This is a genomic window from Agromyces marinus (assembly GCF_021442325.1).
In the GTDB taxonomy this organism is placed as follows: Bacteria; Actinomycetota; Actinomycetes; order Actinomycetales; family Microbacteriaceae; genus Agromyces; species Agromyces marinus.
Window position 1 is genome coordinate 1019715 of sequence record NZ_CP087879.1, and the last position, 55961, is coordinate 1075675.

The 55961-nt window shown below is 72.9% G+C and carries 53 protein-coding genes and 1 tRNA gene (1 of these 54 only partly in view); 33 read left to right on the plus strand and 21 right to left on the minus strand.

The features are described 5' to 3' along the window. On the minus strand, window positions 1-420 hold the 5' portion of the coding sequence (locus DSM26151_RS04790; protein ID WP_234661282.1) for an Rv3235 family protein. It extends 27 nt beyond the left edge of the window; only the first 420 of its 447 coding nucleotides appear in the window; it begins with the start codon at window positions 418-420; the stop codon falls past the left edge of the window. 172 nt (window positions 421-592) lie between these two features. Here DSM26151_RS04790 and DSM26151_RS04795 point away from each other — a divergent pair, with 172 nt between their 5' ends. Then, window positions 593-1183, plus strand: coding sequence for a type 2 periplasmic-binding domain-containing protein (locus tag DSM26151_RS04795; RefSeq protein ID WP_234661283.1), 591 nt, complete (start codon window positions 593-595; stop codon window positions 1181-1183). 15 nt (window positions 1184-1198) lie between these two features. Here DSM26151_RS04795 and DSM26151_RS04800 read toward each other — a convergent pair whose 3' ends face one another. After that, entirely contained in the window at window positions 1199-1492 is a 294-nt protein-coding gene (locus DSM26151_RS04800; RefSeq protein ID WP_234661284.1) for a helix-turn-helix domain-containing protein, read from the minus strand. A gap of 125 nt (window positions 1493-1617) precedes the next feature. On the opposite strand from DSM26151_RS04800, the gene DSM26151_RS04805 reads away from it, so the two are divergent. The 3 genes from DSM26151_RS04805 to DSM26151_RS04815 are packed head-to-tail and all read left to right on the plus strand — an operon-like array spanning window position 1618 to window position 5027. Then, window positions 1618-2250, plus strand: coding sequence for a CpaB family protein (locus tag DSM26151_RS04805; RefSeq protein ID WP_234661285.1), 633 nt, complete (start codon window positions 1618-1620; stop codon window positions 2248-2250). Next, entirely contained in the window at window positions 2250-3503 is a 1254-nt protein-coding gene (locus tag DSM26151_RS04810) for an AAA family ATPase (RefSeq protein ID WP_234661286.1), read from the plus strand. The genes DSM26151_RS04805 and DSM26151_RS04810 overlap by 1 nt, the downstream gene beginning before the upstream one ends. 30 nt (window positions 3504-3533) lie before the next feature. Beyond that, window positions 3534-5027, plus strand: a complete 1494-nt coding sequence (locus DSM26151_RS04815; RefSeq protein WP_234661287.1) for a sensor histidine kinase — start codon at window positions 3534-3536, stop codon at window positions 5025-5027. 101 nt (window positions 5028-5128) lie between these two features. On the opposite strand, the gene DSM26151_RS04820 is transcribed toward DSM26151_RS04815, so the two are convergent. Next, window positions 5129-5377 (minus strand): WhiB family transcriptional regulator, encoded by a 249-nt coding sequence (locus tag DSM26151_RS04820; protein WP_022888365.1) that lies wholly within the window; start codon window positions 5375-5377, stop codon window positions 5129-5131. Window positions 5378-5574: 197 nt separating this feature from the next. Between DSM26151_RS04820 and DSM26151_RS04825 the strand changes: the two genes are divergently transcribed. Continuing rightward, on the plus strand, window positions 5575-5988 hold the full coding sequence (locus tag DSM26151_RS04825; protein WP_234661288.1) for a hypothetical protein: 414 nt from the start codon (window positions 5575-5577) through the stop codon (window positions 5986-5988). A gap of 75 nt (window positions 5989-6063) precedes the next feature. Here DSM26151_RS04825 and bcp read toward each other — a convergent pair whose 3' ends face one another. From bcp to aroA, 3 genes are all read right to left on the minus strand, one after another. Next, window positions 6064-6546 carry a thioredoxin-dependent thiol peroxidase gene (gene bcp / locus DSM26151_RS04830; RefSeq protein ID WP_234661289.1) on the minus strand — a complete coding sequence of 161 codons (483 nt, stop codon included), beginning with the start codon at window positions 6544-6546 and terminating at the stop codon, window positions 6064-6066. A 67-nt stretch (window positions 6547-6613) separates the two neighbouring features. Beyond that, window positions 6614-7651 carry a ribosome small subunit-dependent GTPase A gene (rsgA, locus tag DSM26151_RS04835; protein ID WP_234661290.1) on the minus strand — a complete coding sequence of 346 codons (1038 nt, stop codon included), beginning with the start codon at window positions 7649-7651 and terminating at the stop codon, window positions 6614-6616. Next, window positions 7648-9018 carry a 3-phosphoshikimate 1-carboxyvinyltransferase gene (gene aroA / locus DSM26151_RS04840; RefSeq protein WP_234661291.1) on the minus strand — a complete coding sequence of 457 codons (1371 nt, stop codon included), beginning with the start codon at window positions 9016-9018 and terminating at the stop codon, window positions 7648-7650. Before aroA ends, rsgA begins: the two co-directional genes overlap by 4 nt. 105 nt (window positions 9019-9123) lie before the next feature. Between aroA and DSM26151_RS04845 the strand changes: the two genes are divergently transcribed. The 3 genes from DSM26151_RS04845 (at window position 9124) to DSM26151_RS04855 (ending at window position 12432) form a co-directional block, all read left to right on the plus strand. Next, window positions 9124-9771, plus strand: coding sequence for a sigma-70 family RNA polymerase sigma factor (locus tag DSM26151_RS04845; RefSeq protein WP_234661292.1), 648 nt, complete (start codon window positions 9124-9126; stop codon window positions 9769-9771). After that, complete coding sequence (locus DSM26151_RS04850) at window positions 9768-10025, plus strand: zf-HC2 domain-containing protein (RefSeq protein ID WP_234661293.1); 258 nt, start codon at window positions 9768-9770, stop codon at window positions 10023-10025. The genes DSM26151_RS04845 and DSM26151_RS04850 overlap by 4 nt, the downstream gene beginning before the upstream one ends. A gap of 70 nt (window positions 10026-10095) precedes the next feature. Then, window positions 10096-12432, plus strand: coding sequence for an MMPL family transporter (locus DSM26151_RS04855; protein ID WP_234661294.1), 2337 nt, complete (start codon window positions 10096-10098; stop codon window positions 12430-12432). A gap of 110 nt (window positions 12433-12542) precedes the next feature. On the opposite strand, the gene DSM26151_RS04860 is transcribed toward DSM26151_RS04855, so the two are convergent. Next, window positions 12543-16364, minus strand: a complete 3822-nt coding sequence (locus DSM26151_RS04860) for a multifunctional oxoglutarate decarboxylase/oxoglutarate dehydrogenase thiamine pyrophosphate-binding subunit/dihydrolipoyllysine-residue succinyltransferase subunit (protein WP_407651012.1) — start codon at window positions 16362-16364, stop codon at window positions 12543-12545. A 169-nt stretch (window positions 16365-16533) separates the two neighbouring features. Here DSM26151_RS04860 and guaB1 point away from each other — a divergent pair, with 169 nt between their 5' ends. The 4 genes from guaB1 (at window position 16534) to DSM26151_RS04880 (ending at window position 20942) form a co-directional block, all read left to right on the plus strand. After that, a complete protein-coding gene (gene guaB1 / locus DSM26151_RS04865; RefSeq protein WP_234661296.1) occupies window positions 16534-17973 on the plus strand; it encodes a GMP reductase in 1440 nt (479 codons plus the stop codon). Between the two features lie 116 nt (window positions 17974-18089). Continuing rightward, window positions 18090-19424, plus strand: a complete 1335-nt coding sequence (locus DSM26151_RS04870; protein WP_234661297.1) for a hemolysin family protein — start codon at window positions 18090-18092, stop codon at window positions 19422-19424. After that, a complete protein-coding gene (locus DSM26151_RS04875) occupies window positions 19421-20458 on the plus strand; it encodes a hemolysin family protein (protein ID WP_234661298.1) in 1038 nt (345 codons plus the stop codon). The genes DSM26151_RS04870 and DSM26151_RS04875 overlap by 4 nt, the downstream gene beginning before the upstream one ends. Before the next feature lie 58 nt (window positions 20459-20516). Beyond that, window positions 20517-20942: a VOC family protein gene (locus tag DSM26151_RS04880; protein ID WP_234661299.1), complete on the plus strand. Its 426-nt coding sequence runs from the start codon at window positions 20517-20519 to the stop codon at window positions 20940-20942. Between the two features lie 6 nt (window positions 20943-20948). Here the strand turns inward: DSM26151_RS04880 and DSM26151_RS04885 are convergent, their stop codons facing one another. Further along, a complete protein-coding gene (locus DSM26151_RS04885; RefSeq protein WP_407651030.1) occupies window positions 20949-22034 on the minus strand; it encodes an NADH:flavin oxidoreductase/NADH oxidase in 1086 nt (361 codons plus the stop codon). Between the two features lie 93 nt (window positions 22035-22127). Between DSM26151_RS04885 and DSM26151_RS04890 the strand changes: the two genes are divergently transcribed. The 3 genes from DSM26151_RS04890 to DSM26151_RS04900 are packed head-to-tail and all read left to right on the plus strand — an operon-like array spanning window position 22128 to window position 24549. Beyond that, complete coding sequence (locus tag DSM26151_RS04890) at window positions 22128-22979, plus strand: ADP-dependent NAD(P)H-hydrate dehydratase (RefSeq protein ID WP_234661300.1); 852 nt, start codon at window positions 22128-22130, stop codon at window positions 22977-22979. 2 nt (window positions 22980-22981) lie between these two features. Beyond that, a complete protein-coding gene (locus DSM26151_RS04895; RefSeq protein WP_234661301.1) occupies window positions 22982-24196 on the plus strand; it encodes a glycosyltransferase 87 family protein in 1215 nt (404 codons plus the stop codon). 44 nt (window positions 24197-24240) lie between these two features. Further along, window positions 24241-24549, plus strand: coding sequence for a thiamine-binding protein (locus tag DSM26151_RS04900; RefSeq protein ID WP_234661302.1), 309 nt, complete (start codon window positions 24241-24243; stop codon window positions 24547-24549). Window positions 24550-24561: 12 nt separating this feature from the next. Here the strand turns inward: DSM26151_RS04900 and DSM26151_RS04905 are convergent, their stop codons facing one another. From DSM26151_RS04905 to DSM26151_RS04930, 6 genes are all read right to left on the minus strand, one after another. Further along, window positions 24562-25161, minus strand: a complete 600-nt coding sequence (locus tag DSM26151_RS04905; protein ID WP_234661798.1) for a response regulator transcription factor — start codon at window positions 25159-25161, stop codon at window positions 24562-24564. Between the two features lie 55 nt (window positions 25162-25216). Continuing rightward, a complete protein-coding gene (locus DSM26151_RS04910; RefSeq protein WP_234661303.1) occupies window positions 25217-26563 on the minus strand; it encodes a hypothetical protein in 1347 nt (448 codons plus the stop codon). Beyond that, a complete protein-coding gene (locus tag DSM26151_RS04915; RefSeq protein WP_234661304.1) occupies window positions 26560-27717 on the minus strand; it encodes a sensor histidine kinase in 1158 nt (385 codons plus the stop codon). The genes DSM26151_RS04910 and DSM26151_RS04915 overlap by 4 nt, the downstream gene beginning before the upstream one ends. Window positions 27718-27835: 118 nt before the next feature. Continuing rightward, complete coding sequence (gene metX, locus DSM26151_RS04920) at window positions 27836-29044, minus strand: homoserine O-acetyltransferase MetX (RefSeq protein WP_234661305.1); 1209 nt, start codon at window positions 29042-29044, stop codon at window positions 27836-27838. Between the two features lie 119 nt (window positions 29045-29163). Further along, window positions 29164-30489, minus strand: a complete 1326-nt coding sequence (locus tag DSM26151_RS04925) for a bifunctional o-acetylhomoserine/o-acetylserine sulfhydrylase (protein ID WP_234661306.1) — start codon at window positions 30487-30489, stop codon at window positions 29164-29166. 109 nt (window positions 30490-30598) lie between these two features. Continuing rightward, window positions 30599-31747: an acyltransferase family protein gene (locus DSM26151_RS04930; RefSeq protein WP_234661307.1), complete on the minus strand. Its 1149-nt coding sequence runs from the start codon at window positions 31745-31747 to the stop codon at window positions 30599-30601. A 70-nt stretch (window positions 31748-31817) separates the two neighbouring features. Here DSM26151_RS04930 and DSM26151_RS04935 point away from each other — a divergent pair, with 70 nt between their 5' ends. The 12 genes from DSM26151_RS04935 to DSM26151_RS04990 all read left to right on the plus strand — a co-directional run bounded on the left by DSM26151_RS04935 (window position 31818) and on the right by DSM26151_RS04990 (window position 42622). Next, window positions 31818-32606 (plus strand): SDR family NAD(P)-dependent oxidoreductase, encoded by a 789-nt coding sequence (locus DSM26151_RS04935; protein WP_234661308.1) that lies wholly within the window; start codon window positions 31818-31820, stop codon window positions 32604-32606. Beyond that, window positions 32603-33373: a potassium channel family protein gene (locus tag DSM26151_RS04940; protein ID WP_234661309.1), complete on the plus strand. Its 771-nt coding sequence runs from the start codon at window positions 32603-32605 to the stop codon at window positions 33371-33373. Before DSM26151_RS04935 ends, DSM26151_RS04940 begins: the two co-directional genes overlap by 4 nt. Before the next feature lie 47 nt (window positions 33374-33420). Continuing rightward, complete coding sequence (locus DSM26151_RS04945) at window positions 33421-34143, plus strand: type 1 glutamine amidotransferase family protein (RefSeq protein WP_234661310.1); 723 nt, start codon at window positions 33421-33423, stop codon at window positions 34141-34143. Continuing rightward, on the plus strand, window positions 34143-34835 hold the full coding sequence (locus DSM26151_RS04950; protein ID WP_234661311.1) for a uracil-DNA glycosylase: 693 nt from the start codon (window positions 34143-34145) through the stop codon (window positions 34833-34835). The genes DSM26151_RS04945 and DSM26151_RS04950 overlap by 1 nt, the downstream gene beginning before the upstream one ends. Window positions 34836-34838: 3 nt before the next feature. Further along, window positions 34839-35363, plus strand: coding sequence for a gluconokinase (locus DSM26151_RS04955; RefSeq protein ID WP_234661312.1), 525 nt, complete (start codon window positions 34839-34841; stop codon window positions 35361-35363). Between the two features lie 28 nt (window positions 35364-35391). Beyond that, window positions 35392-35970 carry a GNAT family N-acetyltransferase gene (locus DSM26151_RS04960; RefSeq protein ID WP_234661313.1) on the plus strand — a complete coding sequence of 193 codons (579 nt, stop codon included), beginning with the start codon at window positions 35392-35394 and terminating at the stop codon, window positions 35968-35970. 38 nt (window positions 35971-36008) lie between these two features. Continuing rightward, window positions 36009-37445 (plus strand): amidase, encoded by a 1437-nt coding sequence (locus tag DSM26151_RS04965; RefSeq protein WP_234661314.1) that lies wholly within the window; start codon window positions 36009-36011, stop codon window positions 37443-37445. A 48-nt stretch (window positions 37446-37493) separates the two neighbouring features. Next, window positions 37494-38465 (plus strand): siderophore-interacting protein, encoded by a 972-nt coding sequence (locus tag DSM26151_RS04970; protein WP_234661315.1) that lies wholly within the window; start codon window positions 37494-37496, stop codon window positions 38463-38465. Next, on the plus strand, window positions 38462-39640 hold the full coding sequence (locus tag DSM26151_RS04975; protein ID WP_234661316.1) for a FecCD family ABC transporter permease: 1179 nt from the start codon (window positions 38462-38464) through the stop codon (window positions 39638-39640). Before DSM26151_RS04970 ends, DSM26151_RS04975 begins: the two co-directional genes overlap by 4 nt. Continuing rightward, a complete protein-coding gene (locus DSM26151_RS04980; protein WP_234661317.1) occupies window positions 39637-40689 on the plus strand; it encodes a FecCD family ABC transporter permease in 1053 nt (350 codons plus the stop codon). The genes DSM26151_RS04975 and DSM26151_RS04980 overlap by 4 nt, the downstream gene beginning before the upstream one ends. Next, the gene (locus DSM26151_RS04985) at window positions 40686-41510 is read left to right on the plus strand and encodes an ABC transporter ATP-binding protein (RefSeq protein ID WP_234661318.1); all 825 of its coding nucleotides are present in this window, start codon (window positions 40686-40688) and stop codon (window positions 41508-41510) included. Before DSM26151_RS04980 ends, DSM26151_RS04985 begins: the two co-directional genes overlap by 4 nt. 80 nt (window positions 41511-41590) lie before the next feature. Then, window positions 41591-42622: an iron-siderophore ABC transporter substrate-binding protein gene (locus tag DSM26151_RS04990; protein WP_234661319.1), complete on the plus strand. Its 1032-nt coding sequence runs from the start codon at window positions 41591-41593 to the stop codon at window positions 42620-42622. A gap of 26 nt (window positions 42623-42648) precedes the next feature. On the opposite strand, the gene DSM26151_RS04995 is transcribed toward DSM26151_RS04990, so the two are convergent. The 7 genes from DSM26151_RS04995 to DSM26151_RS05025 all read right to left on the minus strand — a co-directional run bounded on the left by DSM26151_RS04995 (window position 42649) and on the right by DSM26151_RS05025 (window position 48486). Further along, window positions 42649-43032: a Fe-S oxidoreductase gene (locus DSM26151_RS04995; protein ID WP_234661320.1), complete on the minus strand. Its 384-nt coding sequence runs from the start codon at window positions 43030-43032 to the stop codon at window positions 42649-42651. A gap of 81 nt (window positions 43033-43113) precedes the next feature. Then, window positions 43114-43956: an arginase family protein gene (locus tag DSM26151_RS05000; protein WP_234661321.1), complete on the minus strand. Its 843-nt coding sequence runs from the start codon at window positions 43954-43956 to the stop codon at window positions 43114-43116. Window positions 43957-44020: 64 nt separating this feature from the next. Then, complete coding sequence (locus DSM26151_RS05005) at window positions 44021-44650, minus strand: J domain-containing protein (RefSeq protein WP_234661322.1); 630 nt, start codon at window positions 44648-44650, stop codon at window positions 44021-44023. A gap of 58 nt (window positions 44651-44708) precedes the next feature. Then, the gene (locus DSM26151_RS05010; protein ID WP_234661323.1) at window positions 44709-45446 is read right to left on the minus strand and encodes a PspA/IM30 family protein; all 738 of its coding nucleotides are present in this window, start codon (window positions 45444-45446) and stop codon (window positions 44709-44711) included. Between the two features lie 58 nt (window positions 45447-45504). Next, on the minus strand, window positions 45505-47514 hold the full coding sequence (locus DSM26151_RS05015) for a TPM domain-containing protein (protein WP_234661324.1): 2010 nt from the start codon (window positions 47512-47514) through the stop codon (window positions 45505-45507). Between the two features lie 198 nt (window positions 47515-47712). Next, window positions 47713-47785, minus strand: a tRNA-Arg gene (locus tag DSM26151_RS05020). Between the two features lie 68 nt (window positions 47786-47853). Continuing rightward, on the minus strand, window positions 47854-48486 hold the full coding sequence (locus DSM26151_RS05025) for an iron ABC transporter ATP-binding protein (protein ID WP_234661325.1): 633 nt from the start codon (window positions 48484-48486) through the stop codon (window positions 47854-47856). A gap of 38 nt (window positions 48487-48524) precedes the next feature. On the opposite strand from DSM26151_RS05025, the gene DSM26151_RS05030 reads away from it, so the two are divergent. The 6 genes from DSM26151_RS05030 to thrB all read left to right on the plus strand — a co-directional run bounded on the left by DSM26151_RS05030 (window position 48525) and on the right by thrB (window position 55952). Next, window positions 48525-50198, plus strand: coding sequence for an arginine--tRNA ligase (locus tag DSM26151_RS05030; protein ID WP_234661326.1), 1674 nt, complete (start codon window positions 48525-48527; stop codon window positions 50196-50198). Between the two features lie 5 nt (window positions 50199-50203). Further along, the gene (locus tag DSM26151_RS05035; protein ID WP_234661327.1) at window positions 50204-50995 is read left to right on the plus strand and encodes an LmeA family phospholipid-binding protein; all 792 of its coding nucleotides are present in this window, start codon (window positions 50204-50206) and stop codon (window positions 50993-50995) included. Between the two features lie 184 nt (window positions 50996-51179). After that, window positions 51180-52592, plus strand: coding sequence for a diaminopimelate decarboxylase (gene lysA, locus DSM26151_RS05040; protein WP_234661328.1), 1413 nt, complete (start codon window positions 51180-51182; stop codon window positions 52590-52592). After that, a complete protein-coding gene (locus DSM26151_RS05045; protein WP_234661329.1) occupies window positions 52589-53899 on the plus strand; it encodes a homoserine dehydrogenase in 1311 nt (436 codons plus the stop codon). The genes lysA and DSM26151_RS05045 overlap by 4 nt, the downstream gene beginning before the upstream one ends. After that, entirely contained in the window at window positions 53896-54993 is a 1098-nt protein-coding gene (thrC, locus tag DSM26151_RS05050) for a threonine synthase (RefSeq protein ID WP_234661330.1), read from the plus strand. The genes DSM26151_RS05045 and thrC overlap by 4 nt, the downstream gene beginning before the upstream one ends. Before the next feature lie 26 nt (window positions 54994-55019). Next, the gene (gene thrB / locus DSM26151_RS05055) at window positions 55020-55952 is read left to right on the plus strand and encodes a homoserine kinase (RefSeq protein ID WP_234661799.1); all 933 of its coding nucleotides are present in this window, start codon (window positions 55020-55022) and stop codon (window positions 55950-55952) included. The last annotated feature ends 9 nt before the right edge of the window (window positions 55953-55961 follow it).

Consider the following 55961-nt stretch of genomic DNA (forward strand, 5'->3'; position numbering starts at 1 on the left):
CCAGCGCTGGTCGAGCCCCTCCAGGCGGATGGCGACCGCGCGCGAGCGGGCGCGCTGGTGCACCAGCACCACCGCTTCGACGATGCCGTCGGCAGGCTCGCACGTGTGCACGCGCCCGACCGTGAACGCGGGGCGCTGCGGCGCCTGCCCCTTGACGCGTCGAGCCCTGGCGGCGAGCACCACGCGCTTGGAGAGGTTGCGGTAGACGTCGTCGGTCACCCACCGCGCGAGCTGCTCGAGGTCGCGGGCACCGGCGAGGACCTCGATGACGCAGTGGGTGAGGTTGCGGAGCACGGGTTCCGGATCGGGCAGGTCTGCGCGACCGGCGCGTTGCCGGGAGAAGTAGTCCTCGACGTCGAGGCGGCGGGCGCTGGTGCCCTGGATCGCGGCGCTGGACACGTCGTTCGGGCGTGCGGTCATGGCGGCTCCTGTAGGGAGGGGCGGGTGGCGGGTGCCGACACGTCGTGCCCCCTGTTCGGGGGGATCCGGGTCTACCATCGAACGGTAGAGCCGCCTCGATCCGGGTGTCAAGGGAATTCCGGGCCTGTGGAGAACTGTGACGCCGATCCGTGCTGGCGGTAGCGTCGGCGACATGCGCTGGGACCGCCTCTTCGACGACCTCGAGTCCCAGCTGGACCGCGACCGGGGCGAGGAGGAGCGCGCGCTCGCGCTCGAGTCCGAACGCCTTCGGGTCGGGCGCCTGGCGCTGCGCGACCGGATCGCAGCGATGGGAGGACCCGAGGACGGGCCCGTGCAGCTCGAGCTCGTCGACGGGACGTCGCTTCGGATGCGTCCGACCGCCTACGGGAGGGATTGGATCGGGGGAGTCGCGACGGCCGGCGCGGGCGACGCGCACTGCGTCGTGCCGGTCGCGGGAGTCGCCGCCGTGTCGGCGAGCCGGCGGCAGGTGGTCGAGAGCCTGACCCCGCGGCAGGGGCCCGGCGGGCTCGTGGAGCGGATCGGGATCGCGTTCGCCCTGCGCGACCTCGGCCGGAGGCGTATCGGGGTGGAACTGCGGAGCATGGAGGGGCGCTGGCACGGCACGATCGATCGGGTCGCGGGCGATCACCTCGACCTGGCCCTGCACGATGCGGGCTCGCCCCGGCGCGAGCGCGACGTGCGGGGCTATCGCCTGGTCCCGCTGGAACGCATCGTCGCCGTCGTCGCGGCTCCGACGGGGTGACCCGCCCGGCCGCGATCAGTCGACGGCACGCGGCCCCTGTTGGCGGATGCCGGAGAACTCGATCACGTTCGCGAACTCGCCCTCGTTCCAGACGACCTCGCGACGGGCGGCCTCGTACTGCATCTCGATGAAGAGCTCGAGCTGCGTGCGTTCGATCCGCCACGGGCCACGGTCGCCCACGCGCATCGCCGGGAGCTCGCCCGACATGATCAGCGCGTGCACGGCCTCGACGTCGACGGCGAGCACCTCGGCCGCATCGGCGACCGTGAGGAATCGACCGAGCGGCTGCTCCGCGACGTGATGGGCCATGCCCTCAAGTATCTGCCTGCGCCCGGACGATCGCAGGCGATGTGGATAACTTCTCGGCGTCCTCTCGGAGTTCGGTGACGATGGATCGCGGCGGCGCGACCGGCGCGCGGTCGAGAGGAGCGATCATGGCGGAACGGACGGCACGCGTGCCGGGCGGGCGGCGCCGGCTCGACCCCCGGCTGGTGCTGGGCCTCGTGCTGATCGCCGGGTCGACGATCGGGGTGTGGGCGCTCGTCGCAGCCGCCGACGACACGACCCGGGTCCTCGTAGCCCCGAGCACGATCAGCGCGGGCACCCGGATCGAACCGGGCGCCCTGCGCACGGAGCCGGTTCGCCTCGGCGCGCTCGCCGACGGGTACCTCGTTCCGGGGGACGTGCCCGAGGGTGGGCTCGTCGTCATCCGCACGGTGCGCGCGGGCGAGCTGGTTCCGGCTGCTTCGGTGGCCGAGGCCGACACCGCCCGCCGGGCCACCGTGGTGATCCCGACCAGGGGTGCGCTCGCGCGCGAGATCCGGCCCGGGGCGATCGTCGACGTCTGGACGGCGTCCGAGCTTGAGCGCGGCGTGTACGAGCCTCCGGTCGTCCTGATCTCCGGGGCGGAGGTCGCCGCCGTGCTCGAGGACGACGCGATGGTCGCGACGGGCGGTCCGAGCGTCGAGGTGCTGATCCCGCGCGACAAGACCGCGGCGATGCTCGAGGCGCTCGCGGCGGGCGACGTGGTCGACCTCGTCCCCGCCGATGCGGCCGGGGCGGACTGATGGCGCGCCTCGCCGTCGCCCTGCCGCCCGTGGTGGAGGACCGCATCCTCGCGGGGCTCGTCGAAGCGGGGCACTCGATCGTCGCGCGCGTCGTCGGTTGGCGCGACGTGCTCGACGGGCTCGACGTCATCGCGCCCGAGGTCGTCATCGTCGGCGCGGAGTCGTCGACGCTGCATTCCGAGCTGCTCTCGGCGTGCGACGAGCGCGGGATCCGGCTGATCGCGCTCGCGTCGTCGGATCGGGATCGTGGCCACGCGCGCGGACTCGGGTTGCACGAGGTCCTCGGCAGCGACGTCGACCCGGAGGAACTCGAGTCGATGATCGCGGGCGGGCCGGCGCTCCCCTCCCGACTCGCCGAGACCGGGGCGGGCACGGGCGGCGTCCCCGGCGCTCCGGAGCTGGTCGCGATCTGGGGTCCGGCCGGGGCGCCCGGCAGGACCACGACGGCGATCTCGATCGCCGCCGAACTCGCCGGTGCCGGGCACCTGGTCGCACTCGTCGACGCCGACCCGTACGGCGGCGCGATCGCGCCGACCCTCGGCCTGCTCGACGAGGCGCCGGGCTTCGCGTCGGCGTGCCGGCTCGCGGGTTCGGGCGCGCTCGACCGGGTCGAGCTCGAGCGCATCGCCCAGCGCTACTCGTCGCCGCGCGCCTCCTTCGACGTGTTCACGGGCCTGATCGGGCCGAGTCGCTGGCCCGAGCTGTCGGGTGAACGGGTGGTCGAGGCGCTGCGCGTCATCCGCTCCAGATTCGAGTTCGTCGTGGTCGACACCGGATTCAGCCTCGAACGCGACGAGGAGCTCACGAGCGACCCCCTGGCGCCGCGCCGCAACGCAGCCACCTTCGCCGCCCTCGGCGCAGCCGATCGCATCGTCGCGGTCGGCCTCGCCGATCCCGTCGGCCTCTCACGGCTGCTCCGCGGTCACGCGGAGCTGGTCGGCATCGTCGACCCCGAGCGCATCGACGTGGTCGTCAACCGCGTCCGGACGAGCGCCCTCGGCATGGATGCGCACGCCCAGGTCAGGCAGACGCTGCGCCGGTTCGCCGGGCTCGCCGACGCGACGCTGCTCCCGCACGACGGCAGGGCTGCCGACGCGGCGACCCTCACCGCCAGGACCCTGCGGGACGCGGCGCCGCGCTCGCCGCTCCGCGCCGCCGTCCGCGCCTACGTGGACGACCGGCTCCTGCCCGCGCCCGCACGGTCCCATCGGGTCGCGATGGGCCGGTTCCGGCGCCGCGTCGCCGCGGCGTGAGCGCGGCCGTCGGGTCGGTACGCTTGATCCGTGTCGACCCTCAGTGACCTCGTCCTCGCCCAGGGGCGCAGCAGCCAGGCCGACGTCGATTGGCTGCACATGCTCGTCGGCGACCTCCAGTTGCTCGCCGACCTCGCCCTCGCCGACATCGTGCTGTGGGTTCCCTCCGGCGAAGACGGATTCGTCGCCGTCGCGCACTCGCGACCCTCGAGCGCCGCGACGCTGTTCTACCGCGACTTCGTCGGCCAGGGCATCCGGGAGGAATGGAGGGGACTCGTCTCCGAGGCGTTCCGCACCAGGAAGATCCAGGACTCCTCAGCGCCGGACTGGTACGAGGAGATGCCGACCCGCGTGCGCGCCGTCCCGGTCATGCGCCGGCTCACGGTCACGGGCACCGAGCTGTCGCCGCAGCCGGTCGCGGTCATCACCCGGCACACCAACCTCGGCTCGACGCGTACGCCCAGCCGACAGGAGCTGACGTTCAACGACTGCGCCGGCGAGCTGTTCCAGATGATCGCCTCGGGCGACTTCCCCGACCTCGGAGCACCGACCGGTCCGCGACGCGGTGCGCCGCGGGCCTCCGACGGCCTGATCCGCCTCGACGTCGACGGGGTTACGACGTTCGCGAGCCCGAACGCCCTGTCCGCGTTCAACCGGATGGGCTTCGACGACGAACTCGAGGGCGAGTCGCTCGCCGAGGTCGCGACGCGCCTGCTCAGCGGCAAGCTCGACGTCGACGAGTCGCTTCCGCTCGTGGTCACGGGCCGTGCGCCGTGGCGCACCGACGTCGAGTCGCGCGGCGTGACGGTCTCACTGCGCGCCATCCCGATCCGCCGGCGCGGTGAACGGACCGGCGCGATCGTCCTCACGCGCGACGTCACCGAGCTGCGCCACCAGGAGCAGGAGCTCATCACCAAGGACGCGACGATCCGCGAGATCCACCACCGCGTGAAGAACAACCTGCAGACCGTGGCATCCCTGCTGCGCATCCAGGCGCGGCGCACGCACTCGGACGAGGCGCGCGACGCCCTCACGCAGGCCATGCGCCGGGTCGGTGCGATCGCCGTCGTGCACGACACCCTTTCGGAGGGGCTCACGCAGAACGTCGACTTCGACGAGGTGTTCGACCGCGCGCTGCTGCTGGTCGCCGAGGTCGCGGCAGCGCACAACACGACCGCGCATCCGCGGAAGTCGGGCACGTTCGGCGTGCTGCCGAGCGAGTACGCGACGCCGCTCGCGCTCGCCCTGACCGAGCTCGTGACCAATGCGGTCGAGCACGGCCTGGCCGGCCGGGAGGGCGAGGTCCAGGTGACTGCGGACCGGTCGGAGACCCACCTCACCGTGCAGGTGCGCGACAGCGGCACTGGGCTGCCCGAGGGCCGGGTCGGCGAGGGCCTAGGAACGCAGATCGTGCGCACCCTCATCCAGGGCGAGCTCGGCGGGACGATCGACTGGCACACCGTGATGGGCGCCGGCACCGAGGTGACCATCGAGATCCCGCTGCGCTGGCTCACCAAGCACTGACGTCGCGGCGCCGGACCGATCGGGCAAGCGAAACGGCGCCCGCCGATCGACGGACGCCGCCTCGCCCTCGGGTACTGCGGGGAGGGCTCGGGGGCCGGCGGTCAGCCGGCGCGGCGGGCGCGAGCGGCGCGGCGCTTCAGGGCGCGGCGCTCATCTTCGCTCAGGCCGCCCCAGACGCCCGAGTCCTGACCGGTCTCGAGGGCGTACTGGAGGCAGATCTCGGTCACGGTGCATCGGGCGCAGACGGTCTTCGCCTTCTCGATCTGGTCGACGGCCGGACCGGTGTTGCCGACCGGGAAGAAGAGTTCCGGGTCTGCGGTGAGGCAGGCGGCCTTGTCGCGCCAATCCATGGAGATGCTCCTTGTGTTTCTCGGTTCGCAGCGCGCGCACGGATGCGCCACCGGGAACCGGCGGTGCTGCAGGGGGAAAGCCGAATCTCGGGAAGTAGGATCGGGGAAACGATCGGCTCACGTCCCTGTGAGCATCAACTCGGCCTCATAAATGGTCGCATAGCGTAGGAAGCGAAATCAAGAGTGCTCTTCGGGAGATGCCTGTGAATCGGGGCGGCGTTCGGACCGCGTACGCGACCGTCGTGGGACTGCTGTTCGCCGAGGCCGCGGCGGTCGCCGCCATGCTGGTCTGGTTGGTGATCGACCTGCTCGTGCTGCGACCGTCGTCGTTCGCGACGGCGGTGGCGCTCATCGTGGTCGTCGCGATCGCGGCGGTGTGGGTCGGGGCGATCGCCGTCGGCGCGCTGCGGCGCGCCCCATGGTCGCGCGCCGCAGCGATCGTCTGGCAGGTCCTGCAGTTCTCGGTCGCGGTCGGCGCCTTCCAGGGCCTGTTCGCGAGGCCCGATCTCGGGTGGCTGCTGCTGATCCCGGCGGTCACCGTCGTGGGCCTGCTGCTGTGGCCGCCGGTGCGCGACCTGTACGCCAGGCCCGAGGACCGCGCACCGGCCTGATCGGGGCGTGCCGCCCGCGACCGCCACGGGCGGCTCCGCGAGTGCGGAGGCCGCCCCGGGCCCGCGGGCCGCGGATCACTTCTCGCCGTCGAGCCCCAGCTCGCGGCGGATCCGTGCCACGTGCCCGGTCGCCTTGACGTTGTACATGGGCTTGGCGATCCGGCCGTCCGCGTCGATCAGGAACGTCGAGCGGATGGAGCCGGTGACGGTCTTGCCGTAGAGCTGCTTCTCGCCCCAGGCCCCGTACGCCTGCTGGACCGCGAGGTCGGTGTCCGAGAGGAGCGGGAAGTTCAGTCCGTCGCGCTCGGCGAACTGCCTGAGCTTGGACACCTCGTCCTTCGAGACGCCCACGACGCGCACGCCCGCGCTCGCGAACGAGTTCAGGCTGTCGCGGAAGTCGCACGCCTCGGTCGTGCAGCCCGGGGTCATCGCGGCCGGGTAGAAGTACAGCACGACCCGTTGGCCGCGCAGCGACGAGAGCGTGACGGGCGCGCCGTCCTGGTCGGGGAGGGTGAAGTCGGGTGCGAGGTCGCCGGCGGCGAGTCGAGCGTCGGTCATGCCTCCATGGTAGGCAGCCGCGGATGCCGCGTGGTGCGCGCGGACACGGCATCCGCTCGCGGCCCGGTCACGCGAACGTGGCGAGCAACCGCTGCAGGGAATCCAGTCGGACGCGACCCGACTCGCCCAACTCGCCCGCGACGACCGCCTCGACGATCGCGCAGTCGGGCGAGTCCGGCAGGTGCGTGCACCCGCGCGGGCACTCCTCGGCGATGCGCGCCAGGTCGGCGAACGCGCCGAGGATGTTCGACCGGTCGACGTGCCCGAGCCCGAACGAGCGCACGCCCGGCGTGTCGATCGCCCAACCCGTGCGGCCGGCGTGGCGCACCCGCAGCGACACCGTCGAGGACGACGTGTGCCGACCCCGACCCGTCACGACGTTCACGTGCCCCGTCGCCCGGTGGGCGTCGGGCACGAGCGCATTGACCAGGGTCGACTTGCCGACTCCGGAGTGGCCGACGAACACCGTGCGGTGCCCGACGAGGTGCTCCGCGATCGCGTCGAGCGGCATGTCGCCCGTGCGGCTGCGGAAGACGACCAGCTCGAGCCCGTCGAAGTTCGCCAGGAACGGTGCCGGGTCGGCGAGGTCGGTCTTCGTGACGCACACGAGCGGCGTGATGCCCGCGTCGTACGCGGCGACGAGGTACCGGTCGACGAGCCGCACGCGCGGCTCGGGGTTCGCGGCCGAGATGACGATGAGCATCTGGTCGGCGTTCGCGACGATGATGCGCTCGACGTCGTCGGTGTCGTCGGCGCTCCGGCGCAGCAGGGTCGACCGTTCGCCGATGCGCACGATCCGGGCGAGCGTGCCCTCGTCGCCCGTGGTGTCGCCGACCAGGTCGACCCGGTCGCCCGTCACGACCGACTTGCGGCGCAGCTCGCTCGCCCTGGCGGCGGTGATCTCGCGCTCGTCGGCTCCGTCCTCGTCGACGAGGACGCTGTATCGGCCGCGGTCGACGCCGAGCACGATGCCCGCCACGGCGTCCGCGTGGTCGGGGCGCATCTTCGTGCGCGGGCGGCTGCCGCGGCGACTGGGGCGGACACGGACGTCGGTCTCGTCGAACTCCGGTTCGTCCTCGTCGTCGTCCGTCTCCCACCAGCTCATCCGAGCATCCGCTCCCAGAGTTCGGTGAACTGGGGGAGGGTCTTCGAGGTGCAGGCGATGTCGTCGACGACGACGCCCGCGACCGCGAGGCCGACGATCGCGCCCGTCGTGGCCATGCGGTGATCGGCGTACGCCCGCCAGTCGCCGCCGTGCAGCGGTGCGGGCTCGATGCGCAGGCCGTCGTCGAGTTCGCTCACCCGCCCGCCCAGGCCGTTCAGCTCGGACGCGAGCGCGGCCAGCCGGTCGGTCTCGTGGTGTCGGATGTGCCCGATCCCCGTGAACGTGCTCGGTCCGTCGGCGAACGCGGCGAGCGCGACGAGGTTGGGCACGAGCTCGCCGGCCTCCGAGAGGTCGAGGTCGGCGCCCCGGATGCCGCGCCCGCCGTCGGGGGAGGCCGCGGGCGCGTGGACCGTGAGCCGATCGTCGCCGTGCTCGACGATCGCCCCGAACCGGGGGAGGATCGTCGCCAGCTGCGCGCCGACCTGCGTCGTCGACCGCGGCCAGCCGGTGATCGTGACCGACCCGCCCGTCACGAGCGCCGCCACGAGGAACGGTGCGGCGTTCGAGAGATCGGGCTCGATGTCGACGTCGATCGCCGCGATCGGGCCCGGCGCGACCGTCCACCGGCCGAGCTCGGGGGCACCGACCTCGACCCCGCGCGCCGCGAGGGCGGCGACCGTCATCTCGATGTGGGGCAGGCTCGGCAGCCGCTCGCCCGTGTGGCGCAGGTCGACGCCCTGCTCGAACCGCGCGGCCGACAGCAGGAGGGCGGACACGAACTGGCTCGACGCCGACGCGTCGATCTCGAGCGCACCGCCCGCGACCCGCCCGGTGCCGTGCACGGTGAACGGCAACGCCCCGCGGCCGTCGTCGTCGAGGTCGACGCCCAGCCCGTGCAGGCCGTCGATGACGCCCGACATCGGGCGCTTGCGCGCGTACTCGTCGCCGTCGAAGGTCGTCGGCCCGAGCGCGAGCGCCGCGACCGGCGGCAGGAAGCGCATGACCGTTCCCGCCAGCCCGCAGTCGATCGTCGTCGAGCCGAGCAGTTCGTCGGCCGGGGTGACCCGGAGGTCGTCGCCGAACCCGCCGGCGCCCGGCATCCGCTCGAACCGGACACCCAGCGCACGCAGGCCCTCGACCATGAGTTCGCTGTCGCGCGACCAGAGCGGCGCGCGAAGCGTCGACGGGCCGTCGGCGAGCGCGGCGAGCACGAGCTCGCGGTTCGTCAGCGACTTCGAGCCGGGGATCGAGAGCGTCGTCGCGATCGGCTGCGACGCGGTCGGCGCGCGCCACCCCTCGTCGGTCTCGACGGGCCGGTCGTCGCCGTACGGATCGAACTCGGGAGCGGAATACCTCGATAGCTGCATCGGTTACCAAGAGTAGTGCCCACAGGCGGAAGGGAGTCGTGCGTGTCGGTGGAGGTACTCGATCGCCCGGTCGGCTCGCAGGCCGACCACCTAGGATGGCCCGTGATGAGCGCCGACGACCCACGCAACCCGGTCGATCCCGACCGGACGGACCCCGAGCCGCGCGACCTCGGCGCGCTGTTCGAGGAGCAGGCGCTGCCGTTCCTCGACCAGCTCTACGGCGCTGCGCTGCGCATGACGAAGAACCCCGCGGATGCCCAGGACCTCGTCCAGGAGACGTTCGTCAAGGCGTTCGCCGCGTTCGAGTCGTTCACGCAGGGCACGAACCTCAAGGCGTGGCTGTACCGCATCCTCACGAACACGTTCATCAACAGCTACCGCAAGAAGCAGCGCGAGCCCTACCAGGGCACGATCGACGAGCTCGAGGACTGGCAGCTCGGCGGCGCCGAGTCCACGACCGCGACCTCGAGCCGGTCCGCCGAGGCCGAGGCCATCGACCACCTGCCCGACTCGGCCGTCAAGGACGCGCTTCAGTCGCTTCCCGAGGACTTCCGCATCGCGGTGTACCTCGCCGACGTCGAGGGGTTCTCCTACCAGGAGATCGCCGACATGATGAAGACCCCCATCGGGACCGTCATGAGTCGCCTGCACCGCGGCCGGCGACTGCTGCGCGAGGCCCTCGCCGAGTACGCCCGCGACCGCGGATTCGCCGCCGCGCAGCCGGCACCCCGATCCACCAGGAGCACGACATGACCGATTGCGGTTGCGAGAAGGCAAGGGCCGAACTCGAGGAGTACCTGCACAACGAGCTGTGCAGCGAGGATGCCGCCGACATCCGCGAGCACATGGAGCACTGCGACGACTGCCGCACCGAGCTGCGCGTCGGCGTCGCGATAACCGATGTCGTCCAGCGGGCGTGCCGCGAGACGGCGCCCGAGGAGCTTCGGGCCGTGGTCCTCACGCGCATCCGCGCCATCCAGTCCGCCCACGGGGTCCTCGCCGACTGAGCCGCGCCGGCGGGGTTCCCGAACTTTCGATGGACGCGCGTCGCCCCGCCGACCCGTAGCGTCGATCACGATGAACGAGCATGCCGTCGCGAAACGCCCCGGGAGTCGCGTCCCCACCTGGCTTCGAGTCCTGATCCCCAGCGTCCTGATCCTCGTCTGGTTCGCCCTGTTCGGAGCCGGGGGCGCCGCGTTCGGCGGGCTCTCCGACGTCCAGCAGAACGACCAGGCGTCGTTCCTGCCCGCCTCCGCCGAGGCGACCGAGGCCAGCGAGCTGCAGGACGGGTTCCGCGACTCCGAGAACGTGCCCGCGATCGTGATCGTGGCCTCGGAGGACGGATCCGACCTCTCCGATGCCCAGCTCGCCGACGTCGAGGCGCTGCGGGAGGACGTCCTCGCCATCGACGGCGTCGTCGCCGACGAGAGCTCGCCGGTGATCCCGTCGGAGGACGGCGAGGCCGCCCAGTTCGTCGTCTCGATCGCGCCCGGAGAGGGCGAGGAGGGCGCCGGCGCCACCGTCGAGTCGATGCGCGAACTGCTCGACGGGCAGCCCGTCGAGGGCACGACCGCTGCCGTGACCGGCCCCGCGGGATTCACCGCGGACCTCGTCGAGGCGTTCTCGGGGATCGACGGACTGCTCCTGGCCGTCGCGCTCCTGGCGGTCCTCGTGATCCTCGTGATCGTCTACCGATCGCCGCTGCTGCCGGTCATCGTCCTGTTCACGAGCGTGACCGCGCTGACGGCATCCGTGTTCACGGTCGTCCAGCTCGCGAAGGCCGACCTGCTGCTGTTGTCCGGCCAGACCCAGGGGATCCTCTTCATCCTCGTGATCGGCGCCGCGACCGACTACGCACTGCTGTACATCGCGCGCTACCGCGAGGCCCTCGGCCAGTACGAGACGAAATGGGATGCCACGTGGGCGGCGCTCAAGGGCGCATGGGAACCGATCGCGGCCTCGGCGGGAACCGTCATTGTGGGCCTGCTCATCCTGCTCGCCTCGGAGCTGAACTCGAACAAGATCCTCGGGCCCGTCGCGGCCATCGGCATCGTGTTCGCGCTGCTCGCCGCGCTCACGCTCCTGCCGGCGCTGCTGCTCTGGGCCGGGCGGGCCGCGTTCTGGCCCCGGCGCATCGCACGCGTGGAGGCCGTCGCGGCCGACGGCGAGCACGGCCGGCACGCCGGCCCCGTCGACTCCGAGGAGTCCGCGGAGCGCGGCATCTGGGGCGCCGTCGGGCGACTCGTCTCCAAGCGTCCGCGCGCCGTGTGGGTCCTCTCGACGCTGCTGCTCGGCGTGATGGCGCTCGGCCTGGTCCGGCTCGACGCCGACGGCGTTCCGGCGAGCGAGTTCGTCCTCGGGCAGTCGCAGGCCCGCGACGGGCAGGAACTGGTCAGTGAGCACTTCCCCGGAGGCTCGGGCACCCCGGCGGTCATCATCGGACCCGAGGAGGACCTGCAGGACATGGCCGACATCGCGCTCGGCACGCCGGGCGTGGCATCCGTCGCCGTGCTCTCGGCCGACTCGCCGGCCGGCAGCGCGCCGGTGACGGCCGACGGCGTCCAGGCGTTCGGACCGCCCGGAACCCCGGCACCCGACCCGACGGTGGTCGACGGCGCCGTGCTGCTGCAGGCCACGCTCGACGACCCCTCCGACTCCGCCGAGGCGGAGGCGACGGTGCTCGCGATGAGGGAGAGCCTCGACGAGGTCGGCGAGGACGTGCTCGTCGGCGGGCCGACCGCCGTGGCGCTCGACACCAACGCGGCCGCGATCGCCGACCAGCGGCTCATCATCCCGCTGGTGCTGATCGCGATCCTCGCGATCCTCATGCTCCTGCTGCGCGCGGTCGTCGCCCCGCTCATCCTCATCGCGAGCGTCGTGGTCTCGTTCGCGGCCGCGCTCGGAGTCTCGGCGCTCGTGTTCGAGTTCGTGTTCGGGTTCCCCGGCGCGGACCCGTCGGTGCCGCTCTTCGGCTTCGTGTTCCTGGTCGCGCTCGGCGTGGACTACAACATCTTCCTCATGACGAGGGTGCGGGAGGAGGCGGCGCGGCACGGGACGCGCGAGGGCATCCTCCGCGGGCTCCGGCTCACCGGGGGAGTGATCACCTCGGCCGGGCTCGTGCTCGCCGCGACGTTCGCCGCGCTCGGCGTGCTGCCGATCCTCTTCCTCGCGCAGATCTCGTTCATCGTCGCGTTCGGCGTGCTGCTCGACACCTTCCTCGTGCGGACGCTCCTCGTTCCTGCGGCCTCGTACGACATCGGCCGTGCGATCTGGTGGCCGAGCCGCCTGTCCCGTCGGGAACGACGTCACGGGCTCCACGCGGCGCCGGCCGCGGATGCCGCAGCAGCGCCTCGCGAGGTCGTGGCGGCGGGCGAGGAGGACCGCGCCGACCGGGCGCCGGCCGGCGCCGGCTGACCCTCGGGGCCGGACCGGTCGACGCGGCCGGTCCGGCCGACGCGAGACGGAAGAGCGGATGCCTCCACGGGGAGGCATCCGCTCATCTCGTCGTCAGCGGGGGTCGCTCCTCAGTAGAGCGCCCGCCTGATCAGGTCGGCCTGCTCGGTCGCGTGGCGCTTCGCGGACCCGGTCGCGGGCGACGCCGCCGCCGTGCGCGCCACGAGCCGGACCTCCCGCGGTCCGAGCTTGTTCGTCTCGATGATGAAGAACGGCCATGCGCCCTGGTTCTCGGGCTCGTCCTGCGCCCACACGAACTCCGCGTTCGGGTACTCGTCGGCGATGGCCTTGAGCTCGGCGCCGGGGAGCGGGTAGTACTGCTCGAGCCGGACCAGCGCGATCTCGGGGTTCGGGTTCTTCTCGAGTTCGGCGAGCAGGTCGTAGTAGAGCTTGCCTGCCATGAACACGACGCGCGTGACCGCGGACTTGTCGGTGATGCGCGCGTCGTCGATCACGGGCTCGAACCGGCCGCTCGCGAAGTCGGCGACCTCGCTCGTCGCCCCCCGCAGGCGCAGCATCGCCTTGGGGGTGAAGACCACGAGCGGACGGCGCGGACGCTGGTACGCCTGCCGGCGGAGCAGGTGGAAGTACGACGCCGGGGTCGAGGGGCGTGCCACGGTCATGTTGTTCTCGGCGCACAGCTGCAGGTAGCGCTCGATGCGCGCGCTCGAGTGGTCGGGCCCCTGGCCCTCGTAGCCGTGGGGCAGCAGCAGGACGACGCTGGAGCGCTGACCCCACTTCTGCTCGGCCGACGAGATGAACTCGTCGATGACCGTCTGGGCGCCGTTCGCGAAGTCGCCGAATTGCGCCTCCCACATGACGAGCGCGTCGGCGCGCTCGACCGAGTAGCCGTACTCGAAGCCCATGGCCGCGTACTCGCTGAGCAGCGAGTCGTAGATCCAGAACCGGGCCTGCTGGTCGCCGAGGTACTGCAGCGGCAGCCACTCCTGGCCGTTCACGCGGTCGTGGAGCACCGCGTGCCGCTGCACGAACGTGCCGCGTCGGGCGTCCTGGCCGACCAGGCGCACCGGGGTGCCCTCGAGCAGGAGCGATCCGAGTGCGAGCAGTTCGCCGAAGCCCCAGTCGATCTTGCCGTTGCGGCTCATGTCGTGGCGCTTGGCGAGCAGCTGCTGGATCTTCGGGTGGACCGTGAAGCCCTCGGGCTTGTTGTTGAATGCGTCGCCGATGGCGTGCACGACCTCGGTCGACACGCCCGTCGTCTCGAGCTCGCCCGACGGCGGCTCGGCGTCCTGCGGCTGGGTCGCGCCGACGACGGGGATCGAGCCGGTCTGCGCGGCGTGCGTCTCGGCGAAGGCCCGCTCGAGGCGGTCCTGGAAGTCGCGGTGCGCTTCCTCGTACTCCTCGTGCGTGATGTCGCCGCGACCGACGAGTGCCTCGGTGTAGAGCTTTCGGACCGAGCGCTTGGCCTCGATGAGGTTGTACATCAGCGGCTGCGTCATCGACGGGTCGTCGCCCTCGTTGTGACCGCGGCGGCGGTAGCAGACCAGGTCGATGACGACGTCGCGCTTGAACTCCTGGCGGTAGCGGAAGGCGAGCTCGGCGACCCGCACGACGGCTTCGGGGTCGTCGCCGTTGACGTGGAAGATGGGCGCCTGGATGGCCTTGGCGACATCCGTCGAGTAGATCGACGACCGGGCGTCGCCCGGGACGGTCGTGAAGCCGACCTGGTTGTTGACGACGAGGTGGATGGTGCCGCCCGTGCGGTACGCGCGCAGCTGCGACATCTGCATGGTCTCGAGCACGACGCCCTGGCCCGCCATGGCCGCGTCGCCGTGGACGAGGATCGGCAGGACGGAGAACGTGCCGACCGGCTTGCGGTCCTGCTTGGCCCGCACGATGCCCTCGAGCACGCCGTCGACCGCCTCGAGGTGCGAGGGGTTCGCCGCGAGCGAGACCGGCACCTGCTGGCCGTCGTCGGCGGTGAACACGCCCTCGGTGCCGAGGTGGTACTTCACGTCGCCGGAGCCCGAGAACGTCTTGACCTCCTGGGTGCCCTCGAACTCGCGGAACACCTGGCCGTAGGTCTTGCCGGCGATGTTGGTGAGCACGTTGAGGCGGCCGCGGTGGGCCATGCCGATGGCGACCTCGTCGAGGCCCTCCTTCGCGGCACCCTGGAGCACCTCGTCGAGCAGCGCGATCATCGACTCGCCGCCCTCGAGGCTGAAGCGCTTCTGGCCGACGTACTTGGTCTGCAGGAAGGTCTCGAACGCCTCGGCCTCGTTGAGCTTGCCGAGGATGCGCATCTGCTCGTCGTGCGTGGGCTTCTCGTAGGTGCGCTCGACCTGCTGCTGGATCCACCTGCGCTGGATCGGGTCCTGGATGTGCATGTACTCGATGCCGATCGTGCGGCAGTACGAGTCGCGCAGGACGCCGAGGATGTCGCGCAGCAGCGCCGTGCGCGTGTCGCCGAACCCGCCGGTGACGAACTCGCGGTCGAGGTCCCAGAACGTCAGGCCGTGCGTCTCGATGTCGAGGTCGGGGTGCGAGCGCTGGACGTACTCGAGCGGGTCGGTGTCGGCCATCATGTGACCGCGGACGCGGAAGGAGTTGATCAGCTCCTGCACGCGCGCGGTCTTGTCGATCGCGCTCGCGATGTCGACCGAGATGTCCTCGTTCCACCGGATCGGCTCGTACGGCAGGCGCAGCGCCGCGAAGATGTCCTGGTAGAACCCGCGCTCGCCGATGAGCAGTTCGTGGACCTTCTTCAGGAACTCGCCCGACCCGGCGCCCTGGATGACGCGGTGGTCGTAGGTCGAGGTGAGCGTGATGGTCTTGCCGATGGCGAGGTTCGCGAGGGTCTTCTCGCTCGAGCCCTGGAACTCGGCCGGGTACTCCAGCGCGCCGGCGCCGATGATGCAGCCCTGGCCCTTCATCAGGCGCGGGACCGAGTGGACCGTGCCGATGCCGCCGGGGTTGGTCAGCGAGATCGTGGCGCCGGCGAAGTCGTCGGCGGTCAGCTTGTTCTTGCGCGCCCTCGAGACGAGGTCTTCGTACGCGGCCAGGTACTCGTTGAAGGACATCGTCTCGGCGCGCTTGATCGCCGGCACGAGCAGGGCACGCGAACCGTCGGGCTTGGGGATGTCGATCGCGATGCCGAGCCCGATGTGGGCGGGCTTGACGAGCGCCGGCTTGCCGTCGGCCTCGGTGTAGTAGACGTTCTGGCTCGGGAAGTCCTTGAGGGCCTGGATGAGCGCCCAGCCGATGAGGTGCGTGAACGACACCTTGCCGCCGCGCGTGCGGCGGAGGTGGTTGTTGATCACGATCCGGTTGTCGATCATGAGCTTCGCGGGGACCGTGCGCACGCTCGTCGCGGTGGGCACCGCGAGCGAGGCGTCCATGTTCGCCGCGAGGGTCTTCGGCAGGCCCTTGAGGGGGAGCACCTCGTCGTGGCGCTCGCCGTCGTCGACCTGCTGGTGGGGGCTCGTGACGGGCACGTCGGCGGGCACGGGCGCGGTGCGCGGTGCGACGGAGGTGGTCCGGGCGGCGGGAGCCTGCCCGATGACCGCGTTGGGCGCGGTCGCGGGGCCGGATGCCGGGGCGGCACCGGTCGGCGCCGCGTCGGTCGGCGCTGCCGCCTCGGAGCGGGGCTCGGCCGGGGCATCCGCTCCGGCGGCGGTCGCGGGTGCGGCGGGTTCCTCGGATGCGGCGCGGTGCACGGCCGCATCGTCCGGCATGGACGCTGGCGTGGTCGGTGCGACGGTCTCGCCCGTGCGGACCCGACGGTACTGCTCGAGCACCTCACGCCAGGTCTCGTCCACCGAAGCGGGGTCGGCGAGGAATCGCTCGTACATCTCGTCGACGAGCCATTCGTTGGCTCCGAACATCGCCGACGTGCTCTCGTCGGATCCCGACCCGGTCAATTGGCTCGACACAGCCTTTCGCCCACTCTCTCCATTGATTTGGAATCTCACCTGGCGGCGTGGCGCGCTAGCACGGCGCGGAACACCCCCACAAGCCTAATCCCCTTCCAGGGCTCCGAAGGCACGCGGGTGCGGTCCGCGATCCGGTTCGCGTCGAGCCGGACCCGCCTACGCTGAGGTCATGGAGTTCTATCGCACGACGCCGCGGCACGATCTCACGTACTCCGACGTCTTCCTCGTGCCGAGCCGGTCGGGTGTGGGCAGCCGGCTCGACGTCTCCCTCGCGCCCGACGACGGTTCGGGCGCGAGCATCCCGATCGTGTCGGCGAACATGAACTCGGTGACCGGTCCGCGGCTCGCCGCGACCCTCGCGCGGCGCGGCGGGATCGGCGTCCTCCCGCAGGACGTGCCGCTGCAGGAGCTCGACGAGTCGATCCGGTGGGTGAAGTCCAGGCCCGCGCGCTTCGACGTCCCGTACGCCTTCTCGGCCGAGCAGACCGCGGCGGACGCGCTGGAGGTGCTGCCGCCGGTCGCCGGCCACGGCATCGTGCTGCACGACGCCGACGGCGGGTTCGCCGGCGCCATCCCCGCCGCCCGGCTCGCGACGGCGCTGCCGGACGCCCGGCTCGGCGACCTCGTGCACGGCGCCATCGCCTCGCTCGACGCCGACGACGTCGACTCCGCCCGGCGGGCGTTCGACCTCATGGTCGACGCCGACCTCGAGTTCGCCCCCGTGCTCGAGCACGGCCGCGTGGTCGGGACCCTCAGCCGCCGCAGCGCGCTGCGCGGCACGGTGTCCGAGCCGAACACGGATGCCTCCGGCCGCCTCCGGGTCGCGGCCGCGATCGGGATCACCGGGGACGTCGCGGCGAAGGCCTCGGCGCTCGCGGCGGCGGGCGTCGACATGCTCGTGGTCGACACCGCGCACGGGCACCAGGAGGGCATGATCCGCGCCGTGCGCGCGGTGCGGTCGGCCGGGCTGTCGATCCCCGTCGTCGCGGGCAACATCGTCACGGCCGATGCGGTCGCCGACCTCGTCGAGGCCGGGGCCGACGTGCTCAAGGTCGGCGTCGGTCCCGGTGCGATGTGCACGACGCGCATGATGACCGCGGTCGGGCGGCCGCAGTTCTCGGCCGTGCTCGAGACCGCCGAGGCCGCGCGCGGGCTCGGTGCGACCGTGTGGGCCGACGGCGGAGTCCGGTACCCGCGCGACGTCGCGCTCGCGCTCGCCGCGGGCGCGGCATCCGTCATGATCGGCTCGTGGTTCGCCGGGACGATCGAGGCACCGGGGGTCCTGCGCCACGATGCCGACGGCCGGGTCTACAAGGAGAGCTGGGGCATGGCCTCGACCAAGGCCGTCAAGGAGCGCTTCGGTCGGCTCTCCGCCTACGAGCTCGCGCGCAAGGAGCTCTTCGCCGAGGGGATCTCCTCGTCGGCGATCTACCTCGACCCGCTGCGCCCCTCCATCGAGGACCTGCTCGACATGATCACCTCGGGGGTGCGCAGTTCGTTCACCTACGCCGGCGCCCGGTCGCTCCCCGAGTTCCGGGACCGCGCGCTCGTCGGCATCCAGTCCGCGGCGGGATACGAGGAGGGCAAGGCCCTGCCCGTCAGCTGGTAGCCGGCTGGCCGGGGTGCACGGAATCCGCCGATATACTGGGCGGACAATGGACGACCCTCCCTCTGCGAACGCGCCCGGCCATAGACCCTCGCCCGTGACCGCACGGGGAGGTGCGGATGTCTGAGTGGATCCTGCTCGGCATCGGACTCCTCCTCACCGTGGGAACGGGCCTCTTCGTTGCGAGCGAGTTCGCGCTCGTGAACCTCGATCGCGCCGACCTCGAGGCGCGGCGCGCCAAGGGCGAGACCCGACTCGGGCTCACCATCGAGGGCCTGAAGATCACCTCAACGCACCTCTCGAGTGCGCAGCTCGGCATCACGCTCACGACGCTGCTCACGGGGTACACCATGGAACCCGCGATCTCGTCGCTGCTCGCGGGCCCGCTGCAGTCGGCCGGGCTGCCCGACGCGCTCGTGCGGCCCGTCGGCGCCGTGACCGCGGTCGTCGTCGCGACCCTGCTGTCGATGATCATCGGCGAGCTCGTGCCGAAGAACTTCGCGCTCGCGCTGCCGCGCCAGACCGCCAAGGTCGTGATGCCGTTCCAGACGGCCTTCACCTGGGTGTTCCGACCGGCCATCTCGCTGCTGAACGGGAGCGCCAACCGCCTGCTGCGCATGGTCGGCATCGAGCCGAAGGAGGAGCTCTCCGGTGCACGTTCGGCCGAGGAACTCTCGAGCCTCGTCCGGCGCTCGGCGAGCGCCGGCATGCTCGAACAGGACACCGCGACCCTGCTGGGTCGCACGCTGCGCTTCTCCGAGCACGACGCCTCCGACGTCATGACCCCGAGGCCGCGCGTCGCGGCGGTCCAGCGCACCGAGCCGACCGAGGCCGTGCTCGAGCTCGCGCGGCAGACCGGGTACTCGCGGTTCCCCGTCTACGACGAGGACCTCGACGACGTCGTCGGCCTGGTGCACGTCAAGCAGGCCGTCGCCGTGCCCCGCGAGAAGCGCGATCTCGTCCCGGCATCCGCGTTGCAGTCCGAGGCGCTCCGGGTGCCCGAGACGATGAAGCTCGACACCCTGCTCGGCGAGCTCCGCGGGCGCGGCTACCAGATGGCCGTCGTCGTCGACGAGTACGGCGGCACCGCGGGCGTCGCGACCCTCGAGGACCTCGTCGAGGAGCTCGTCGGAGAGGTCTCCGACGAGCACGACCGCACGCGCGCCGGCGTCGTGCGACGCGGCGAGTTCGTGAGCTTCCCCGGGATCCTGCGCCCCGACGAACTGCTCGAGCGCACCGGCATCCGCGTGCCGGAGGACGGCGCCTACGAGACCGTCGCCGGGTTCGTCATGGCCGCACTGGGGCGCCTTCCCGTCGTGGGCGACGAGGTCGCCGTCGAGGGCGGCACGTTCCGGGTCCAGCGCCTGGACGGCCGCCGGATCGACCGCATCCAGTTCTCACCGGCGACCGTGCCCACCCAGGCCGACGCCTTGACCGCGGAGGTCGAACGATGAACGACTGGGCGGGCCTGGCATGGCTGTTCGTGCTGCTGCTCGGCAACGCGTTCTTCGTGGGCGCCGAGTTCGCGGTCATCTCGGCGCGCCGCTCGCAGATCGAGCCGCTCGCCGAACAGGGCAAGCGCAGCGCGAAGACCGCGCTCTGGGCCATGGAGCACGCGACGCTCATGCTCGCGATGAGCCAGCTCGGCATCACGATCTGCTCGCTGCTGATCCTCACGGTCTCCGAGCCGGCGATCCACCACCTGCTCGAGGTGCCGCTCGCGCTCACCGGCTGGTCCGAGCAGGCGGTATCGACGGTCGCGTTCGTCATCGCCCTGCTGCTCGTGTCGTACCTGCACGTGGTGATCGGCGAGATGGTCCCGAAGAACCTCTCGTTCTCGCTGCCCGACCGGGCGGTGCTGCTGCTCGCGCCGCCGCTCGTGTTCATCGCGCGCGTGTTCCGGCCGGTCATCGTCGCGCTCAACGCGGTCGCGAACGGCGTGCTGCGGTTGTTCGGCGTCGAGCCGAAGAACGAGGCGACCTCGGCGTTCACGCTCGAGGAGGTCCGGACGATCGTCGCCCAGTCCCGTCGCGAGGGCATCCTGCAGGATGCCAGCGGGACGCTCACGGCCGCGTTCGAGTTCACCGCGAAGCGCGTGCGCGACATCGCCGTGCCGATGGCCGAGCTCGTGTGCCTGCCGGCGGATGCCACTCCCGGCGACGTCGAACGCGCGGTGGCGCGTCGCGGCTTCTCCCGCTACGTGCTCGCGGGCGAGGACCGCGAGCCGGCCGGGTACGTCCACCTCAAGGACGTCATCGACCTCGACGACGGCGAGTTCGACGATCCGATCCCCGCCAAGCGCGTGCGGCGGCTCGTGTCGATCTTCGACCGGACCGACCTCGAGGATGCCCTCGCCGCGATGCGCCGCCAGGGCGCGCACGTCGCGCGGGCCTTCGACGAGGACGGCCGCACCACGGGCGTGCTCTTCCTCGAGGACATCATCGAGGAACTGGTCGGCGAGGTCCAGGATGCGACCCGGAGGGGGTGACGCGGGCCGGCGCGAGGGGGCGTAGACTTCGGCCGACCCGAGAAATCGAGGGGATCTCATGAATGAGAACACACTGGCGACGGCCGTCCTCGCGGCATCCGACCTCGAGCGCGCGAAGCGATTCTGGCACGAGGTGTTCGGGCTCGAACCCATCATGTCCGACGACGTGGGCGGTGCGACCTACCTCGTCGGCGGGGTGCCCGTGCTCGTCTACGAGTCCGAGTTCGCCGGGACGAACAAGGCGACCGCGCTCGGGATCATGACCGACGACCTCGACCGCGACATGGCGGAGCTCCGGGCCAAGGGCGTCGAGTTCATCGACCTCGACCTGCCCGGCCTCACGACCACCGACGGGGTCGCGGAGGTCGACGGCGAACGCGCGGCGTGGTTCAACGACACCGAGGGCAACATCATCTCGCTCGCACAGCCCACGAGCGCGACCCTCGCCGAGGCACGCGAACGACTCTCGGCGGCTCGGGGATGAGCCGGCTCACCACTCGCCGTCGTTGACCTCCGGCCGCGCCCGCAGGTACTGCGGCGGCCACATCGAGGTCCCGGCGCCGAGCGCCTCGGCGGCGCGCATCGCGAAGTGCGGGTCCCGCATCATCGCCTTGCCGAACATCACCGCATCGGCCGCGCCCGACGCCACGATCGCCTCGGCCTGCACGGGCGTCGTGATGCGCCCGACCGCCGAGACCGCGACCCCGGCGCGGTCGCCGACGAATTCCGCGTGCGCGGCCTGGTACGCCGGGCCGACCGGGATCCGCACGTCGCGCAGCAACCCGCCGGTCGAGATGTCGAAGAAGTCCGCACCCGACTCGGCGGCACGGGAGGCCACGAGCGCGGTCTGCTCCTCATCCCAGCCGCCCGGAGCCCAGTCGGTCGCGGAGAACCGGACCAGCAGCGGCATCCGCTCGCCGATCTCGGCCCGCACGGCCCGGACGACCTCGAGCAGCAGTCGCGACCGGCCCTCCAGGTCGCCGCCCCAGCGGTCGGTGCGCAGGTTCGACAGCGGCGAGAGGAACTGGTGCAGCAGGTACCCGTGCGCCGCATGCACCTCGACGAGGTCGAAGCCCGCCCGGACCGCGCGCCGCGCTGCGGCGCGGAAGTCGTCGATGACGGCGAGGATGCCGGCCTCGTCGAGCGCATCCGGCTCGCGGAGCCCGTCGAACGCGACGGCCGACGGAGCCAGCGTGCGCCACCCGCCCGCCTCGATCGGCTGCGAACCCGGACGGCGCATCGGCTCGGGCCACACCGACGCCTTCCGCCCGGCATGCGCGAGCTGGATGCCGGACGCTGCGCCCTGCGACCGCAGGAAGGCCGTCACACGCGCCCACGCCACCGCCTGCTCGTCGTTCCAGAGGCCCGTGTCGTGATCGGAGATCCGACCCTCCGGACTGATCGCGGTCGCCTCGGCGATCACGAGGCCCGCCCCGCCCGCGGCCATCGAGCCGAGATGCACGAGGTGCCAGTCGGTGGGCACCCCGTCGCGCGCGGTCACCGAGTACTGGCACAGCGGCGGAACCCACACCCGGTTGCGGATCTCGAGCCCGCGGATCGTGATCGGTCGGAACAACGCCGGGCCGTCGTCGGAGACGACGATGTCGGGGGAGGCGGAGAACGGCGAGGGACGGGACGCGGGCACGCACCCCAACCTATCGTTGGAGGCATGGACACCGGCACGTGGCGCGAGTGGGGCGCCGACGACGCATCCGAGTGGTCGAGCGCTCCCGGCGAACACGACGACAAGTACCTCCGGGGCGTCCTCGGGGTCATCACGGGCTCGCCCGACTACCCCGGTGCCGCGGTCCTCGGCGTCGAGGCCGCGCACCGCACGGGCGTCGGCATGGTGCGCTACATCGGCCCGCGGGCGGTGCGACGCGCCGTGCTCGCGAAACGACCCGAGACGGTCGCGGTCGCCGGACGCGTCCAGGCCTGGTTGCTCGGCTCGGGCATGGACTCCGCGAACCGCTCGTTCATGCTCGCGGGCGACCTCCAGCACGCGCTCGCGTCGGGCCATCCGTCCGTGCTCGACGCGGGCGGGCTCGACCTGGTCGGCACCCACACCGGGCCCACCGTGATCACGCCGCACGCGCGCGAACTCGCGCACCTGCTGCTCGAACGAGACGTCGACTGCTCGGTCGAGCAGATCGAGGACGCTCCCGCCGAGTGGGCCGAACGCGCCGCCCGCGAGCTCGAGGTCGCCGTGCTGCTCAAGGGCGCCGTCACGCACGTGTGCGACCCCGAGGGCACGCGGCTGACCGTGACCGCGCGCACGCACTGGCTCGCGAGCGCCGGCACCGGCGACGTGCTCGGCGGCATCATCGGCGCGCTCGCCGCGACCCACCACGAGCGGCTGGCGCACGATGCCGGCGCGATCACCCGGCTCGCGGCGACGGGCGCGTTCATCCACTCCGAGGCGGCCCGTCGGGCGAGCGATGCGGTCGACGGCGGTCCGGTCGTCGCGCTCGACATCGCACGCGAGGTCCCGCGCGTCGTGGGCGGGCTGCTGCGACGCTGAGCGTGCGATCCTCGCCCGGCGGTCGCGCGGCCCTCTGGGTCGCGTTCGCCGTCGTGCACGCGGCGCTCGCAGCGCTGAACCTGTTCGCCCCCGGATGGCCGCTCGGCGACGTGACCGGGGTGTACCGGGTGTGGGCGGAGACGGCCCAGCACGGATGGTTGCGCATGGGCATCGACGCGCCCTGGGTCTACCCGATCCTCGCGTTCGTCCCGATGGCCGCCGCGCTCGTGCTCGGCTCCGAATGGTACGGGCAGACCTGGCTGGCCATGGTCGTCGTGCTCGACGCGATCGCGTTCTCGGTGCTGCTCGGCCGCGGGGCGCTCTCGCGGAGGCGCCGCGTCGCGGCATGGTGGTGGCTCGGATTCCTCGCGCTGCTCGGCCCGATCGCCCTCGGCCGGATCGATGCCGTCACGGTTCCGCTCGCGATCGTGGGCCTGCTCGTCGCCGCCGGCCGGCCGCGCGTCGCGGCGGTGCTCGTCACGGTCGCGATGTGGATCAAGGTCTGGCCGGCGGCGCTGCTGGCCGCGATGGCGATCGCGCTCACGCGCCGGCTCGAGGTGATCGGCGTGGCGGCGGCACTGAGCGCCGGCATCCTCGGCGCCAGCCTCATCGCCGGATCCGGTGCGAACGCGCTCGGGTTCGTCGCGGAGCAGACCGGACGCGGGCTCCAGGTCGAGTCGCCGTTCGCGCTGCCCTGGCTGTGGTGGATCGTCGCGGGCACCGATGCGGCGGGCATCGCGTACGACCGCGACATCCTGACCTTCCAGGTCGACGGGCCGGGAACGGAGGCCGCGGCCGCCGCGACCACGCCGCTCATGCTCATCGGGCTCGCGGCCGTGGCCGCGACCGGGATCCGCGCGGCGCGTCGCGGCGCGGGCGTGCTCGCCCTGCTCGCACCGCTGGCGCTGGCGTTCACCTGCGTGCTCATGCTCGCGAACAAGGTCGGCTCGCCGCAGTTCGTCACCTGGCTCGCCGCTCCGGTCGTGCTCGGCCTGGCGACCTCGGGTGCGCGCTTCACGACGCCGGCCGCGCTCGCCGCGGCGATCGCGGCGCTCACCCACCTGATCTACCCCTACTGGTACGGCTGGCTGCTGGTCGCGAACCCGGGGTTCGTGCTGCTGCTCACCGTGAAGGTCGCCCTGCTGGCCATCCTCTTCGGGTGGTCGGTCATCGTCGTGTGGCAGGCTGGGTCCACACGGCATCCGCGAGCGCACTGAGCCGCGCGGTCCGCGGGTGCCCGGTCGCCCAGGAGGTGGGTCGCATGCTGGTGGCGTTCTCGGTCGCACCGAGCGGAACGGGTCGACACGACGGATCGGTGCACGATGCCGTCGCCGCCGCGGTGCGGATCGTGCGGGAGTCGGGCCTGCCGAATCGGACCACGTCGATGTTCACCGAGATCGAGGGGGAGTGGGACGAGGTCATGCGCGTGGTCAAGGACGCGTGCGACGCCGTGGCCGACTACGGCTCACGGGTCTCCCTCGTGCTGAAGGCCGACATCCGCCCCGGACGCACGGGCGAGCTCGAGGGCAAGGTCGACCGCCTCGAGGCCGCGATCGAGAACGACGGCTGATCGTCCGGGCCGCTACTCGGACTGCAGCAGGATCCCGTCGGCGATGGCGCGCTTGCGCAGCGCGACCTTGGTTCCCACGTCGAAGCCCGCGAGCCGGTACTTCTCGCGGATGCGCTTGAGGTAGCTCTTCGCGGTCTCCTCCGAGATGCCGAGCTGGAACGCCACGGCCTTGACCGGCTGACCGGCGCCGTACAGCGCCATCACCCGGCGCTCCTGCGCGCTCAGGCGGGGCGTCGACGCATCGCCGACCAGGGCGTCCTCGAGCTCGCCCGACAGGTACGTGTCACCCGCGCGCGCGGCGAGGATCGCCTCGACGATCGTCTCCACGGGCTCGGACTTCACGAGGTAACCGAGCGCACCCGCGCCGAGCGCCTCGCGCACGACCGCGGGCTCCGAGTAGGTGCTCATGAGCATGGTCCGCACGCCCGCCGACTTCAGCGTCGACAGCTTGATCGAGATCGGGATGTTGTCGCGCAGGTCGAGGTCGAGCAGCACCACGTCGACGGGGAACTCGGGGTGGGCCAAGAGCTCGGACCACGACGGGACCGCGGCGACCAGGTCGATGTCGTCGGTCGCGGCGCGGATCCACTCCGTCAGGGCGCCGAGCAGCATCCGGTGGTCGTCGACCACCGCCAGTCGGATGGGTGCGGGTTGGGGTTCGGGCACGTCAGGCTCCCCTCGGGTTGACGGCGCTGGGTGACGCCTGGCCTCGGACCGTGGGGTCGATCCGGCACTCGAGTCCGATCCGGAACCCTTCGGGGGAGGGAACGATCTCGTGTACTCCGACATTATCGAGGGCATCCCATGCTGTCGCATCGATACGGCGCGCCGAGACGCCGGACACGTCCAGGTCGATCGCGACGCCGTCGCCGCTCCCGGCATCGTCTCCCGCGCGACCGGGGTCGCCGTCGGCGATCCGCGCCCGGCCGTCGCCGGATCCCGGTGACAGGGCGGGCAGTGCGTCGTGGCACCGTACGCGGACCTCGAGCGGCGGCTCGGTCGCCTTCCGTCGCCGCTGCCCGGCGATCAGCCACAGCGCGAGCAGCAGGCCCTCGCGCTGCTCGGGTGCCAGCAGGCCGGCGAGGCCCTGGTCGTCGTCGACCGTCACCCGACGGCTCAGGTACGCCGACTCGGTCACGGCGTGACGCAGCCACGTGTCGGTGCGGCCCTCGATGAGTCGAACGCGCAGGCGCGCCGCGAGTTCGCCCGCGTGCGCCGCCGCGTCTGCGGGCAACGGGATGGCGAGGCGACCCGATCCCACGTCGTCGAGCAGCGACTCGGCATCGAAGTCGAGTTCCGCGAGTTCCTCCGACGCGCGCATCCCGACGGCCGAACGGGGCGTGGCGACGGTCGACTGCACGAGCGTCAGGTCGAGTTCCCGGCCCACGAGTCGCCGGAACCCGCGGACCGCGACCGCCGCGAGCACGACGGGCACCAACGCGCTCGCGGCGACGGCGAGCCCCACGACCGTCCAACTCCCCGCGGACCGGACCTGCAGGAGCGCGGCGACCGTGATCGCGAGGGCGACCAGCGCCGCGGCCGCGACGGGCGTCCGCGTCTCGCGCAGCGCCACCACGGGCATCAGCAGTACCGCGGCGGCCGGCGCGGCCGTCGGCGTGACGCCCAGGTGCAGCAGGCCCGCGGTCGAGGCGAGGTCGAGCCACACCGGCACGACCAGCGCGACCAGGACGAGCGCGTAGGTCCAGTCGGCCACGCGGGTCAGCCCCCGGGTCGCGACGAGCGTCCCGGCCGCGACGACCGCGAGCGCGATCCACGCCCAGGCGGGGCCGGCGCCGGGCGGGTAGACGCCGATGAGGCCGATCGCGTGGGCCAGGTGCGCCAGCACCAGCACGCACGCGGCCATGGCGATCCCCACGGCCAGACGGCGCCCCCCGTGCGCGCTGCGGATGTCCTCAGCGGCACGAGCCGATCGGCTGGGCCTGCGGAAGTGGATCTCGTGCGTCGTCTCGGGCGACGCTGCGGAGGCGTCCGGGGAACGGTTGAGCAGGCTCACGGCTTCGGCACCTCGAGCATGACGGTCGTCCCCGACCCGGGCGAGCTGAACACGCGCGCCCGCCCGCCGACGGCGTGCAGGCGGCCGACCACCGACTCGGCGAACCCGAGCCGCGCCGGGTCCACGGCCGCGGGCTCGAACCCGGACCCCTGGTCGGTCACCATGACGCGCACGGTCCGCTCGTCGTCGGTGACGGTCACATCGACCGAGGCCACCCCGGCGTGCCGGCGGACGTTCTCGAGGCACTCGCCGAGCGCGCCGAGCAGCGCGTCGAGCCGGTCGCGCGGGAGCACGAGGTGGTTCGCCCCGTGCCAGCCGACCGCGAGGCCCATCCGTGCGAACCGCTGCCGCACCGACTCGAACGTCGCCCCCAGCGCGTCGTCGTCCGATTCCGGCGAGAAGATCGCGCTCGATCCGTTCTCGAGCGGTGCGCCGAGCCGCAACTGCTTGAGCAGTCGGGCGTCGTCGCCGGCCTGCTGCCGCAGCGCCCCGGCCCCCACTCCGACGCCCGAGTGGGCGAGCAGGCTCAGCGTGGCCAGCACGGTGTCGTGGAGCACGCGGGCATCCTGTCGCTGCTGCGCCTCGGACTCGCTCGCGAGCCGTTCGGCCTCGTGCGCGCGCCCGACCTCGGCGATGCGCTCGTCGGCCCGGACGATCGCGCGGGCGATCCAGACCGCGACGATGATCGAACCCGACCATCCGGCGACGGTCGCGACCGCGACCAGGCGCATGTCGGCACCGACCGCCGCGCACGCGGCGATCGCCATGATCGTCGCCGCCCCCGTCGCGACGAGGAGCGCCGGCCCCGAGGGACGGACGGCCAGCGGCGCGGCGAGCGAGCCGGTCGCCAGGGCGCCGGCAGCGGCGACCGCGGTCGCCGCGGCGGGGTCGATCGAGGCATCCGTGCCCACGGCGAGCATGAACCCCGTGCCGGCCAGGATCGCGGCGAGCGTCGCGGCCCGGCCCGATCGCGCGGTCGCGAGCACGGCGAGCGCCCCGGTCGCGACCGCGAGGGCCGCGGCCAGCGCGAACCGCGACTCCGGAACGGCCCCGGGCACGAGCACGCACGCGAGCGCGACCGCGACGCCGGTCAGGCTCCCGGTGCGTGCCAGGCGACGCAGCAGGCGATCGCGTTCCTTCTCGATCCGTCGCACTGGCACCCCCTCGAACGGCTCGGTCGCGCGGCGTGACGCAATCCACTGAAACTACCTCAGTTCGCCCCCCGAACGTGGGACGATCGGCCCGAGCCGGACGAGCGGCCCGCGGCCCGCCTCAGGCCGCGAGCAGGCGCGAGATCCACCCGCCGACTGCCTGGTCCTCGATGAGGAACGCGTCGTGGCCGTAGTCCGAGCGGAGCACGACCGGGTCGCGGCCGTGGATGCTGCGACCGAGGCCCGCCGCGATCTCGCGCTGCCCCGCGAGCGGGAAGTAGCGGTCGCTGTCGATGCCGAGCACGAGCGAGTGCGCCTCGATGCGCGCGAGCGCCGCCGGCACGCCGCCGCGACCACGGCCGATGTCGTGCGAGTTCATCGACTCGGTGAGCGTCAGGTAGCTGTTCGCGTCGAACCGGCGCGTGAACCGGTTGCCGTGGAAGTCGAGGTAGGACTCGACCGCGAAGCGGCCGCCGCCGCCGAGCGGGTCGAGGCCGGACTGCCAGCTGCGCTCGAAGCGCTGGTTCAGCTCGTTCGGCGTCCGGTAGTTCAGCATCGCCATCCGCCGGGCCAGGGCGAGCCCGCGGTTCGGACCCTCGCCGTCGGGGGCGTCGTAGTACGCGCCGCCGTCGAACGCGGGATCGCTGCGCACCGCGTCGAGCTGGACCGAGTTCAACGCGATCTGGTCGGCGGTGGTCGCCGGCGGTGCGGCGAGGACCGCCATCCGCTGCACGGCACCGGGGAACGAGACCGCCCATTCGAGCGCGTGCATGCCGCCCATCGAGCCGCCGATCACCGCGGCGAAGCGGTCGATGCCGAGCTCGCGGGCGAACGCCGCCTGCGCGGCGACCTGGTCGCGGATGGTGAGGGAGGGCAGGCGCGCCCCCCACTCGATGCCGTCGGGCGCGAGCGATGCCGGACCGGTCGTGCCCTGGCATCCGCCGAGCACGTTCGGCGCCACGACGAACCAGCGCCCCGTGTCGATCGCGCGACCCGGCCCCACGACGCCGGGCCACCACCCCGCGCTCGCGTGCCCCGGGCCCGCCGGGCCGAGCACGTGCGAATCGCCCGTGAGGGCGTGCAGCACGAGGATCGCGTTGTCGCGCGCGGGCGAGAGGCGCCCCCACGACTCGTACGCGACGCGGACGTCGGGCAGGACCTCGCCGGACTCGAGGGCGAGCGCGCCGACGCGCACGAACCGGCGGTCGCCCTCGGGGTCGCCCTCGCGCCACGCCCCCGTCGCCGGCGCACGGCTCGCCAGCTGGTGCGCCGCGCGAGCTTCGGGCACGACGCTCGCCGGCGCCGTCTCCGAGGTGGTCTGCCAGTCCATGCCCTCGATTCTCCCCGAGCCGCCCGCACGGCGGGACAGTGTTACACGCCGGGGGCCGGAGACGACGGATGCCGCGCCCCGGCGGGGACGCGGCATCCGTTCGAACGCGGGAACCGTGGTCAGACGCGGGCCGCCTCCGAGGCGCGCCGCGCGGCAGCGAGGCCCGCCTCGAGGTCGGACTTGAGGTCCTCGACGTTCTCGATTCCGACCGACAGTCGCACGAGGCCCGGCGTGACCCCGCTCGTGAGCTGCTGCTCGGGCGTCAGCTGCGAATGCGTCGTCGACGCGGGGTGGATGACCAGCGAGCGCACGTCGCCGATGTTGGCCAGGTGGCTGAACAGCGACAGGCTGTCGACGAGCGCACGGCCCGCGTCGACGCCGCCCTTGAGCTCGAACGAGAGCACTGCGCCGACGCCCTTCGGGGCGTACCGGTTCGCGGTCGCGTACCACGGGCTCGACGGCAGGCCCGAGTAGTTCACGTGGGCGACATCGGGGTGGCTGTCGAGCCACTCCGCGATCTCCTGCGCGTTCTGCACGTGACGCTCGAGGCGCAGCGACAGCGTCTCGATGCCCTGGATGAGCTGCCAGGCGCTGGCCGGCGCGATCGAGGCGCCGAGGTCGCGCAGCAACTGCACGCGGGCCTTGATGATGTAGGCGAGCGGGTCGCCGACGGCCGCCGTGAAGCTCGCGCCGTGGTACGACGGGTCGGGCTCGGTCAGGCCCGGGAACTTCTCGACGTTCTTCGACCACTCGAAGCGACCGCCGTCGACGATGGCGCCGCCGACGACGGTGCCGTGGCCCCCGAGGAACTTCGTGACCGAGTGCACGACGATGTCGGCGCCGTGCTCGAGCGGACGGATGAGGAAGGGCGTCGCGATGGTGTTGTCGACGATGAGCGGGATGCCGCCGGCGTGCGCGACCTCGGCGACCAGCGCGATGTCGAGCACGTTGATCTTCGGGTTGCCGATGGTCTCGGCGAAGAGCAGCTTCGTGTTCGGGCGGATCGCCCGGCGCCACTCGTCGGCGTCGTCCTGGTTCTCGACGAACGTCGTCTCGATGCCGAGCTTGGCGAGCGTGTACTTGAAGAGGTTGTACGTGCCGCCGTAGATCGACGACGACGAGACGATGTGGTCGCCGGCCTGGGCGATGTTCAGCACCGCGAACGTCGACGCCGACTGGCCCGAGGCGAGCAGGAGGGCGCCGGTGCCGCCCTCGAGGGCTGCGAGGCGCTCCTCGACGACGGCCTGCGTCGGGTTCTGGATGCGGGTGTAGATGTTGCCGAACTCGGCGAGCGCGAAGAGGTTCTGCGCGTGCTCGGCCGAGTCGAAGACGTACGAGGTCGTCTGGTAGATCGGCGTCGCACGGGCCTTGGTGACGGGGTCGGGGGCGGCGCCCGAGTGGACCTGCTTGGTCTCGAAGCGCCAGTCGGCGGTGTGGTCGGCCATGGGGGACTCCTTACGCGTTCGGGTGCGGCCGGGGCCGCATCCCGCACACGGTACGCGGCGCTCCGGTCGACGACAACGGATGCCGCAACACGGCGTCACGGATCGCCGCTCAGTCCCGCGGCGACGCCCCTTCGGGTCCGGCGCCCGCCGGGGGCAGCGCCTCCTCGGGCAGCACGATGGTCCCCGTCGCGGTCGCCGGCTCCGGGCGGAACAGCCACCTCGCCCGAGGTTCGACGAGGGGCCGGAACACGCGGCGGACGCGCTTGAGCGACAGCACGACCGACACGGCCACGCAGAAGACGATCATCGCCGGCAGCACCCACCACGGCTGCGGGCCCTCGAGGATCGGGGTCTCCCGGAGCGGGAAGAGCACGAACGAGTGCAGGAGGTAGATGTACATGGTCGCGCCGCCGAACGCGGTGAACGGCGTCGTGCGACGCGGCATGAGCACGAGGAACGCGACGGCGAGCAGCATCGCGAGCAGGAGCAGGAAGAGGCGGATGGCGCCGGACCACGGTTCGTCGTAGCCGATCGCCTCGTAGGACTCGTCGTAGAGCATGAAGCGGCGCAGCCGCAGGTCGCGCCAGGTCTCGATCGCCATCGGGAGGGCGACGAGCAGGACCGCGAACAGTGCGATCGCGCCCGCGCGCCACCGCCAGGTCACCGCGGTCCGCAGGTCGAGCCAGCGATCGGTGATCCGCAGCTGCCGCAGCTTCCACCCGAAGACGAAGAAGGGGAACATGCCGAACGTGCGGGTCAGCGCGAGGGTGGAGTCGATCTCGACGGCGTACCCGGCGCCGATCGAGACCGCGATGGCGATGAGCAGCGGGTAGCGCAGGAGCACGAGGTAGGGCAGGGCGATGCGCCAGATCGCCAGTGCGATGAGGAACCACAGCGTCCAGGAGGCGGTCGTGTAGTCGAGCACGAAGTCGCCGCCGAGGGCGAACCGGACGATGGTCCAGATCGTCTCGAAGATGACGTACGGGAACACGATGTCGGTCAGGACCTGCCGCATGGCGCGCGCGTTCGGCGGCCCGGACTTCGCGAAGTACCCCGAGACGGTCACGAACACGGCCACGTGGAAGGAGTAGATGAACAGGTAGACGCTGTACGCGGCGTCGTCCTCGGCGATGAGCGGCAGGATCCCGTGGCCGACGACCACGAGCGTGATCGCGATCCACCGCGCGTTGTCCCAGAGCGGAACGCGTCGCTTGCGGTGGCCGGTCCCGGTGGTTCGCTGCAGGCTCGCCTCGTCCATCCGCCCATTCTCGCCGACGCGGGCCCCGGCCCGGCCCGGGGCCGGCGCGCGGCAGTGCAGAATGGGCGGCATGGAACGGATGCGGGCGGTCGTCACCGGGGCGAGTTCGGGGATCGGGGCGGCGACGGTCCGCGGCCTGGTCGCGACCGGATGGGACGTGGTCGCGGTCGCGCGCCGGGCCGATCGGCTCGAGGCGCTCGCCGAGGAGACCGGCGCCGAGGCCTTCGTCGCCGATGTGACGAGCGATGCGGATGTCGCCGCGCTCGCCGAGCACGTCGCGGCGACGGGCGGTGCGCACGCGCTCGTCAACAACGCCGGGGGTGCGAAGGGCCTGGCGTCGGTCGAGGACTCCGACCTCGCCGACTGGTCGTGGATGTTCGAGGTGAACGTGCTCGGCCTCAAGCGCGTGACGAGCGCCCTGCTCCCGGTGCTGCGACGCGGAGCGGAGCGCCGCGGGGTCGCCGACATCGTCAACGTCACCTCGATCGCCGGTCACGTGGCCTACCTCGGCGGCGGCGGGTACAACGCGGCGAAGTTCGCCGCGCACGCGATCACCGAGGTCCTGCGGCTCGAGCTCAACGGCGAGCCGATCCGGGTCATCGAGGTGGCGCCGGGGATGGTCAGGACCGACGAGTTCGCCCTCGTGCGCTTCGGCGGCGATCGCGAGCGCGCCGATGCCGTGTACGAGGGCGTGCCCGAGCCGCTCGTCGCGGAGGACGTCGCCGGGGTCATCGTGGATGCCATCGGCAAGCCCCGACACGTCGACCTCGACCTCATCGTCGTCAAGCCCGTCGCGCAGGCCGCCCCGCACCGGCTCGCCCGAGGGCGGCTCGCCGTCCGGCAGGGGAGCGGCGCATGAGGGTCGGCCGGATCGAGCGCCGCCATCACTGGGTGGCGCGGACGAGCGCCCTGATGGCGGTGCTCGGATTCTGCTTCGTGGCCGCGTACACCGTCTCCGTGCTCGCGCCGGAGTTCGCGCACGACTGGCGGGTCGTCTTCAACGTCGTGTTCATCGCCACGTGGGTCGCGTTCCTCGTCGACTTCGTCGTCAGGCTCTCGCTCACCCCGGCGGGCTCGCGATGGGACTACCTGTGGCACCACCCGATCGAGTTCCTCTCGGTGCTGGTCCCGGTCTTCCGCGCGCTGCGCGCGGTCACCCTGCTGCGCAACCTCCCCGTCCTCCAGCGCCGCACGCGCGAGGCGGTGCGCGCGAACTTCGTGGTCTCCGCGGCGCTGTACGCGGTGATGTACGTGTTCTTCCTCGCGCTGGCGACGCTCCAGGCCGAGCGCCACGCCGAGGGCGCGACGATCACGAGCTTCGGCGACGCCCTCTGGTGGGCGGTGGTGACCCTCACCACGGTCGGCTACGGCGACACGTATCCGGTGACCGTGCTCGGCCGCACGTGGGCGGTGTTCCTCATGATCGGCGGCATCGCGATCGTCGGCGTCGCCTCCGCGACCGTCATCTCGATCCTGAACGAGCGGTTGAACGCGCTCCGCAACGGCAACGCCGAGGGGGCGCCGATCCTCGCCGAGCGCGAGTCGATCCGGCCCGACGACGTGGCCGATGCCGACGACGCGGTCGATCCCGACGGGGCGGAACCGGACACCGGGCCCGCCCGATAGCCTGACGGGATGAACTCCGACCCGCTCCGCACTCCCGAGATCCGCCGATGAGCGTGCACCTGGTCGGCGGGGGAACCGACGCCGCGCACGCGGCATCCGTCTACGCCCCGTTCCTGGCCGAGGCTGCCGAGGTCGCCGGCCGTGCGGGCGCCGAGCGCGCCCGCATCGCCGTGCTGCTCGTCGCCGACGGCCCGGATGCGGGCTCGCAGGCCGCGTACTGGCGCGACCTGCTCGGCTCGATCGCCGACGTCGAGCCGGTCGTGACCGTCGTGCCCGAGGACGGCGCGTTCGAGGCCGCCGCGCTCGCCGGCGCGCACGGGGTGCTCGTGGGCGGCGGCCGTACCCCGGCCTACCGGAGCGCCGCCGAACCGGTCGCCGGCGAGCTGCGACGGCGCGTCGCGGCCGGAGAGCCCTTCCTCGGCTACTCGGCCGGTGCGTCGATCGCGTCGGATGCCGCGATCCTGGGCGGCTGGCGCATCGGCGAGGTCCCCGTGGCACCCCGGTCCGCGGGCGAGGGCCTCGAGGAGGTCGTCGTCGAGGCCGGGATCGGGTTGGTCGACCTCTCGATCGACTGCCACGCCGCGCAGTGGGGGACCCTGACCCGGCTGATCGCCGCGACCGAGGCCGGCCTGGTCGGCGGCGGCATCGCGATCGACGAGGACACGCTGTTCTCGATCGGCGCCTCTGGGCTGCGGGTCGCCGGCGCAGGCACCGTCTGGAGCGTCGGTGCGGGCGAGGACGGCGTGACGGTCCGCAGCATCTCGGGCTGATGGACCGGACCCTCGCGGAGCTCGTCGACGCCGGCCTGGTCGATCCCTCGTGGGGCGACGCGCTCGCACCCGTCGCGGAGGACCTCGCCCGAATCGGCGACCGGCTCGAGGCCGAGGCCGCGACCGGCGGCGGATACCTCCCCGCGCCCGACCTCGTGCTGCGCGCATTCCGGCAGCCCCTCGACGCCGTGCGCGTGCTCGTGGTCGGCCAGGACCCGTACCCCACTCCCGGTCATCCCGTCGGGCTGTCCTTCGCGGTCGAGCGCGACGTGCGGCCGCTCCCGCGCAGCCTGGCGAACATCTCCCGCGAACTCGTCGACGACCTCGGGATCCCGCCGCTGCCGCACGGGGACCTCGGCGCATGGAGCACCCGCGGCGTGATGCTGCTGAACCGGGTCCTCACCGTCCGCCCGGGCGAGGCCGGTTCGCACCGGGGCCTCGGCTGGGAACGCGTCACCGACCACGCGATCCGGGCCCTCGCCGCACGCGGCGGCCCGCTCGTCGCCATCCTCTGGGGTCGTGACGCCCGGACCCTGGCGCCGCTGCTCGGCGACGTGCCGCGCATCGAGTCCGCCCACCCGAGCCCGCTCTCGGCCCGCCGCGGCTTCTTCGGGTCGCGGCCGTTCAGCCGGGCGAACGACCTCCTCGTCGCCCGCGGCGGGCGGCCCGTCGACTGGATGATCGGGGACTGAGTCGTGCAGCGGTTGGTCGTCATGGGCCCGTCGGGGTCCGGGAAGAGCACGATCGGCGCCGCGCTCGCGGACCGGCTCCGCCTCCCGTTCATCGACGCCGACGACCTCCACACCGCCGCGAACCGCAGCAGGATGGCGGCGGGGGTGCCCCTCACCGACGAAGATCGCGGCCCCTGGCTCATCGCGGTCGGGGAGCGCCTCGCCGCGTCCGACCGGGGTGCCGTCATCGCATGTTCGGCGCTGCGTCGGGCCTATCGCGGGATCATCCTCGCGCACGCGAGCGACGCGGTGTTCGTCGAACTCACCGTGGACGACTCGCTGCTCCGGTCTCGACTGACCTCGCGTGCGGGCCACTTCATGCCCGCGGCCCTGCTCGAGTCGCAGCTGGCGACCCTCGAACCGCTCGGGGCCGACGAGCCCGGCATCCGCGTCGACACGGGGGCGAGCCCCGACCGGGTCGTCGAGACGATCATCCGGGAACTGGCGGGCCGAGGGGGCGGAACGCCTGGCCCGACGCCGATCGACTGACGGGGCTGGCCGCGCGTAGCATTGCGCCATGCTCGAGGAGGAATACCAGCCGCGCAGGGTGCTTCCCGGCCACCTGCGAACTCCGGAGCCGCCCGAGGCGCCGTTCGCGTTCGAGGTCCGGGCCGCGCGTCCGGCCGACCTGCCGTCGGTCCGCGAGATCTACAACCACTACGTGGCCAACTCGACCGTCACCTTCGACGAGGACGCCATGAGCCTGCGCGAGTGGAAGCAGAAGTACGCCTACCTGCACCGGCTCGGCATGCCGTTCCTGGTGGCCGAGTCGCCGACCGGGCAGGTGCTCGGGTACGCCCTGGTGACTCCGTGGAAGCAGAAGCGCGCCTACCGGTACACGGTCGAGAACTCGATCTACCTCGGCCCCGCGGCATCCGGGAAGGGGCTCGGCCGAGCGCTGCTCGGCGCCCTCGTCGACGCGTCGAGGCAGGCGGGCATGAAGGAGATGATCGCGGTCATCGCCGACCAGGGGGCGGAGTCCTCGATCGCGCTGCACGAGAAGTTCGGGTTCCACGAGATCGGGCGCATGGGGCGCGTCGGGTTCAAGTTCGACCGGTGGCTCGGCACCGTCCTGCTGCAGAAGACCCTGAAGTAGCGGATGCCGCGCCGCGGCGCCCTGCGTAGGCTCGGGGCGTGGCCGAATCGACCCCGGAGTTGCACGAGTACACCGCCCTCGAACTGCACCAGTCGCTGCAACGGGGGGAGGTGGGCCCCGTCGAGGCGACCACCCACTACCTCGATCGCATCGCACGCCTCGATGCCGAGGTCGGGGCGTTCGCCCACGTGTCGGCCGATCAGGCCCTCGAGCGTGCGAGGCACGTCGAGCGGGAGGTGCCGCGTGCGGCGCCGCTGTGGGGCATGCCGCTGGCGGACAAGGACCTGCACCCGCGCGCCGGGGTCCCGGCCGGGTTCGGCTCGCGCGCCTTCGAGGGGTTCGAGCCCGACGAGTCCGACGACCTCGTGCGGGCGGTCGATGCCGCCGGAGCGGTGAGCCTCGGCAAGACCGCGACGCCCGAGTTCGGGCTGCCCTCGTACACCGAGCCGGCCGCCGGGCGCCCGACCCGCAACCCGTGGGACCTCGCGCTCGGCGCCGGAGGCTCGAGCGGCGGTGCGGCCGCTGCGGTCGCCGCCGGGATGCTCCCGTTCGCACCCGGGAGCGACGGCGGCGGGTCCATCCGGATCCCGGCCGCCTCGTGCGGACTCGTCGGCGTGAAGCCGTCGCGCGGCAGGGTGCCTTCGGGTTCGGGGATCGACCGCCTCGGCGGGCTCGGGGTCGTCGGGCCCATCGCGCGCACCGTCGCCGACGCCGCGCTGCTGCTCGACGGCATGATCGCGCCCGTCGGGTACCCGCCGCGGCATCCGTTCGCGGTGCGCGCGCCCGGTGACGACGGGCCGTTCCTCGGCGCGGCGATCCGCGGCGAGGGGCGCTTCCAGGTCGGGGTGGCGCTGGACACGCCGTGGGACGAGTTCACCGACATCCGCGTCGATCCGGCGCCGCGGAAGGCGCTCGACCTCGCGATCGAGCTGCTGGACCGCCTCGGGCACGGGGTCGAGGACGTACCCGACTCGCCTGCCCCGGAGTACCCGGCGGCGTTCCGGACGATCTGGCAGGCCGGCGCCGCGACGATCCCGGTCGAGGTCGGCAGCCTCGACCGGCTCGAGCCGCTGACGCAATGGCTCGTGGCGCGGGGCCGCGAGCGCACGGCGGGAGAACTCGCCGACGCGCTCGCGGTGCTCTCGGCGTTCGAGCGTCGCACGATCGAGCGATTCGCGCCGTTCGATGCCGTCCTCACGCCGGCGCTCGCGATGACCCCGCGTCCGGTCGGCTGGTACGACCCGGTCGACGCGGAGGAGAACTTCGCGCAGCAGGTTCGGTTCACGCCGTTCACCTCGTTCGTGAACGTCGCGGGGCTGCCCGCGCTCACCCTTCCGGTGCACGACACCGACGAGGGGGTGCCCGTGGGCGTGCAGCTGATCGGGCGCCCGGGCGGCGAGGCCGTGCTGTTCGCGCTCGCGGCGCAACTCGAGCGCGCGCTGCGCCGGGGCAGGCGGCGTCCTCCGGTGTGGTGACGCGCGGAGCGGGGTGACCCGACCGGCCGCGTGTGTCAGACTTAGGTAATGCTTACCTCACCTGCCGCGGCCGACGCCCCCGCGCGTCCTCGGCCTCCGTACCGCGGCTTCGACGTCACCGTCGCCCGGGTGCAGCGGCTCACGCCGCACTTCACGCGCGTGACCTTCACGGGCGACGACCTCGTCGACTTCGGCACCGCCGGGCTCGACCAGCGCGTCAAGGTCGTGATGCCGCTGCCCGGGTCCGGCTTCGCGCACTTCCCCGACGGAGCCGACTGGTACGCGAAGTGGCGCGACCTGCCGGCAGAGCACCGCAACCCCTTCCGCACCTACACGGTCCGCGGCATCCGACCGCACCTGCTCGAGGTCGACGTCGACTTCGCACTGCACGGCGACGTCGGCCCCGGCTCGACCTGGGCCGGTCGTGCGGAACCCGGCGACCGGATCGTCCTGATCGGCCCCGACTCGCGCAGTCCCGAGAGCAACGTCGGCATCGACTGGCGCCCCGGCGTCGTCGACACCGTCCTGCTCGCGGGCGACGAGACCGCGGCGCCGGCGATCTGCGCGATCCTCGAGTCCCTGCCCGCCGACGCCTCCGGCGCGGCCGTCATCGAGATCCCGAGCGCCGACGACGTGCTCGAGGTCGCCGCCCCCGCGGGCATCGAGGTCCGCTGGCTCGCGCGCGACGAGGACGCCGCGCACGGCGAGCGCCTCATCCCCGCGGTGCGCGACTGGGTCGCCCGCACCTGCTGGCTGCGCGACTGCGCCGACCCCGCGTCGGCGTCCGCCGAGCGCGTCCGCCTCACGCTCGACGAACTCGAACGCGCGGCGGACGCCGACGGCATCCTCTGGGACGTCCCCGAGGGCACCAGCCTCGACGGCGACTGCTACGCGTGGCTCGCGGGCGAGGCATCCGCCATCACCGCGCTGCGCAGGTTCCTCGTGCGCGAGGCCGGACTCGACCGCCGACAGGTCGCGTTCATGGGCTACTGGCGGCAGGGCCGCGCCGAACTCGCGTGAGCACCACGCGGATGGGCGTCTCGGCGACGGATGCGCCGCCGATCGCCGGCGCCGCACGGGTCGGCGCGGCACCGGTCGGCGCGGCGCCGGTCGGCGCGGCGCCGACCGGCGCGGCGCCGACCGGCGCGGCATCGCGCGTCGGCACCCGTGCCGGGTCCGCGTCGTCGTCGGCCGCAGCGCGCTCGCGACCCCGCGCACTGCGCGGGATCCTCGTGCTCGGCGCGAGCCTGGTCGTCCTCGCGGTCGTCGTCCTGGCGAGCCTCGCGCTCGGCGTGCGCGGCATCGACGTCTCGGAGGTCTGGCGGGCGCTCACCGCGCCCGACCTGACCGACCCCGACCAGGCGGTCATCGTGCAGCTGCGCGTGCCGCGCACCGTCATCGGCCTGGCGGCCGGCGTCGCACTCGGGCTCGCGGGAACGCTCATCCAGGGCGTCACCCGGAACCCGATCGCCGACCCCGGCCTGCTCGGGGTCAACTCCGGGGCCTCGCTCGCGGTCGTCCTCGGCATCTCGCTTCTGGGCATCACCGCGCCCCTGCAGTTCATCTGGCTCGCCTTCGCGGGCGCCGCGATCGCCGCCGTCGTCGTCTTCGCGATCGGCGGTGCCCGACCGGTCCGGCTCGCGCTCGTCGGCGCCGCGGTCACGGCACTCCTGACCCCGCTCATCGCGCTCGTGCTGCTGCGCGACACCGAGGCGTTCAACCAGTACCGCTTCTGGGCGGTCGGATCGCTCACCGGCCGAGACCTGTCGACCATCGCCGCCCTGTGGCCCTTCCTGGCGGTGGGGGTCGTGCTCGCGGTCGCGCTCGCCCACCGGTTCAACCTGCTCGCGCTCGGCGACGACGTCGCGGGCGCGCTCGGGCAGCGCGTCGGCGTGACGCGCGCCGTCAGCGGCCTCGCCATCGTGCTGCTCTCGGGCACGGCGGTCGCGCTCGCCGGCCCCATCGCCCTCGTCGGCCTCGTCGTGCCGCACGCCGCGCGCCGCCTCGTCGGCAGCGACTACCGCTGGATCACGGCCGCGGCCCTGCTGTTCGGCCCCGTCATGCTGCTCACCGCCGACGTCATCGGCCGCCTGATCGTGCCGAACGCCGAACTCGAGGCCGGGGTCGTCGCCGCGTTCCTCGGCGCCCCCGTGCTCATCGCGATCGCCCGGAGCCGACGGGTGGCCGGGCTGTGACGGGGTTCGCCGAGGTCGCCGACGTCGCGGACCTCGCGGACGTCGCGGAGGTCCGGCGGGGGACCCGGCGACGCAACGCGCTCGTGGTCGGCACGGCTGTCGCGGTGGCGCTCGCCGTCGGGCTCGCGACCCTCTCGCTCGGCGCGGCCGGGGTGACCCCGGACCGCGTGCTCGCGGTGCTGCTCGGCGGCGGCGACCGGCTCGACCGGTTCGTCGTCCTCGAACTGCGGATGCCGCGCATCGTGGCCGCGCTGCTCGTGGGCGTCGCGTTCGCGCTCGCAGGCGCGGTCTTCCAGTCGACGCTGCGCAACCCGCTCGCGAGCCCCGACATCCTCGGCATCTCGGCGGGCGCGAGCCTCGGAGCCGTGTGGGCGATCCTCGTGCTCGGCGCGGGCGGCGTCGTCGTCGCCGGGTACGCGTTCGGCGGCGGGCTCGCGGTCGCGGTCGTGATCTGGTTCGCGGCGTGGCGGCAGGGCCTGCACGGCGTGCGGTTCGTGCTCGTCGGCGTCGGCATGGCCTACCTGTGCGGGTCGACCGTGTCGTGGCTGCTCGCGCGCAGCGACGTGCGCGAGGCGCAGGCCGCGCTGCACTGGACCGTCGGCAGCGTCGCGGACGTCCGCGGCGACGAACTCGTCGTGCTCGCCGTCGGGGTCGCGCTGTGCGCGCTCGCGCTCGCGGTCGCGACGCGTGCGCTCGGTCCGCTCGCGCTCGGCGACGACCATGCGCTCGCGCTCGGCGTGCGCGCCGACGCCGCCCGGGTCGTGCTGCTGCTGGTCGCCGTGGCGCTCGTGGCGCTCGCGACCTCGGTCGCCGGACCGGTCGCGTTCGTGGCGCTCATCGCGCCCGCCGTCGCTCGGCGTCTCGTCGGCGGCGGGGGTGCCGCGGTCGCGGCCGCGGCGGCGATCGGCGCGGTGCTCACGCTCGGCGCCGACGTGATCGGCCAGTTCGCGATCCCCGGCTTCAGCGCACCGCTCGGCATCGTGACCGGCGTGATCGGCGCTCCGTACCTGTTGTGGCTGCTCGCCCGTACCGAGAGGACCCGAGCATGACGACCGACCACCTCACCGAGACCCCGGCGGGACTCGCCGCCGAGGGCGTGCGCCTCGGCTACGACGGCAGAACGGTCGTCGACGGGCTCGACCTGCGCATCCCGCCCGGCCGGATCACGGTCATCGTCGGCCCGAACGCGTGCGGGAAGTCGACGCTGCTGCGCGGGCTGGCCCGGCTGCACCCGGTCGAGGGCGGCCGGGTGAGCCTCGACGGAGCGGATGTCGCGCGGATGCCGCGTCGCGAGCTGGCCCGCCGGGTCGGGGTGCTGCCGCAGTCGTCGATCGCCCCCGACGGGGTTCGCGTGGCCGACCTCGTGGGCCGTGGCCGGTTCCCGCATCAGGGCTGGTTCGGGCGGCATTCGAGCGATGACGACGAGGTCGTCGCCGAGGCGCTCGCGGCGACCGGCGTGGCCGACCTGGCCGACCGACCGGTCGAGGAGCTCTCGGGCGGTCAGCGCCAGCGGGTGTGGATCGCGATGGTGCTCGCGCAGCAGACCGGGATCGTGCTGCTCGACGAGCCGACGACGTTCCTCGACGTCAGCCACCAGCTGGAGCTGCTCGACCTGCTGACGAGCCTGAATCGGGAGCGGGGGACGACGGTCGTGATGGTGCTGCACGAGCTCAACCTCGCGGCTCGGTACGCGGATCACCTCGTGGTGATGTCGGCCGGTCGGATCATCGCCGAGGGAGAGCCTGGGGCCGTGCTCACGCAGGACACGATCCGGGATGCGTTCGGCCTCGACGCCCGCGTCATCCCGGACCCCGTGTCGGGGTCGCCGCTCGTGGTCCCGGTCGGGCGGTTCCACGCGTCGGCCGTGTGACCTCCGTGCATTGCGGCCGGTTGAAGTTAGGTTAGGCTAGCCTTATTCACCGTCCCACCCTCTCGAACCGAGGAGTTCCCGTGCGCCTTCGTCGCCACCTCATCGCCATCGCCGGAGCCGCCGCGATCGCCCTCCCGCTGTCCGCCTGCGCAGCACCCGCGGCCGAGTCCGCCGCGAACGGCGAGGCCGCGGCATCCGCCGAGGGCTTCCCCGTCACGATCGACCACGCCTTCGGCGAGACCGTCATCGAGGACGCCCCCGAGCGGGTCGCCACCTGGGGCTGGGGGTCCACCGAAGCCGCGGTCGCACTCGGCGTCTACCCCGTCGCGGTCGCCGAGCAGGTCTGGACCGTGGGCCCCGACGCGCTCCTGCCCTGGGTCGAGGACGCCTACGAGGAAGCCGGCGAGCCGCTCCCGACGATCCTCAGCGACCCCGAGGGCGGCGCGACCGTGCCCTACGAGGAGTTCATCCAGGCCGACCCCGACCTCATCCTCGCGCCCTACTCGGGCCTGACCGGGGAACAGTACGACACGCTCGCCGAGATCGCCCCGGTCGTCGCCTACCCCGAGGCGCCCTGGACCACCCCCTGGGACGAGGAGATCCGCATCACCGCGGAGGCCCTCGGCCTCGCCGACGACGGCGAGGCGGTGCTCGACGAGATCGCCGCCGGCCTGGCCGAACAGGCCGAGGCGCACCCCGAGTTCGCCGGCACGACCTTCGCCGGAATCTGGGACGGCGACGGGTTCGTCTCGGTCTACACGCCCGCCGACGCCCGCATCGAGGTCCTGACCGAGCTCGGGCTCGAGGTCGCGCCGAGCGTCGCCGAACTCGACACGAGCGACGGCGGCTTCTACTACGAGCTCAGCTACGAGCAACTCGACAAGCTCGACGCCGACGTCCTCATCAGCTACCACGCCTCGCAGGAGGACGCCGACGCCTTCCTCGCCAAGCCCGAGCTGCAGGCCATCCCCGCGGTCGCCGCCGGGCGCGTCGCCCAGGTCGCCGACCCGGTGACCGTGTCGTCCGTCTCGCCGCCGACCGCACTCAGCTTCGGCTGGGCGGGCGGAATGCCCGCACTGGTCGACGCGATCGCGGGCGCGCTCGCCGACTGAGCGGCGAGGTCCGACCCTCGAACCGGTCAGCTCCGGGGCGGGCGGCGCCGCGGAAGGTAGCCGCCCGCCTCGAGGCCGGCCTCGATCTCGAACCGGTTGCGCAGCGGATCGCGCCCGGCGAGCAGGTAGAGGATCGGGAAGAGCATCCCGTACGTGCGCCACTGCTCACGGTGCACGACCTCGTGCCCGAGCACCCGCTCCGAGTCGTTCGACCCGGTCAGGTAGCACCCGCCGACGCACGACCCGCCCCGCCCGAAGGTCCACTTCGGCATCCCGCGGAACACCACGAGCCCCTGACGCACCTCGATCCGGCCGCGGCTCCAGAGGAACCCCCAGGCGAACCCGACGGCGGTCGCCCACCAGTACCCCGCGCGGCTGACGGGCGAGTCGGTGAGGCGGATCCGGAGCATGCGAAGCCCTTCCCGGCCGGGACGCGTTCGGCCCCGCCCGCCGCCAGCCTACGAGAACGGATGCCGCGGGCCGACGCCCGCTCAGCGCGCGCCGGACGCCAGCGCGCCGATCAGGCGCAGGATCGTCGGCAGGTCGTCGATCGCCGCGGCCGGCGACGACGGGGCGAACCCGGCGATCGACGCACCCGCCAGCGGCAGGCGGGCGAGCACGGTCCTGATGAGCCCGACGAGTTGGTCCGGGTCCGCGCCGAACGGCAGCGGATACGACAGACCCGAGATCGCCGACGGGTCGAGCACGTCGAGGTCGACGTGGACGTACACGCGCGACGCGCCCGTCGCCGCGAGCAGGTCGGCGACCGCGTCCGCCTCGCCGAACCGGTCGGCGTCGACCGTGGCGACGCCGTGGGCGTCGATGTAGTCGCGTTCGCCGTCGTCGATCGCGCGAACGCCGCCGAGCACGATCCGCGATGGAGCGATCCGCTCCGCGTCGGAGAGGGCGAGCCCGGCGGCGCCCTCGCCGGTGATCGCGCGCAGCACCATGCCGGTGAAGGCACCCGACGGGCTCGTGTCGGGAGTGTTCAGGTCGGGGTGGGCGTCGAGCCACAGCACTGCGAGCGACCCGGGTCCGCCCGTCGAGACGGCGGCCACCGCGGTCGACGCGATGCCGCAGTCGCCGCCGATCGCGATGGGGATCCCGCCCAGGCCCGACATCGCATCGCGCATGCGGTCGCCGATGCGACGGAGTGCGCTGTAGCGCTGCACGCCCGTCCCCAGCGCATCCCCGGCCTCGACCGGGACGTCGACGGTCACCGTCGCCGCGGCCGGAAGGTCGCCGCTGATCGCGTGGGCGCCCTCGGCGTGGCTCATCGCGCGCGCGGACACGGATCCCTGCCACTGCGGGACGACGACGAAGGCGGCCGGCATGGTCCAAGTATGCGCCCGGCGGCATCGTCGCGCGACCTCGCCGCGTCAGGTTCGCCGCCCCGACTCAGTCCTGGTCGGGGAACCGCACCAGGCCCGCCTGCACGGCGAGTCCGACGCACCCGATCGCCATCGCGCCGAGGCCGAGCAGCCCGGCGATCGTGGTCGCGGCGATCACCGCGACGCCGCTCGCCGCGAGCAGTGCGAGCGTCGTCCACCACGCCCAGCGACGGCGCGTGAGAGCGGTGGTGACCGCCGCGGCGACGAGCAGTGCGAGCCTGCCCCACAGGTCGAACGGCCAGAGCAGCGGCCCGGTCGATGCCGAGAGCGCGGCGCCGAGGAGCAGCAGCCCGGTCCAGGTCGCGAACAGCGCGGGACTGAACCTCGGTGCCGGTCGCGGTCGCCGTCGTCCTGCCGGGCGCACCGTCGGCCCGTCGGCGTCGGTGTCGGCGTCGGTGTCGGCGCGGCGACCCGCGCCGGGCGCGGGAGCGGACGCGAGCACGTGATAGGCGCGCGTCACCTCGCTGAACCGGGCGTTCGCCGCCCTGACCTCGTCGGCGGATGCGCCCGACAGGCGGTCGGGGTGCAGGTCGCGTGCGAGCCTGCGATAGGCACGGTCGACCTCGGCGGCGTCGGCGTCGCGATCGATGCCGAGCAGCCGTGCGGCGTCCTCACGCGAGAGGTCGGGTTCGGCCACGGCCCACCTGGGCACCGGGCGGATGCCGCGGGGCGCGTGCCCCGCGGCATCCGTTCGGTCACGACCCGGCGATCGAGCCCTGCGCGCCGCCGGCCTTCAGCGCGGCGAGCCGCGCCTCGACCTCGGTGAGCTCGCCGAGGTCGTCGAGCTCGTTGAACTGCGCGTCGATGCTCGAAGCGGCCAGTTCGGCCTGGCCGCGCGCCTTCGCCTCCTCGCGACGGACCTTGTCCTCGAAGCGGCCGAGTTCGCTCGTCGGGTCGAGGATATCGATCGACTTCACGGCCTCGTGCACCTGCTGCTGCGCGGCGGCGGTCTTCGATCGCGCGATGAGCTCGCTGCGCTTGTTCTTCAGCTCGACGAGCTTCTGCTTCATGCCGTTGAGCCCGGCCTTGAGCTTCTCGACGACCTCGGTCTGCGCCGCGATCTGCGGTTCGGCGGCGCGCGCCTCGTTCTCGGAGGAGATCTGGCGGCTCAGGGCGACCTTGGCGAGGTTGTCGAACTTGTCGGCGCCCGCCGTGTCGCCCGAGGTGCGGAGCTCGTCGGCCTTGCGGCTCGCGGCCAGCGCCTTCTCGCCCCACTCGCGCGCCGCGTTCACGTCTTCGCGGTGGTCGTCCTCGAGGAGCCGCAGGTTGCCGATCGTCTCGGCGATCGCGGCCTCGGCGTCGGCGATCGAGTTGGTGAAGTCGCGCACCATCTGGTCGAGCATGACCTCCGGGTCCTCGGCCTGGTCGATGAGGGCGTTGATGTTGGCTCGCAGCAGTTGCGAGATGCGTCCGAAGATGGACTGCTTGGTCATGGACGTGGGTTCCTTCCGTGTGGTGGTGCTCTCGGTCCGATGGGTCAGCGGCGTCGTGTCAGAAGCGGCCTCCGCTCCCGCGGCGGGAGCGCGTGACCGAGCCGCCGAAACTTCCGGGGGAGCGCCGGCCGCCGCCGAATCCGCCGCCGCCGAACCCGCCGCCGCCGAATCCGCCGCTCGAGCGCCCGCCCCGTCCGCCGCCGAGCATCGAGTCGATGAGGATGCCGCCGAGCACCGCGCCGAACAGGTCGCCGCCGCCCGAGCCCGATCGTGGACTTCCGGTACCGCCGAATCCGCCGGGCACGCCGGGCCCGCCGAACCCGCCGACGTCACGTTGCGCGAGCGACATCGCCTCACCCGCGAGCCGGTCGGCGCGTTGCGCGGCGGCGAGTGCCGCGACGGGATCGGAGCCGGTGAGCGCGTCGGCCTCGACGACGAGTCGGCCCGCTTCGGCGAGCCGGGTCCTGGCGTCCGCGCCGATCGCACCGCGGCGCGAGACGAGGTAGTCCTCGGCAGCCTGGACGCGCGAGCGCGCCGAGAGGATGGTGCGGTCGAGTTCGGCCCGCGCGCGCTGCTCCTGCACGAGGGCCTCACGAGCTCCCTGGATGGCGGTGTCGATCTCTGCGTTGACGCCGTCGAGGCGCTGCTTGAGCTCGTGCGGGGATCGGCCGGTCTCGGCGGCTGCGGCGCGCAGCGCGCTCGCCTCGGCCTGGACGCGGTCGGCGAGCGCCGCGAGCGCGGGGTCGTGCATGCCCCGTGCCGTGCTCACGTCGGCGTCGAGGTCGTCGACGCCGGCCAGGACGGCCCGGTCGACCTCGGCGAGCCCGTCGGCGAGCCGGTCGATCGCGGCGAGCAGGTCGCGGGCCTGATCCGCCGCCTCCTCCGCCGCCCGGATGTCGACGACCGCCGCGCCCGTCTCGCCGCGCTCGAGCGCGGCGCGCGCCTCACGCGCCTCGTCGTCGGCGAAGGCGATCCGGGCGCGGGCCTGCTCGGGGTTGTCGGAGACGGGTGCGATCGCCGCGGCCGCGTACCGGGTGCGCAGGTCGTCGAGTCGAGCGGATGCCGCGTCGAGCGCCCCCTCGGCCGTGCGCGTCGCACGCTCGACCCGCGCGAGGGCCTCGGGGGCGTTCCGCTCGAGGTCGCGCAGCGCGTCGAACCGTTCGGCCTGGGCGTCGAGGAGGGCGTCGGCCTCCGCGGTCAGGGTGAGGATTCCGGCGTACCACTCGCGCTGCCGGGCCTCGGTGTCGGGCTCGTGGTCGTCCAGTCGCTGCTGGAGCCCGAAGGCGTCGCGGACCTTCTGCGTGGCGGTCGCGAGCGCCTCCCGGAACGACGCCGTCTCCTCCTCGCCGTAGGAGGCCACCGCGAAGCCGAGTTCCTCCTCGCTCGTCTTCAGGGCGTCGTCGGCTGCGACGAGCGCGCCGCCCACCTGGCGCCGGAGTTCCTCGAGGGGCACCGCCGGTTCGCCCGAGCCGCCGCCCGCGGCATCCGCTCGCCCTCGACGGCGCCGGGCGAGCACGATCGCGACGACGACCGCGATGCCCGCACCGACGAGCAGCACGATCCAGATCGCCCCGATGCCGCCACCGCCGCCCGACTGCCCGCCGATCGCCTCGGCAGCGGCGATCGCGGCGCCGGCCCAGTCGTCGTCGCGCAGGTGCGGCTCGACGGCCTCCAGCGCGATGCGGTCGATCTCACCTGCCGAGAGCGATGCGTCTTCGGCAGCCGACAGGTGGTAGGCGCGCCCGTCGACGGCGACGGCGAGCAGGTAGTCCTCGGCGCCCATGTTGTTGTCGTTCGCGGTGTCGGTGGCCCACGAGCCGGCGTCGGCGGGGTCGTCGAACTCGCCGACGTACGCGACGAAGAGCTGCCGCCCCGTCCGGTCGGCGGCCTCGTCGATCGCCGTCTCGACTGCCGCGGCCTCGGACGCGGTCAACGCGCCGACGGTGTCGACGATCGGGCTCGCCCCGAACCGGACCGGATCCTCGGCGAACGCCGGGGTCGAGGCGACGAGGAGCAGGAATCCCGTGAGGGCGGCCGCCGTGACGGAACCCCTGCGAACCGTCCGCATGCGTCAGCACCCTCCCCGCCCGAGCCGATGGCAGGAGTCTATTCGGTGCGCGTCGGCGTGTGCCAGCGATCGATCTGCGGGCGATCGGACGTGGCGGCGGAGCAGCAGGACAGCGGGCGGCTCGGCGACCCCGTTCCGTCACCATCACGGAACGAGCCCGGCCCTCAGCTGGCTGAGTGGACCGGGCTCTTCACGACGTGCCCCCGGAGGGATTCGAACCCCCGACCTACGGTACCGGAAACCGGCGCTCTATCCCCTGAGCTACGGAGGCGCACAGCAGGAAACATTACCACCTGGGACCGGGCGGGATGCACCAGCGCAGGGCGGACGGGCCGAGGCTCACCCCGTCACGTTCGCGACGACGTCCGCGATCAGGCCCTGCGCGTCGCCGGGCTCGAACAGCGCCCCCGATTCGACGACGATCCACATGCCGCCCGTGAACACCTGGGCCTGCCCGACCCCGCCCGACTGGCGGAAGAACCCCTCGACCTCGGGCGGGGTGCCGTAGGTGGGCACCGCGTTCGACTCGAGGGCCGCATCGCCGACCCGTCGTTCGTAGGCCTGCTCGGGCAGGGTCGCGACGGCGACCTCGATGACCTCGCCGCTGGTCTGGTTGCTCCACCCGCACGCCGTGCCCTCGGCGGCGACCGCGTCGCGCAGCGTCGCGGAGGTCGGCGCGTAGTCGGGGGCCGTGCCGTAGTTCGGGTTGAACGCGTACACCTGGTCGGACGTGAGGATCTCGGTGCACGCCACGTCGAACGGGACGGGTTCCTCGGTCGGCTCGGGCGTCGGCTCGGGCGCCGCGCTGCCCGTGGGCGCGGGTGCGCCGGTCGTCGCCGCAGGGGGAGCGGGGGACTCCGACGGGTCGGCGCCCGCGCCGGTGCACCCCGCGAGCGCGAGTGCGAACACGCCCGCCAGCCCCGCGATCGCGGTCGTGCGGCGGCGGATGGGGGCGGTGCTCGGGCGCGACATGCGGCCACGATAGCAACGCCGACGGGTAGGATCTTCGAGTGACTCCCGCCGATCTCTCGCGTGCCCTGTACGACCTCGTCATCGCCCTCATCGATCGGCGACGCGAGGCGGGCGCCGAGGCAGCGATCGAGATCGCGCCCGAGTCGGTCACCCTCGAACGCCCGAAGCTGCGCGAGCACGGCGACTGGGCGTCCTCGATCGCCATGCGCATCGCCAAGCCGCTCGGCACGAACCCGCGCGAGCTCGCGACCGAACTCGCCGCGGGCCTGGCCGAGGTCGACGGCGTCGCGAGCGCCGAGGTCGCAGGTCCCGGCTTCATCAACATCCGGCTGGATGCCGCGGCGGCGGGCGCCCTCGCGAAGGCGATCGTCGACTCGGGCGCCGCGTTCGGTCGCGGCGAGACCCTCGCGGGCCGGGTCGTCAACCTCGAGTTCGTCTCGGCCAACCCGACCGGCCCGCTGCACATCGGCCACACCCGCTGGGCGGCGCTCGGCGACTCGATCGCCCGGGTGCTGCGCGCCGCGGGCGCCGAGGTCGCGAGCGAGTACTACATCAACGACGCGGGCAACCAGATGGACGGCTTCGGCGCCTCGGTGCTCGCCGCGGCCAAGGGCGAGCCGACCCCCGAGGGGGGTTACCCGGGCAGCTACATCGCCGACCTCGCGGCAACCGTGCTGGAGCGCGAGCCGAACCTCCTCGAACTCGACGACGAGATCGCCCAGCACACCGCCCGAGAGATCGCCTACGAGCTGCAGCTCGCCGAGATCCGCTCCTCGCTCGAGCGCTTCAACGTGCACTTCGACGTCTGGAAGAGCGAGCGCACGCTCCACGCGAAGGACGACGACGGCGTCTCCGAGATCGACGCCGCGCTCGAGCGCCTCCGCGCTCAGGGCCACGTCTTCGACGACGGCGGTGCGGTCTGGGTGCGCACGACCGACTTCGGCGACGACAAGGATCGCGTGATCCGCCGCGCCAACGGCGTATACACCTACTTCGCAGCGGATGCCGCCTACTACCTCGACAAGTCCGATCGCGGGTTCGAGCACAAGATCTACCTGCTCGGCGCCGACCACCACGGTTACGTGCACCGGCTCAAGGCGCTCGCCGGCGCCGCCGGCGACGACCCGACGCGCGACATCGAGGTGCTCATCGGCCAACTCGTGAGCATCAACGGGGCGAAGCTGTCCAAGCGCGCGGGCAACATCATCGAGCTCGACGACCTCCAGGCCTGGCTCGGCACCGATGCCCTGCGCTACACGCTCGCGCGCTACCCGGCCGACTCGCCGCTCGCGATCGATCCCGAGCAGCTGCGCCGCCGCACCAACGACAACCCCGTGTTCTACGTGCAGTACGCGCACGCGCGCACGTCCGCGGTCGCCCGCAACGCGGCATCCGCCGGGGTCGACCGGTCGGGCTTCGCTCCCGAACTGCTCGACCACGAGGCCGAGTCCGCGCTGCTCGGCGCCCTGCAGGAGTTCCCGCGCATCGTCGCCCAGTCCGCAGAGCTCCGCGAGCCGCACCGCATCGCGCGGTACATCGAGGAGCTCGCCGGCCTCTACCACCGCTGGTACGACAACTGTCGCGTGCTGCCGCTCGGCGACGAGCCCGTCGGCGACCTGCACCGCACCCGGCTGTGGCTGAACGACGCGACCGGCCAGGTGCTCCGCAACGGACTCGACCTGCTCGGCGTGTCCGCCCCGGAGCGGATGTAGTCGGCGTGAACGGGCCCGAAGCCGACACCGTGCCGCTCGAACCGGCACCGCGAGCGGATGCCGCGCCGAAGCGCCGGCCGAGCGTCGCCGTGGTCGTGCTCATCGTGCTCGCCGTCCTGGCCGCGCTCGTGCTCGTCGTCGAGACCGTCGGGCGCGGGATCGCCGAACGACAGGTGGCCGCGTCGATCGTGGACTCGCTCCCGCCCGGCGTCGACGGCGAGGTCGAGGTCGAGATCCACGGCACGTCGGCGCTCTGGCAGGCGCTCACCGGGCGCATGGACGAGATGACCGCGAGCGCCTCGGACCTCGACGTGCACGGCATCCCGGTCGACGTGACGGTCACGGCCCGCGGCGTGCCGCTCGCCGAGGGGGCACGGCTCGGCCGCGCCGAGATCGAGGCGTCGATCGACGCCGACGCAGCCCGCACGATCGCGGCCGAGCAGGGTCTGCCCGGTGAGATCGCGCTCGGCGAGGGCACGATCGCCTACGAGGACGAACGCACGTTCTTCGGCCTCCCGATCGGGTTCTCCGTCACCGCCGAGCCCCGGGCCGCGGGGGACCGCATCCTCCTGCACCCGGTCGCCGCCGAGCTCGACGCGGGCCCCAGCATCGACGTCTCGGGCCTCGTCGATCGCATCCTCGGGGGCGACCCGGTCTCGATCTGCGTCGCCGACCGTCTCCCCGAGGGCGTGCAGGTGACCGGCCTCGAGGTCGAGCCGGACTCCGTCCGCGTGCGACTCGAGGCCACGGGGGTGCCGCTGGCGGCCGAGACGCTCGAGACGACCGGGACCTGCTGACCGGCGCCGGGCGCGCTCGCCCGCAGTGCGGCGTCATCGATTCGGCCGCCGGTCGCCCGCTCGGTAGAATCGCTCCCACGCCGCCTCACGAGGGCGGTCCCCACCGAGGCTTCATCGAACCGATCCGGGTTCGCTCGCCGACCGAGTGAATCCGCCGTTGCCGTTCGTCCCCGCGAGGTACCCCGTGTCATCCAGCGCTCCCGACCACGCGCTGCCCGCCGCGCCCGACGATCCGAACGCACTCGCCCCGCGGGTGTGGCCGGACGGCGCGCACCGCGACGACGCCGGCCGGCTCGTGATCGGCGGACTCGACGCGACCGCGCTCGCCGCGCGGTTCGGCACGCCGCTCTACGTCGTCGACGAACAGGTGGCGCGCTCCCGCGCGGTGCGAACGCGGAGGGCCTTCGAGGAGGCCGCCGCCTCGATCGGCACCTCGGTCACCGTCTACTACGCCGGCAAGGCGTTCCTCTCCGGCGCGATCGTGCGCTGGATGCGCGAGGAGGGCCTCGCGATCGACGTCGCCACGGGCGGAGAACTCGCGGTCGCGCTCGCTGCCGGCGCCGACCCGGGCCGCATCGGGTTCCACGGCAACAACAAGTCGCTCGCCGAGATCGAGCGCGCGGTCGCGGCCGGGGTGGGCACCGTCGTCATCGACAGCGAGATCGAGGTCGTCCGGGTCGCGGATGCCGCGGCGCGCGCCGGGCGCGTGCAACGCGTGCGGCTGCGGGTGAACTCGGGGGTCCACGCGTCGACGCACGAGTTCCTCGCGACGGCCCACGAAGACCAGAAGTTCGGGATCGCGCTCGGCGACGCGGAACGCGTCGTGGCCGACATCCGCTCGCATTCCCCGCTCGAGTTCGTCGGGCTGCACTGCCACATCGGGTCGCAGATCTTCGACGCCTCGGGCTTCGCCGAGTCCGCGGAGCGCCTGCTCGCGGTGCACGCCGCGCTCTCGGCGGCGGCGCCCGTCCCCGAGCTGAACCTCGGCGGTGGCTTCGGCATCGCCTACACCGAGGTCGACTCGCCCGCCCCGATCGAGGAGATCGCCGCCGGCATCGCGCGGGCCGTCGCCGAGGCGAGCGCGAGGCACGGCGTCCCCGTGCCCAGGCTCGCATTCGAGCCCGGCCGGTCGATCATCGGACCGGCCGGAGTCACGCTGTACACGGTCGGCACCGTCAAGCCCGTGCCGACCGACGACGGATGGCGCCACTACGTCTCCGTCGACGGCGGCATGAGCGACAACATCCGCACCGCGATGTACGGCGCCGCCTACACGGCGCGCCTGGCCTCGCGCGTCTCGGAGGAGCCGGCGGCGCTGGTCCGGGTGGTCGGCAAGCACTGCGAGTCCGGCGACATCGTCGTCGACCACGACTGGCTGCCGCACGACGTCGCCCCCGGCGACGTGCTCGCGATCGCGGCGACGGGCGCCTACTGCTGGTCGCTCGCCTCCAACTACAACCACGTGCCCCGACCCCCGGTCGTGGCCGTGTCCGGCGGATCCGCGCGCGTGATCGTGCACGGAGAACGCGAGGAGGACCTCCTCGCCCGCGACGCCGGGCTGTCCGACGACGATGACGTACACGGAGTCACCGAATGATCGAATACCGTTCCATCCGCGTGGCGCTGCTCGGCGCCGGCTCGGTCGGCTCCCAGGTGGCCCGGCTGCTGCTCGAGCAGGGCGACGAGCTCGCGGGCCGCATCGGCGCACGCCTCGAGCTCGCCGGCGTCGCCGTCCGCGACGTCGACGCGCCGCGCGACGCCGACCTGCCGCGCGAGCTGTTCACGACCGACGCGGAGTCGCTCATCCTCGGCGCCGACATCGTGATCGAGCTCATGGGCGGGATCGAGCCCGCACGGACCCTCGTGCTCCAGGCGATCGCCTCGGGCGCCGACGTCGTCACGGGCAACAAGGCGCTCCTGGCCACGCACGGACCGGAGCTCTTCGCCGCGGCCGAGCAGGTCGGGGCGCAGCTGTCGTACGAGGCGTCGGTGGGCGGCGCCATCCCGATCATCCGACCGCTGAAGGACAGCCTCGCGGGCGACCGCATCGACCGGATCCTCGGCATCGTCAACGGCACCACGAACTTCATCCTCGACCGCATGGACACCACCGGGGCCTCGCTCGAGGACGCGCTGGCGACCGCGACCGAGCTCGGCTACGCCGAGGCCGACCCGACCGCCGACATCGGCGGCTACGACGCGGCGCAGAAGGCCGCGATCCTCTCGAGCCTCGCCTTCCACACCGAGGTGCCGATCGAGGCGGTCCACCGCGAGGGCATCACCTCGGTGACCGCCGCCCAGGTCGAGTCCGCTCGCCGGGCCGGGTACGTCGTGAAGCTGCTGGCGATCTGCGAGCGGTTGGCCGACCCCGACACCGGCGAGGAGGGCGTCTCCGCCCGCGTCTACCCGGCGATGGTGCACCGCAGCCACCCGCTCGCCGCCGTCCACGGGGCGAACAACGCGGTCTTCGTCGAGGCGGCGGCCGCCGGTCCGCTCATGTTCTACGGCGCCGGCGCGGGCGGCGTTCCCACGGCCTCCGCCGTGCTGGGCGACCTCGTCGCGATCGCCCGCCGCCACGTGCTCGGCGGGCCGGGCACGGCCGAGTCGACGCACGCCGAGCTGCCGGTCTTCGACATCGGCCGCATCACGACCAGGTACTCGATCACGATCGAGGCCGCCGACGAGCCCGGCGTGCTCGCCACGATCGCCCACATCCTCGCCGACCACGGGGTCTCCGTGGGCGAGCTCGAGCAGACCATCGACGACACCACCGGCCGGGCTACGCTGGTCATCGGAACGCACGAGGCGCGCGAGTCCGCGCTCTCGCAGACCGTCGCCGCCCTCGCTGAGAGCCCCGTCGTCGTGTCCGTCGCATCCGCGATCCGAATCGAAGGAGCAGAGTGAACCAGCAGGCCCCGAAGCCGACCTCCCGGCAGTGGCGCGGCGTCATCCGCGAGTACGCCGACCGCCTCGACGTCACGGATGCCACGCCGGTCGTGACGCTCGGCGAAGGCGGCACGCCGCTGCTGCCCGCGCCCGCGCTCAGCCGTCGCACGGGTGCCGACGTCTGGGTGAAGTTCGAGGGGATGAACCCCACGGGCTCCTTCAAGGACCGCGGCATGACCATGGCCGTCACGAAGGCGGTCGAGCGCGGTGCGGAGGTCGTGATCTGCGCGTCGACCGGCAACACGTCGGCGTCGGCCGCCGCGTATGCGACGCACGCGGGAATCAAGGCGGCCGTGCTCGTTCCCGAGGGCAAGATCGCGATGGGCAAGCTCAGCCAGGCGATCGCCCACGACGCCCAGCTCATCCAGGTCCAGGGCAACTTCGACGACTGCCTCGACATCGCCCGCGACCTCGCCGAGCACTTCCCCGTGCACCTGGTCAACTCGGTCAACAACGACCGCATCGAGGGGCAGAAGACCGCGGCGTTCGAGGTCGTCGAGGTGCTCGGCGACGCTCCCGACTTCCACTTCATCCCGGTGGGCAACGCCGGCAACTACACCGCCTACACGCGCGGGTACCGCGAAGACATCGCGGCTGGCAACGCGACGAAGCTGCCGCGCATGTTCGGCTTCCAGGCGGCCGGGTCCGCGCCGCTCGTGCGAGGCGAGCCGGTCAAGGACCCGGAGACGGTGGCCAGCGCCATCCGCATCGGCAACCCGGCGTCGTGGCAGCTCGCGCTCGAGGCACGCGACCTCACCGACGGGTACTTCGGCGCGATCGACGACGAGCGCATCCTCCTCGCGCAGCGCATCCTGTCCGCCGAGGTCGGGGTATTCGTCGAGCCGGCGTCTGCGATCAGCGTGGCGGGCCTGCTCGACCGCGCCGAAGCGGGCCAGATCCCGGCGGGCTCGAAGGTCGTGCTGACGGTCACCGGGCACGGCCTGAAGGACCCGCAGTGGGCGCTGCGCCTGCCCGACGGCTCGGATGTCGCGCCGACGGTCGTGCCCGTCGACACGGCGCACGTGGCCGAGGTGCTGGGGCTCGGCGCATGAGCTCGGCGTCCGCCGACGCGGGCCCGATGTCCGACCCGGACCTCGTGGGCCGTGCGGTGCACGTCAAGGTCCCCGCGACGTCGGCGAACCTCGGCCCGGGCTTCGACACGCTCGGGCTCGCCCTCGCGCGGTACGACGAACTCGACGTCGAGGTGCTCGCCTCCGGCCTCGAGATCGAGGTCCACGGCGTCGGCGAGGGGGAGGTGCCGCTCGACGAGTCCCACCTCGTCGTGCGCGCGATGGCGCACGCGTTCGCGCGCCACGGTCGGTCGCTGCCGCCGATCCGACTCGTGGCCCGCAACGCCATCCCGCACGGGCGCGGACTCGGTTCGTCGGGCGCCGCGATCGTGGCGGGCGTCATGGCCGCCAAGGGCCTGCTCGAGCCGGAGGTCGAACTCTCGGCCGACGACCTGCTCGAGCTCGCGACCGAGCTCGAAGGCCACCCCGACAACGTCGCGCCGGCGCTGTTCGGCGGGCTCACGATCGCATGGACGACGCCCGACGGGCCGCGCCACAAGAAGCTCATGGTGCATCGCGGCGTGTCGCCGCTCGTGCTCGTTCCCGAGCACGAGATGTCCACCGCGCTCGCGCGGAGCCTGCAGCCGCAGTCGGTCCCGCACGAGGACGCCGTCTTCAACGTCTCCCGGTCGGCGCTGCTCGTCGCCGCCCTGATCCAGAGCCCCGAACTCCTGCTCGCCGCGACCGAGGACAAGCTCCACCAGAGCTACCGCGCCGAGGCGATGCCCGAGACCGACCGGCTCATCCGCCGGTTGCGCGAGGCCGGTCACCCGGCCGTCGTCTCGGGTGCGGGGCCGTCGATCCTCGTCCTCGCGAGCGACCCGAGCGAGCGCGCGGAGGCGGTGCGCCTCGTCGAGGACGTCGCGGAGTCCACGTGGCAGGCGCTCCCGCTCGCGGTGGACTTCCTCGGTGCCACGGTGGTGCGCACGACCGAGTCCTGACCGCGCGGT

What these genes read in the sequence shown, in the direction of transcription:
- metX (WP_234661305.1), bottom strand. Translation starts at nt 29,044, where the DNA reads ATGGACTGGCAGACCACCTCGGAGACGGCGCCGGCGAGCGTCGTGCCC.
- DSM26151_RS04985 (WP_234661318.1), top strand. Translation starts at nt 40,686, where the DNA reads ATGACGACCGACCACCTCACCGAGACCCCGGCGGGACTCGCCGCCGAG.
- DSM26151_RS05010 (WP_234661323.1), bottom strand. Translation starts at nt 45,446, where the DNA reads ATGACCAAGCAGTCCATCTTCGGACGCATCTCGCAACTGCTGCGAGCC.
- DSM26151_RS04880 (WP_234661299.1), top strand. Translation starts at nt 20,517, where the DNA reads ATGAATGAGAACACACTGGCGACGGCCGTCCTCGCGGCATCCGACCTC.
- DSM26151_RS04810 (WP_234661286.1), top strand. Translation starts at nt 2,250, where the DNA reads ATGGCGCGCCTCGCCGTCGCCCTGCCGCCCGTGGTGGAGGACCGCATC.
- DSM26151_RS04855 (WP_234661294.1), top strand. Translation starts at nt 10,096, where the DNA reads ATGAACGAGCATGCCGTCGCGAAACGCCCCGGGAGTCGCGTCCCCACC.
- DSM26151_RS04825 (WP_234661288.1), top strand. Translation starts at nt 5,575, where the DNA reads ATGCCTGTGAATCGGGGCGGCGTTCGGACCGCGTACGCGACCGTCGTG.
- DSM26151_RS05000 (WP_234661321.1), bottom strand. Translation starts at nt 43,956, where the DNA reads ATGCCGGCCGCCTTCGTCGTCGTCCCGCAGTGGCAGGGATCCGTGTCC.
- DSM26151_RS04795 (WP_234661283.1), top strand. Translation starts at nt 593, where the DNA reads ATGCGCTGGGACCGCCTCTTCGACGACCTCGAGTCCCAGCTGGACCGC.
- DSM26151_RS04890 (WP_234661300.1), top strand. Translation starts at nt 22,128, where the DNA reads ATGGACACCGGCACGTGGCGCGAGTGGGGCGCCGACGACGCATCCGAG.
- DSM26151_RS04900 (WP_234661302.1), top strand. Translation starts at nt 24,241, where the DNA reads ATGCTGGTGGCGTTCTCGGTCGCACCGAGCGGAACGGGTCGACACGAC.
- DSM26151_RS04845 (WP_234661292.1), top strand. Translation starts at nt 9,124, where the DNA reads ATGAGCGCCGACGACCCACGCAACCCGGTCGATCCCGACCGGACGGAC.
- DSM26151_RS04905 (WP_234661798.1), bottom strand. Translation starts at nt 25,161, where the DNA reads ATGCTGCTCGGCGCCCTGACGGAGTGGATCCGCGCCGCGACCGACGAC.
- DSM26151_RS04960 (WP_234661313.1), top strand. Translation starts at nt 35,392, where the DNA reads ATGCTCGAGGAGGAATACCAGCCGCGCAGGGTGCTTCCCGGCCACCTG.
- DSM26151_RS04940 (WP_234661309.1), top strand. Translation starts at nt 32,603, where the DNA reads ATGAGGGTCGGCCGGATCGAGCGCCGCCATCACTGGGTGGCGCGGACG.
- DSM26151_RS04820 (WP_022888365.1), bottom strand. Translation starts at nt 5,377, where the DNA reads ATGGATTGGCGCGACAAGGCCGCCTGCCTCACCGCAGACCCGGAACTC.
- DSM26151_RS04925 (WP_234661306.1), bottom strand. Translation starts at nt 30,489, where the DNA reads ATGGCCGACCACACCGCCGACTGGCGCTTCGAGACCAAGCAGGTCCAC.
- DSM26151_RS04870 (WP_234661297.1), top strand. Translation starts at nt 18,090, where the DNA reads ATGTCTGAGTGGATCCTGCTCGGCATCGGACTCCTCCTCACCGTGGGA.
- DSM26151_RS04875 (WP_234661298.1), top strand. Translation starts at nt 19,421, where the DNA reads ATGAACGACTGGGCGGGCCTGGCATGGCTGTTCGTGCTGCTGCTCGGC.
- DSM26151_RS04970 (WP_234661315.1), top strand. Translation starts at nt 37,494, where the DNA reads ATGCTTACCTCACCTGCCGCGGCCGACGCCCCCGCGCGTCCTCGGCCT.
- DSM26151_RS04935 (WP_234661308.1), top strand. Translation starts at nt 31,818, where the DNA reads ATGGAACGGATGCGGGCGGTCGTCACCGGGGCGAGTTCGGGGATCGGG.
- DSM26151_RS04945 (WP_234661310.1), top strand. Translation starts at nt 33,421, where the DNA reads ATGAGCGTGCACCTGGTCGGCGGGGGAACCGACGCCGCGCACGCGGCA.
- thrB (WP_234661799.1), top strand. Translation starts at nt 55,020, where the DNA reads ATGTCCGACCCGGACCTCGTGGGCCGTGCGGTGCACGTCAAGGTCCCC.
- DSM26151_RS04950 (WP_234661311.1), top strand. Translation starts at nt 34,143, where the DNA reads ATGGACCGGACCCTCGCGGAGCTCGTCGACGCCGGCCTGGTCGATCCC.
- aroA (WP_234661291.1), bottom strand. Translation starts at nt 9,018, where the DNA reads ATGCAGCTATCGAGGTATTCCGCTCCCGAGTTCGATCCGTACGGCGAC.
- rsgA (WP_234661290.1), bottom strand. Translation starts at nt 7,651, where the DNA reads ATGAGCTGGTGGGAGACGGACGACGACGAGGACGAACCGGAGTTCGAC.
- DSM26151_RS04995 (WP_234661320.1), bottom strand. Translation starts at nt 43,032, where the DNA reads ATGCTCCGGATCCGCCTCACCGACTCGCCCGTCAGCCGCGCGGGGTAC.
- DSM26151_RS04805 (WP_234661285.1), top strand. Translation starts at nt 1,618, where the DNA reads ATGGCGGAACGGACGGCACGCGTGCCGGGCGGGCGGCGCCGGCTCGAC.
- bcp (WP_234661289.1), bottom strand. Translation starts at nt 6,546, where the DNA reads ATGACCGACGCTCGACTCGCCGCCGGCGACCTCGCACCCGACTTCACC.
- guaB1 (WP_234661296.1), top strand. Translation starts at nt 16,534, where the DNA reads ATGGAGTTCTATCGCACGACGCCGCGGCACGATCTCACGTACTCCGAC.
- DSM26151_RS04850 (WP_234661293.1), top strand. Translation starts at nt 9,768, where the DNA reads ATGACCGATTGCGGTTGCGAGAAGGCAAGGGCCGAACTCGAGGAGTAC.
- DSM26151_RS05015 (WP_234661324.1), bottom strand. Translation starts at nt 47,514, where the DNA reads ATGCGGACGGTTCGCAGGGGTTCCGTCACGGCGGCCGCCCTCACGGGA.
- DSM26151_RS04800 (WP_234661284.1), bottom strand. Translation starts at nt 1,492, where the DNA reads ATGGCCCATCACGTCGCGGAGCAGCCGCTCGGTCGATTCCTCACGGTC.
- DSM26151_RS04930 (WP_234661307.1), bottom strand. Translation starts at nt 31,747, where the DNA reads ATGGACGAGGCGAGCCTGCAGCGAACCACCGGGACCGGCCACCGCAAG.
- DSM26151_RS05025 (WP_234661325.1), bottom strand. Translation starts at nt 48,486, where the DNA reads ATGTCGCGCCCGAGCACCGCCCCCATCCGCCGCCGCACGACCGCGATC.
- DSM26151_RS05045 (WP_234661329.1), top strand. Translation starts at nt 52,589, where the DNA reads ATGATCGAATACCGTTCCATCCGCGTGGCGCTGCTCGGCGCCGGCTCG.